General features: G+C 39.1%; 34 protein-coding genes (1 of these 34 running past the window's edge). 16 read left to right on the forward strand and 18 right to left on the reverse strand.

Annotation, left to right across the window (positions count from 1 at the left end):
* A protein-coding gene (locus PSR9079_RS11740; protein WP_149981758.1) for a M56 family metallopeptidase crosses the window boundary here: on the reverse strand, positions 1–974 show its 5' portion. The gene continues 571 nt to the left of window position 1, outside the view; the window shows 974 of its 1,545 coding nt (coding positions 1–974); it begins with the start codon at positions 972–974; its stop codon lies off the left edge, out of view.
* Between the two features lie 26 nt (positions 975–1,000).
* Positions 1,001–1,381: a BlaI/MecI/CopY family transcriptional regulator gene (locus tag PSR9079_RS11745; protein ID WP_145240786.1), complete on the reverse strand. Its 381-nt coding sequence runs from the start codon at positions 1,379–1,381 to the stop codon at positions 1,001–1,003.
* A 200-nt stretch (positions 1,382–1,581) separates the two neighbouring features.
* Here PSR9079_RS11745 and PSR9079_RS11750 point away from each other — a divergent pair, with 200 nt between their 5' ends.
* Positions 1,582–2,361 carry a DUF2189 domain-containing protein gene (locus PSR9079_RS11750; RefSeq protein WP_149981759.1) on the forward strand — a complete coding sequence of 260 codons (780 nt, stop codon included), beginning with the start codon at positions 1,582–1,584 and terminating at the stop codon, positions 2,359–2,361.
* 65 nt (positions 2,362–2,426) lie between these two features.
* Here the strand turns inward: PSR9079_RS11750 and PSR9079_RS11755 are convergent, their stop codons facing one another.
* From PSR9079_RS11755 to PSR9079_RS11770, 4 genes are all read right to left on the reverse strand, one after another.
* The gene (locus PSR9079_RS11755; RefSeq protein ID WP_149981760.1) at positions 2,427–2,969 is read right to left on the reverse strand and encodes a cytochrome b; all 543 of its coding nucleotides are present in this window, start codon (positions 2,967–2,969) and stop codon (positions 2,427–2,429) included.
* Positions 2,969–4,045, reverse strand: a complete 1,077-nt coding sequence (locus tag PSR9079_RS11760; RefSeq protein ID WP_246175541.1) for a catalase family peroxidase — start codon at positions 4,043–4,045, stop codon at positions 2,969–2,971. The genes PSR9079_RS11755 and PSR9079_RS11760 overlap by 1 nt, the downstream gene beginning before the upstream one ends.
* A gap of 346 nt (positions 4,046–4,391) precedes the next feature.
* A complete protein-coding gene (locus PSR9079_RS11765) occupies positions 4,392–6,410 on the reverse strand; it encodes a TonB-dependent receptor plug domain-containing protein (RefSeq protein WP_179959177.1) in 2,019 nt (672 codons plus the stop codon).
* Positions 6,411–6,531: 121 nt separating this feature from the next.
* Positions 6,532–7,506 carry a hypothetical protein gene (locus PSR9079_RS11770; protein ID WP_149981762.1) on the reverse strand — a complete coding sequence of 325 codons (975 nt, stop codon included), beginning with the start codon at positions 7,504–7,506 and terminating at the stop codon, positions 6,532–6,534.
* A 232-nt stretch (positions 7,507–7,738) separates the two neighbouring features.
* Here PSR9079_RS11770 and gss point away from each other — a divergent pair, with 232 nt between their 5' ends.
* Together gss and PSR9079_RS11780 are read left to right on the forward strand one after the other, a co-directional pair.
* Positions 7,739–9,628 (forward strand): bifunctional glutathionylspermidine amidase/synthase, encoded by a 1,890-nt coding sequence (gene gss, locus PSR9079_RS11775; RefSeq protein WP_149981791.1) that lies wholly within the window; start codon positions 7,739–7,741, stop codon positions 9,626–9,628.
* Positions 9,629–9,958: 330 nt separating this feature from the next.
* Positions 9,959–10,171 carry a hypothetical protein gene (locus PSR9079_RS11780; protein WP_149981763.1) on the forward strand — a complete coding sequence of 71 codons (213 nt, stop codon included), beginning with the start codon at positions 9,959–9,961 and terminating at the stop codon, positions 10,169–10,171.
* Between the two features lie 86 nt (positions 10,172–10,257).
* Here PSR9079_RS11780 and PSR9079_RS11785 read toward each other — a convergent pair whose 3' ends face one another.
* Positions 10,258–10,707, reverse strand: a complete 450-nt coding sequence (locus PSR9079_RS11785; RefSeq protein WP_149981764.1) for an Lrp/AsnC family transcriptional regulator — start codon at positions 10,705–10,707, stop codon at positions 10,258–10,260.
* A gap of 100 nt (positions 10,708–10,807) precedes the next feature.
* On the opposite strand from PSR9079_RS11785, the gene PSR9079_RS11790 reads away from it, so the two are divergent.
* From PSR9079_RS11790 to PSR9079_RS11800, 3 genes are all read left to right on the forward strand, one after another.
* Positions 10,808–11,401 carry a LysE family translocator gene (locus tag PSR9079_RS11790; RefSeq protein WP_145240775.1) on the forward strand — a complete coding sequence of 198 codons (594 nt, stop codon included), beginning with the start codon at positions 10,808–10,810 and terminating at the stop codon, positions 11,399–11,401.
* Between the two features lie 221 nt (positions 11,402–11,622).
* Positions 11,623–13,611, forward strand: a complete 1,989-nt coding sequence (locus tag PSR9079_RS11795) for an oleate hydratase (protein ID WP_149981765.1) — start codon at positions 11,623–11,625, stop codon at positions 13,609–13,611.
* A gap of 223 nt (positions 13,612–13,834) precedes the next feature.
* A complete protein-coding gene (locus PSR9079_RS11800) occupies positions 13,835–14,254 on the forward strand; it encodes a CBS domain-containing protein (RefSeq protein ID WP_149981766.1) in 420 nt (139 codons plus the stop codon).
* 84 nt (positions 14,255–14,338) lie between these two features.
* On the opposite strand, the gene corA is transcribed toward PSR9079_RS11800, so the two are convergent.
* Positions 14,339–15,295: a magnesium/cobalt transporter CorA gene (gene corA, locus PSR9079_RS11805; protein ID WP_149981767.1), complete on the reverse strand. Its 957-nt coding sequence runs from the start codon at positions 15,293–15,295 to the stop codon at positions 14,339–14,341.
* Positions 15,296–15,633: 338 nt separating this feature from the next.
* On the opposite strand from corA, the gene dps reads away from it, so the two are divergent.
* On the forward strand, positions 15,634–16,158 hold the full coding sequence (dps, locus tag PSR9079_RS11810) for a DNA starvation/stationary phase protection protein Dps (protein ID WP_149981768.1): 525 nt from the start codon (positions 15,634–15,636) through the stop codon (positions 16,156–16,158).
* Positions 16,159–16,280: 122 nt separating this feature from the next.
* Here the strand turns inward: dps and PSR9079_RS11815 are convergent, their stop codons facing one another.
* Positions 16,281–17,948: a methyl-accepting chemotaxis protein gene (locus PSR9079_RS11815; protein WP_149981769.1), complete on the reverse strand. Its 1,668-nt coding sequence runs from the start codon at positions 17,946–17,948 to the stop codon at positions 16,281–16,283.
* A 457-nt stretch (positions 17,949–18,405) separates the two neighbouring features.
* Here PSR9079_RS11815 and PSR9079_RS11820 point away from each other — a divergent pair, with 457 nt between their 5' ends.
* Together PSR9079_RS11820 and PSR9079_RS11825 are read left to right on the forward strand one after the other, a co-directional pair.
* A complete protein-coding gene (locus tag PSR9079_RS11820) occupies positions 18,406–18,771 on the forward strand; it encodes a DUF2237 family protein (protein WP_149981770.1) in 366 nt (121 codons plus the stop codon).
* Between the two features lie 277 nt (positions 18,772–19,048).
* Positions 19,049–20,791 (forward strand): SulP family inorganic anion transporter, encoded by a 1,743-nt coding sequence (locus tag PSR9079_RS11825; RefSeq protein WP_149981771.1) that lies wholly within the window; start codon positions 19,049–19,051, stop codon positions 20,789–20,791.
* A gap of 7 nt (positions 20,792–20,798) precedes the next feature.
* Here the strand turns inward: PSR9079_RS11825 and PSR9079_RS11830 are convergent, their stop codons facing one another.
* Together PSR9079_RS11830 and PSR9079_RS11835 are read right to left on the reverse strand one after the other, a co-directional pair.
* Complete coding sequence (locus PSR9079_RS11830; protein WP_149981772.1) at positions 20,799–23,480, reverse strand: DEAD/DEAH box helicase; 2,682 nt, start codon at positions 23,478–23,480, stop codon at positions 20,799–20,801.
* A gap of 31 nt (positions 23,481–23,511) precedes the next feature.
* Positions 23,512–24,210, reverse strand: a complete 699-nt coding sequence (locus PSR9079_RS11835) for an NUDIX hydrolase (RefSeq protein WP_149981773.1) — start codon at positions 24,208–24,210, stop codon at positions 23,512–23,514.
* Between the two features lie 186 nt (positions 24,211–24,396).
* Here PSR9079_RS11835 and prs point away from each other — a divergent pair, with 186 nt between their 5' ends.
* Positions 24,397–25,251: a ribose-phosphate diphosphokinase gene (gene prs, locus PSR9079_RS11840; protein WP_149981774.1), complete on the forward strand. Its 855-nt coding sequence runs from the start codon at positions 24,397–24,399 to the stop codon at positions 25,249–25,251.
* 10 nt (positions 25,252–25,261) lie between these two features.
* Positions 25,262–26,857: a nicotinate phosphoribosyltransferase gene (locus PSR9079_RS11845; protein WP_149981775.1), complete on the forward strand. Its 1,596-nt coding sequence runs from the start codon at positions 25,262–25,264 to the stop codon at positions 26,855–26,857.
* A 210-nt stretch (positions 26,858–27,067) separates the two neighbouring features.
* Here PSR9079_RS11845 and PSR9079_RS11850 read toward each other — a convergent pair whose 3' ends face one another.
* From PSR9079_RS11850 to PSR9079_RS24255, 4 genes are all read right to left on the reverse strand, one after another.
* The gene (locus tag PSR9079_RS11850; protein ID WP_149981776.1) at positions 27,068–27,517 is read right to left on the reverse strand and encodes a hypothetical protein; all 450 of its coding nucleotides are present in this window, start codon (positions 27,515–27,517) and stop codon (positions 27,068–27,070) included.
* 59 nt (positions 27,518–27,576) lie between these two features.
* Entirely contained in the window at positions 27,577–27,891 is a 315-nt protein-coding gene (locus tag PSR9079_RS11855; protein ID WP_149981777.1) for a hypothetical protein, read from the reverse strand.
* 88 nt (positions 27,892–27,979) lie between these two features.
* Positions 27,980–29,008 carry an ISAs1 family transposase gene (locus PSR9079_RS11860; protein WP_149981778.1) on the reverse strand — a complete coding sequence of 343 codons (1,029 nt, stop codon included), beginning with the start codon at positions 29,006–29,008 and terminating at the stop codon, positions 27,980–27,982.
* A 1,115-nt stretch (positions 29,009–30,123) separates the two neighbouring features.
* Positions 30,124–30,279 (reverse strand): hypothetical protein, encoded by a 156-nt coding sequence (locus PSR9079_RS24255; RefSeq protein ID WP_404699602.1) that lies wholly within the window; start codon positions 30,277–30,279, stop codon positions 30,124–30,126.
* 160 nt (positions 30,280–30,439) lie between these two features.
* Here PSR9079_RS24255 and PSR9079_RS11870 point away from each other — a divergent pair, with 160 nt between their 5' ends.
* Positions 30,440–31,297 carry a chitodextrinase gene (locus PSR9079_RS11870; RefSeq protein ID WP_149981779.1) on the forward strand — a complete coding sequence of 286 codons (858 nt, stop codon included), beginning with the start codon at positions 30,440–30,442 and terminating at the stop codon, positions 31,295–31,297.
* Positions 31,294–32,448: a KTSC domain-containing protein gene (locus PSR9079_RS11875; protein WP_149981780.1), complete on the forward strand. Its 1,155-nt coding sequence runs from the start codon at positions 31,294–31,296 to the stop codon at positions 32,446–32,448. Before PSR9079_RS11870 ends, PSR9079_RS11875 begins: the two co-directional genes overlap by 4 nt.
* A gap of 279 nt (positions 32,449–32,727) precedes the next feature.
* Here PSR9079_RS11875 and PSR9079_RS11880 read toward each other — a convergent pair whose 3' ends face one another.
* Both PSR9079_RS11880 and PSR9079_RS24155 read right to left on the reverse strand, forming a co-directional pair.
* Positions 32,728–34,326 (reverse strand): hypothetical protein, encoded by a 1,599-nt coding sequence (locus PSR9079_RS11880; protein ID WP_149981781.1) that lies wholly within the window; start codon positions 34,324–34,326, stop codon positions 32,728–32,730.
* Positions 34,327–34,358: 32 nt separating this feature from the next.
* The gene (locus PSR9079_RS24155; RefSeq protein ID WP_016898921.1) at positions 34,359–34,487 is read right to left on the reverse strand and encodes a hypothetical protein; all 129 of its coding nucleotides are present in this window, start codon (positions 34,485–34,487) and stop codon (positions 34,359–34,361) included.
* Positions 34,488–34,668: 181 nt separating this feature from the next.
* Here PSR9079_RS24155 and mads1 point away from each other — a divergent pair, with 181 nt between their 5' ends.
* Genes mads1 through PSR9079_RS11895 form a run of 3 tightly spaced genes read left to right on the forward strand, consistent with a single transcriptional unit; the run spans position 34,669 to position 40,245 of the window.
* Positions 34,669–34,842 (forward strand): methylation-associated defense system helix-turn-helix domain-containing protein MAD1, encoded by a 174-nt coding sequence (gene mads1 / locus PSR9079_RS11885; RefSeq protein ID WP_058428373.1) that lies wholly within the window; start codon positions 34,669–34,671, stop codon positions 34,840–34,842.
* 9 nt (positions 34,843–34,851) lie between these two features.
* Entirely contained in the window at positions 34,852–37,470 is a 2,619-nt protein-coding gene (locus PSR9079_RS11890; protein WP_149981782.1) for an AAA family ATPase, read from the forward strand.
* A 24-nt stretch (positions 37,471–37,494) separates the two neighbouring features.
* Complete coding sequence (locus PSR9079_RS11895) at positions 37,495–40,245, forward strand: RNA-directed DNA polymerase (protein WP_246175543.1); 2,751 nt, start codon at positions 37,495–37,497, stop codon at positions 40,243–40,245.
* Here PSR9079_RS11895 and PSR9079_RS11900 read toward each other — a convergent pair.
* A partial coding sequence (locus PSR9079_RS11900) for a transposase (protein WP_179959178.1) occupies positions 40,246–40,652 on the reverse strand: 407 nt, incomplete at its 5' end.

The raw sequence follows: 40,652 nt of genomic DNA on the forward strand, positions 1-40,652 counted from the left end.
GCTTGAATCGTTGTAGCAGCGAGCACTGCACACACCAAAGCAATTACAGCGATACTTGGCTTTTTAAATTGCTTATTTTCTAACACTGCACCAATGCGATAATTTAGCTCTTTTTTCTTACTAAAAAGCCCCATTGCCAGCACACTCCTTTGCTGCATTACCATTAATTTTGCACAATCAATCAGTGATTGCGCATATTGTTGAGTATTTTTAATTTCATTTACTGCACGTAAGTCACAGGCTATTTCGCGTTCTACATGAATTTGCTTGTTAAGCATGCGTATCACCGGGCTCCACCAAAATAGAATCGCGATGACTTCTTGAAATAAACCAAACCAGTTATCTTTGCGTTTAATATGCGCGTTTTCATGAAGCACTATCGCCAGTAATTGCTCATGCTTGAGTTGCTCGGTAAGGCTTTTTGGAAGAATAATTTTAGGTTGTTTAAACCCTACAACTAAAGGAGAGGATACTTTAGTTGAAGTATAAACCTGTGTATCAATATGGGCAGATAAATGTGGCGCTTTTTCAATTGTTGAGCTTATCAAATAGCGTGTTTGAATATATGATGACAATACTGTAAATCCTCGCCAAACGCTGCCTGCAAGCCAGATTAATACGGCTATACTTAGCAAAAATGAAAAATTAAATACGATTTCACTAGGCAAGTGCCAGCTGTTATTCGGCTCATTAATAATACCCGTACTAGCAGTGTTCAACACATTAGGATCTTGTTGAGAAGCAATGGTTTGCGCTGTTGTATTGATCTCTGTATTTTCGTTTTCATTCCCGGTTGTGATCAAGGTAAAAGGGATGACTGTTGCGGTAATTAACGTCGTCATCCACAACCAGCTTTTCAACTCAGCCCCCGATGGAACACATTTATTAATCAACGTAAGTCCCAATAAAAGTATAAAACCAATAACAAGGTGATGAAATGCTAACGTTGTTAATAAGGTATATTCAATCATCATTGTCCTGACGTCCTTTTCTAGGTTTGTTAATCTTTACTTTGGTCAACTTTACGCTGTAATGCTTCTAAATCATCAAGATCAATGTCAGTCTCTTGCATTAAATGCTGTGCCAATACCTTAGGTGAGCCACCAAAAAACTTATTCAGCATCGAAGTTAATGCACTTTGCCGCGCTTCTTTTTGAGTAATCTTTGGTGTGTAAATAAACGCTTTTCCTTCTTTTCTAAAGTCGGCGTAGCCTTTTTCAGCAAGGATCTTACATAACGTTTGTACTGTGGTATAAGCGGTTTTTTTTTCCTTTGATAGTTCATCTGTTATATCGCGCACAGACGCCTCACCACTTTCCCAAAGCACTTCCATAATACTTTGCTCACCATCGGTAAGCTGATTTGATTTATTTCTAGCCATCGTATTTAACCTTTTTAAAGTTCTACTAATTAATTAGTTTTAAATACTATAGCGTGCCCAACTCAATCTATCAACTAATTAATTAGTTTTTAATAATTTAGTAATTAGTACTCGTAATCCAGGCTAAAAAGTTCTTTAAAATTTGTAAATAATGGCTACATGTTCTAAACCTTAAGAGTAGCCTTTAGAGGAAGCTCCTTATGCCGTCAACAAACACAATAGATAAACACTCCGAATTTGCGCGCTGTTTAGAGTGCAATAAGGTCAGCACTTTTGCAGCATTTCATTGGCTGGCACTGGCCTTTAAAGATATGGCCAGAGCACCTATTTTAAGCTTGATTTATGGGATTGTTTTCACTCTGATCCCGCTGGCAATTGTCTATTTCGCGGTGTTCACTGACAGCTACTTAGTTGTTTTACCAGCCAGTGTCGCATTTGCTCTGATCGGCCCGGTATTTGCGGTCGGTCTCTATGATGTTGCTTGGGAGCTAGAAAAAGGCCACACACCAACACTTAGCCATTCTCTAAAATCAATGTTCAGAAATCCGGTCGGTGAATGGGGATTTGCAATTTTACTGATGGTAATAATGATTATATGGATGCGTCTGGCAGCGATAGTTCATGCACTTTACCCAAGTTATGCTAATCCTACATTTGAAGAACTCTCCGCTTTTTTAACTTTAGGTACCATTATCGGCGGAATTTTGCTGGTTACTGTATTTGCTATTTCAGCATTTACTCCACAAATTATGATGGAAAGACGGGTCGATATAATGACCGCGGTTATGTCATCAATGAATGCCGTTAAAACCAACTTTTCAGCGATGATTGTTTGGTCTGCATGTATTTTTATACTCGTAGCCCTTGGTTTTGTCACTGGTGCTACTGGTTTTATAGTTATTATGCCACTACTTAGCTATGCCAGCTGGCACGGCTATATTGCCGTAATTAAAACCAAAAAAGCCCGCAGCTATGAATAAACTAAAATGCATAAAGGCCAGTAAAACTGGCCTTTTTCTTGGAATGAATACCTAAGTGAGCTTTATTACAGCTCCTTTTTGCCTGTCAGCATTGCGCTCATAACGCCATCACGTTTGATTAAACCATGATAAAGCGCGGCACTGATGTGCATAAAAATCATTGCTAAAAACAACCAAGCTACAATGCCATGCATTTCTCGGAAAAATGCAAAGTATTTAATATCAGCGTCAAGCAAATTAGGTAACTGAAATAACCCAAAAAACTGCACTACACGCCCGTCCGCATTTTGCATTAACCAGCCAGATAGCGGCATCAGTATCATCGCGCAATAAAGCCCAAAGTGAGTGATATGAGCTGCAAACCGCTGCAACCTAGGTAACTCAGTGGGTAAAGTAGGCGTGCAGCTGCACACTTTATTTATTAATCTCAGTACAACTAAAATGAGCGCTAAAATACCGGTAGATTTATGTAAGGTAACAGCCTCAACCTGCCAAACGGCCAAGCTTTGTACCATTGATAACCCTAAAAATAGCATCGATATTAACATCAGCGCCATCACCCAATGTAATAACCGACTGCCTGCTGAGTAGCCCTTATTTGCTGACATTATTCACCTCCGTTTGTTGCGCTAACTTTAGCACCTAACAATGTTTCTTTTGCACGACGACGATAGGACTGCGCATACGCGGCACCACGCGCACGTAAAATCGGATCGGCTGTCGCACTCATACCCTGCGGTAACACCAACGGATCAAAGTTTGCGTCGCCACAGGCTGCGTTTTCTTGGTTGTGCCAAGAAACGATTGATAATGTGCCAGCATTTATCGTCTGTCTATCTGAGGGCCACGGTATGGTTGGATTATTCTCATCATCATTAGACGCCGCTAAGGTAAAAATCAAATCAAATTTAACAGCGTTTTGATCTAAACGTGATGCCAACTCTTGTTGAAGTGCGTTGGCCGATGACGTATCGAGCATCGCAGCATTACTTGTCGCTTTGTGCGGACGCGCAACCCAGCGCACAGCTTGTTTATCGCCTAGCTCATTATGTAAATAAAACGCATTGATACTATGATAACGTTCAGCGGCAAAACTATTGGCAGGCACATAGTCAGCTTTCCAATCATTAAATGCTTTACTTTCTGGATGTGCTTTAAAGAACGCTGTTATTTTCTCTGGGTCTCGTTGTTTTGTTATAGGATCCGGTGATAATGCCTGCAATTGCTGAAAAAAGGCCTCAGGTGTAGCAACTGCCATTACAGGAGGCGTATTCATAGCAACACGCCATTCATCGACTGTGCCACTGTTTACTGCAAATGCTAGACTGCGCACCGGTGCTTTTAAATCTGGCGCGGTTGGATTATTACCTGCAATTGAGAAACGCCCATAAAATGGCGTACTGCCCTTTTTAAACACCTCTGCGACCGAGTAAGAAGATAGTGCCCCTGTTGATTCAAAATTACCCGTTATACATATACCCTTAGCATGCGCACGACGAAAACCGGCATGTGGTGTGTCACCTTGCTGCAAATCAACAAATTTTTGTGCTGTTACTGCATCACGATTAAATGCGCCTGCAAAATAAAGTGTCGCCGTTGCAAAAACAGCCATCGACCCTAGTAATAAGCTACCTCGATAAAGTATCGCTGGCATACCCAACCTACTGCGTTTAACTTTAGTCATCCTACTCACGACCTCTTGAAATGATTATTGATTATTAGTGCCCACATGCAAAGACCGACGAAAGAGGAAAACTATTTCAACAAATTAAAAAACTTCGCTCTAAAGTTAACTATTACCTCTGTTAGGATTTATTTTTAGACCTAAAGTTGTGCATATTTAGGAGAGATATTGCAATATTCTATATTGGATGAAGTCAATATTTATATCTATTCGCAGGACAAGTGTTGCCCAGGACCATACAAGCAAGTTAGCCTTCAACATGGCTATCAGCAAACATTGAATTTAAAAAGCACCTTGATAACCCGCTTTGCATTAACTGTTTTAAATAACCTAGCAGGTCATCCTATTAAAATGACAATGCCACACTCATTTCATAACTTTGTGGCTCTTTCCTTACGTCATAGTAGCTATCTGGCGCATAGGTAGGGTTATAATGCTGTTTATCAAACATATTTTTTACACCAATAGTCCATTGCCACGCACTTTGCTTACTAGGGCGATAACTCAAGTGAGCATCCAAAGTCCAGTAGCTACCTTTATTATCTCGTTGTGCAATTTCTGGCACTTTTACACTGGTATGATAGCTTAGGCTTTGGTTACGCCGACTAAGGTAATTAATTCCCGCATAAAATGAAAATTGCTCATCCTCCATAAACAGCAGCCAATTTAATGTATCTTTTGCCAATGACGCTTGCTCTGAATTAACTCGGGTATAATTAAATGAAGTACTAATGTGGTTAAAGTGAGACCAATCTGTATAATATTGATTATTCCACTCAACTTCATATCCAGGAACGTGTAATTGCTCACTGCTATTTTCGTAAGGCTTACCATTTACAGACTGAATAAACTCACTCAAATAACTGCTAAACCCGCGCAGAGTAATATTATTATTAGCTGAAAAATGATACACCCACTCACCTTCAAATGTCTCTATTTGTTCAGGATTTAGATTTGGATTTCCTGATATATTATTGTCACTGCGCACTTCATATTGCTGTAAAAAAGTAGGCGCTCGAAAAGCCGTTCCCCATATCAGTTTACCAGACCACTGTTCATTACCTTGATAAGTCACAGCAATCCGCGGAGAAGTTTCTGAGCTGAACTCAGGGTAGTCATCAACCCGCACACCAACCGTCAATCCTAAGCGTTGTTCAAAAAATAGTGATTCTTGTTGAAAGTAAATAGCCCGATTATGGCTTGATGGTGTTAAGTCACCATCTCGAATCACCCTTGATTCATACTCATTAACTTCTACCGCGTTTTGTTTTTTTATCGTCTCATGATATTCACCAACTTGACGTTGTTGAAAGGTCAGCCCAACAATAGCATGGTGATTTGGATTAAACGCGTAACTCCACTGACTGCGCACACCATTTGATGTGGAATCCAAGTCTGAGTCAGAATAAAAATCAATATTGCCCTGCAGATCGGTAATCGTGCGCTCAAAGTAGCGCTTCACCTTGTAGGTATACAATTGATTTTCTATCGATAATTTATCAAAGCTAAGTTTATTTTGAATGTGCGCACTGAGTGTTTGATAGCGTTGAGATTTATATTGATTTGACGAATAATGAGGATACTCTGTCGTGTAATCATCATAATTTATAGCAAATTGCCACTGTTCATTGCGTAAAGACACTCCCAGACTTTTAGCATCAACATTATTATCATGCGTTGATGCAAAACCGTTGCGGTCATATAGTTGAGGATAGCCTTTGCTATCTAAGAGTCGCCCTGACAAAACAAATGTTCCGCCCGCAAACTCTTTCCCCGTATTGATAGTAGCTGATTGACGATCGTAACTGGCAACCCCTGCTGAGATGCGAGTTCGTTCAGGCGCTTTTGCTTTCGTAAAAATAGAAATCAAACCTGAATATGCATCACCACCATATAATGCAGATCCTGGTCCGCGGATAACTTCTATTCGCTCAATATTATTTATTTGTATCTGTTCATCAGGAGACCAGCCTCCAATTAAACCTTCCCGCTGAGGTACGCCATCAATAGTTAACATTACTTTGCTGTTTCGACCTGATGGAATGCCTCGGATCCACACCATGTCTCGGCCATTTCGCCGCGATAGTATTTGTACGCCAGGCAACATTTTCAATATATCTGATAGCGTTCGCGCGCCCATACTTGCAATTTGAGTGGCGTTAACTGAGCTAATAATATTCGGCGCTTGGCTTATCTTTTTTACGGTTTGTGACGGGCTCACAACTTCAATGTTAAGTAAGCTCTCAAGCGGGATCTCAAATAGGTTAGTATCTTGCTCATTACTATATGAAAAACTTGGCAAAGCTGCCAAGCACATAGCTAATGAATTAAGCGGTAAATAACGAGTCAAACGTTTAGGCTTCATATCATACTTAATAAAACTAATAACCATAAAAAGGCTAGCTTAATTACCACTATATTGCCACAAGACAACACCAAGTTTTTACTCTAGCTGATTAATTTTTTTGAAATTAATAGCAAAACAACTATAAGAATAAATGCGCAGGAAGGTACACTTCTTGGCGCAGCAACTCTCGTCCTTGTTTAAGTGCATTGTTATACGAAGGTTTATTATCAGTATGAATGTAACCAAAGAAAAATTCAAAACCTTGCATATGCTGTTGATAATATAAACGCTGCATTGGGGATGCAAAGCCCTGTCCTCTAAATTGCCCAGTAATAAAAATATCACTGATTAGTAAACCGTTAAACCCTAGCTCATCGCTCGACTCAGCCATTATCATACCCAGTGGCTCGCCTCTATAAAACGCCGCGCAGCACAATCCGGCTGCAATAGCTTCGCTGATATCGTCTTTTTCGCTAATTGGGACTATTGTTGCCATTTCAGGATGCTGCATTAAAAACTGAGTATAGTCACGCTCATACCAAGGCCAATCTTTATCAAGTTCAAACGGCTGCAATGCAATATCTGCACAGAGTAATTCATCAACAGTCAGTTTAGGATCTTGTGCTGCTAACAATGAATCAACAGCGCGGCTACCGGCCAAACTTAGCAGTCGTTTGGCTGGTATTGATCCTGGTGCTGGCCATACACAAATATATTTAGGCGTACACCAGCAAAATACCTTACTAATATAGCGGACCAGCTGTGCAAGTAATGGTTCTGATAACGGATGCTCACTAAACACTTCAAACATAGTCTCGTCATCATCATTACGACAAACACTGACTATAAATAAGCTACCATCATCAGCTTCTACAACTTGCGCGTATAGATCATCATCTGGCACGCTGTCACAAATTGCCCGCCTTTGACGAAGCTCGGCAAAATGCTTTGCATTACAATCTTCATTCAGGGCAAGTAAGTCTTCACACTCTTTAGCGATTGCTTTTTCAGTATCTAAACCTATAATTTTATTTAAATTATAAGTTTGTAAAACGCCCTGACCTAAGCGACGTAAACATTTTTCATCAATTTTATATAATGGATAATGACGCATAACTTCCCTTTAATGACTGTTTTTAGTTAATATGGGGACAATAAAGACGTAAATCAACTAAATGATAATTAAGTGATTAATGAGCTCTTTGTAATACGCAATAACGGTTGGTTAGCGCATCTAGCAGTAACATATAAAATGCCTGAAAGATTATATTTATTATCTTGCTATCGGCCTTATTCACTCCTATAGTCTGCAAATTATCACTCCTTAATTTTGAATTACTTTGTCTATTAAATCTCGCGTTCCTGTTAGTCAGTTTGGTGAATTATTAGGTTATGCGCCTGGTAATGTTGCTGTTTATTCGTCTGATTACGATACAGCTGACGAAACAATTTATCCTAACCGTAGCGCCTATCGTAGTTACCTCGATGGTATTTACATGGGCTATAAATGGCAATGTGTTGAATTTGCGCGACGCTGGATGTATCTCAATCATGGCTATATTTTTGATGATGTTGCAATGGCTTACGATATTTTTGAGCTACGCTCAGTGCGTGACATAAACAATCAAACCAGGTTGCCTTTACAAGCATTTCGTAATGGTGCAAAACACCACCCAGTGGTAGGGAGTTTACTCATTTGGGAAGAAGGCGGTGAATTTGAAGAAACTGGCCATGTTGCGGTGGTGGTTGAAGTACATCAGGATAAAATTCGTCTTGCTGAACAAAACGTGGCCCATCAGCTATGGCCGCAAGATCAACAGTGGTGTCGCGAACTCAAAGCGAAAGTCACAAAAGAAGGTGACTACTGGATTGAGTGCTCTTACAGTGACGCCACTATTTTAGGCTGGATGACACAAACTGAGCACAGCGAATTTAGTGAACCGACGCCTGAAATAAGCACTGATCTGTTTGCCATAAAAGCCCAATATGCCACTGATTATGGGCAAGCCACTAAGTCATGGCTTAACATTGCCAATGACGATGAAGCAGCCTACGTAGAGATGATGCATGGGCATAAATTGACTTCAGTTAATGCTGATCAACATCATTATTTTACAATTTCAAAAACCGCTCAACAAACTATTGAACATGCTAGCAATGAATTACATGGCTTGTTTATGCATGCAACAGACTATGTACTGCAGCATCCTGAGCTATTAAAAAAGTTTAATTTACCCGATGCGGTGCTCAATAAGATCCGCCAATCCTGGGATAATCGCTTAAATCAACTGATCACCAGTCGATTTGATTTTGCATTAACTCCCGCAGGCTTGAAAGTCTATGAATACAACTGCGATTCAGCATCGTGCTATATGGAAAGTGGCAAAGTACAAGGTAAATGGGCCAAACACTTTGGTGTTAAAACGGGCATTGATGCCGGCCATGATTTATTTAAAGATTTAGTAAGGGCATGGCGAAAAAGTGAAGTAAACGGCCTTGTCCATATATTGCAAGATGATGAGCCAGAAGAACATTACCATGCATTGTTTATGAAAGAAGCCATTGAAGCCGCTGGTTTTGAGTGCAAAGTAATCATTGGTTTGACTGATTTACACTGGGACGCAGCGGGCAATATTGTTGATGCTGATGGCGAAAAACTCAGTTACGTTTGGAAAACATGGTCATGGGAAACCGCTCTTGATCAAATAAGACTAGAGTGTGAGGCAGATCAATCCCAAAGCGATGATTTTGAGCCGCACTGGCAATCTGGTAAAACCCCACGCTTGGTCGATGTATTACTTCGTAAAAATGTGATGGTTTTTGAGCCGCTATGGACATTAATACCCAGTAATAAAGCAATTTTGCCAGTACTGTGGAGTTTATTTCCAAATCATCCGTTTTTACTCAATACTGCATTTGATTTAAATGATGAACTATTGCAAACAGGCTATGTCGTTAAACCGATTGTTGGTCGATGCGGTGCAAATATTCAACTCGTTGATGAACAACAACACGTAATAGAAAAAACAACGGGTCATTTTGCCTCTCAAGAGCAAATATACCAGCAGTTATTTGCCCTTCCTAAAGTAGCTGATTACTTTGTGCAAATATGTAGTTTTACCGCAGCAGGTAAATACGCTGGTGCTGGCGTACGCGTTGATAAAAGCATGATTATAAACGGCCACAGCGATTGTATGGCACTGCGTATCAGCGATGATAGTTACTATAGTTCTTAACTAAAGAAGAGCCATTCTAACAATAAAATGGCTCTTCTTCACATAAAAAGCTGACTATTGCCTGTGACTTCTATGTGGCTACAAGTTTATCAAAAACTTACCTTAATATGTCCTAATGTTAAATCGAAGCAACATAAATAACGCCAGCATACTTATTAAAATGAAAATCCCTTTATGTGCAAATTCCCTACACCTAAATTTTTTCATAACACATGCTTTTAAAGAACCCTTTACGCAAACAATACACAGTGCTAATATCGGTACACTATTGATTTTAAATTTAATACTCATTTAAAATCAATATATTAAATTACAAATAAGGATGATGATATGAAATTAATTAACACCACTTTATTGCTTGCAACTTTTATATTTACAGCAATAGCATCTAATGCATCTGCCGCTACTGATCCATGGTATGTATATGCAAGTAAAGTAAATGGTTATAGGATGTGTGCTCAAGCCAGCCCTGGATCTGGATGGTATAAAGCAAGCCCAAATGGTTATTCAACTAAAGGCGCATGTAACTACTATGAAAGATAATATTTAATTAATTCGCCTTAATTTTGAGCTTTGCGAGCAAGGCTCTATTAACCTCAACTATTAATAAGATAGATTATCCAACTACTTTACGCCCGCTCATCTTTTGGTGAGTCCATCACTACATGCGAAGTGATCGTTCGTACCTGTGGGATTGATCCTAAAACATCAGCATGGAATGCTTTATAAGACTTAATATCAGCGGTTTCTACTCTAAGTAAATATTCAAATGCTCCTGTGACATTATGGCACTCTTTAACTTCATCAATAAACTCAAGTGCTTGTTCAAAAGCTCGTTGTGATTTCGTAGAGTGCTCATTTAAACCCACCCCCACATACGCGACAAAACCAAGTCCAAACGCTTGATTATTAATAACTGCTCGGTAGCCTTTGATCACACCTGCTTTTTCTAACTCTTGTACACGGCGCAAGCATGCTGATGGGGATAAACCAACCAAATCAGCAAGTTCAGCGTTGGCAATTCGACCACTGCGCTTTAACTCTTGCAATATCCTGTCGTTAATTCGATCTTTTTTCATATTAAGTTGCTAAAGTAAATTTTTAATAGATTAATAAGCGCAAAAATTGCGAGCCATACAAAATATAATTGCACAATAATTATCAACTGAGCAACTATAAATGAATATTGAATTGGTATCAGCATTAGCATTATTTGCACTTGTATCTTCCATCACCCCAGGTCCTAACAACCTGATGTTAATGAACTCAGGCGCTAACTTTGGTTTTAAACGTTCATTGCCACATTTACTCGGCGTAACAATTGGCTTTGTGATCATGCTCGTATTGGTTGGTTTAGGTGTCATGCAATTATTTGACTTTGTGCCATGGAGTTACCAGCTATTAAAAGTGCTTTGCATTGCTTATTTGCTTTATCTTGCTTATAAAATTGCCAGTAATAAAACTCCTATCGGTGCTAAAAATAGCGATACTAGACCTTTTTCTTTTGTACAAGCATCTTTATTTCAATGGGTTAACCCGAAAGCCTGGACTATGGCATTAAGTGCAGTGAGTGTTTATGCCCCATCCAAAGGAATTGGTGCAGTGGTACTTGTAGGTCTTATTTTCGGTATAGTTAATTTACCCTGTGTCTGCTCATGGACGTTAGTCGGACAAAAGCTACAAGTATGGCTAAAAGATCGCAAGCGCCTACGAGCATTCAATATTTTTATGGCTGTATTGTTAGTCGCCTCGGTACTTTTTAGTATGCTGTGAGTAATAAAACAAATAAACGCCTTAACAATGGCAACTTGGTTAAGTTGCCATTGTTAACCTCAATTTCAGATAACAAATCAATTTCCAGCAGCTAACTTATAAACCCCCTCGCGAACTAAAACTTTGATCTACTGCAACATAACTATGCTTGCCTCGTGCAATTATAGAAAGACTTGCAAACAGTACTGACACTTATCTATATTCATGAAGAGGGATGGCTAATGACGAATAAAGCAATAGCGAAGTTTAATATTTCTGCAACCGCAGCAAGTAATTTCCAACATGAAGCTGACGCAACGGCTGATTTTTGGGGCAATAAACCACTTAATACCTTGCCCCCTCATGATTTTATTGCTCCTTATGCACGTCATAAAACGCTGCCTACACCCGGTATAGAAAAACGTAATGCTTGGATCATTGGTGGAGGTATTGGTGGCCTAGCAGCGGCATTTTATCTTATCCGTGATGGCCATATGAGCGCTGAAAATATTACCATTTTGGAAGAAATGGATATTGAAGGCGGTTCAATGGATGGCGCGGGTAACCCTGATGACGGCTATATTATTCGTGGTGGCCGTGAAATGAACTGGAATTACGACACCTTGTGGGATCTGTTTCAAGACGTTCCCGCTGTTGAACTGCCCGAAGGCTATTCTGTGCTTGATGAGTACCGTTTAATTAATGATAACGACGCTAATTACTCACAAGCCCGTTTAATAAATAAATGCGGTGAGATACTCGATGCAAGTGACTTTGGCCTGAATAAAGCCCAGCAATGGGAGCTGATCCGTTTAATGCTCAAGCGCAAAGAAGAGCTTGACGATCTCAGCATTGAAGACTATTTCAGCAAAGGTTTTTTACAAAGCAATTTTTGGTTTTTATTTCGTACTATGTTTGCCTTTAAAAATTGTCATAGCTTGTTAGAAACTAAACTGTATTTGCATCGCTTTCTTGATTCTATTGATGGCTTTGCCGACATGTCTGTTTTACTTTTTCCGAAATATAATCAATACGATACCTTTATTAAACCGCTTGCTAATTTATTACGAGACAAAGGCGTGAATTTTCAATTTGCAAGCCGTGTAAACGATCTGGATATAACATTTACCGGTAATAAAAAAACCGTAACGGGGATCCATGCCACTATAAAAGGTCAAGCACAGCATATTAACGTTGCTCCAGACGATTTAGTTTATGCACTAACGGGTTCAATGACAGAGCATACCGCTTATGGCGACATGCAAAATGTGCCCGAGCTGAACTGTGAAAAACACGATCCCGGCGAAAATAGCGGGTGGAATTTATGGAAAAACCTCGCGAAGAAATCAGCTGTTTTTGGTAAACCCGAAAAATTTTATGGCGATATTGATAAGTCTATGTGGGAGTCAGCCACACTGACTTGCAAGCCATCCCCACTTATAGATAAGCTAAAGACATTATCAGTAAACGATCCTTACTCTGGTCGCACGGTAACTGGCGGCATTATTACTTTTACAGACTCTAACTGGCTATTGAGTGTAACGTGTAACCGCCAACCTCATTTTCCAGATCAACCCGATGATACGTTAGTACTTTGGGTCTATGGTTTATTAATGGACAAACAAGGTAATCGTATCGTTAAAACAATGCCACAATGTAGCGGTGAAGAAATAATTACGGAGCTTTGCTACCATTTGGGCATTGAACAGCAGCTTGATGAAATCATTGCCAATACCAAGATACGTACAGCGCTAATGCCTTATATCACAGCTCAATTTATGACTCGTGCAGCTGGTGACAGACCCACCTCAGTTCCTGAAGGTTGTACAAACTTAGGTTTGATTGGTCAATTTGTTGAAACCCACAACGATATTATATTCACGATGGAAGCCTCTATTCGTACAGCACGTATTGGGGTATATAAGTTACTTAATATCCCTAAACAAGTGCCCGACATTAGCCCAACCCAATATGATATTCGTAACCTAATTAAAGGAGCTAGAGCGCTCAACAGCGGCAAGCCCTTTATTGGCGAGCGGTTATTACACCGCCTGCTTGATAAAACCTACTTTGCTCATATTTTACCGCCATTACCAGAGCCAAGTAGTAAAGAACAAACCCATTTTGAAGCAGAAATGCATGAGCTACTGGGCAAAGGCAGCTCAGCGATGCATAAATTTTCAAGCTGGGTTGGTACACTCAGGGATAATTTTTCGCATAAAGATAAATAATCTGAGCTTCGGATAATAAATCTATCCTCAATGGCTATGGATGGCCAAGCTAAAAACTATTTCTATACAAAATACAAAGCCTTGATCTTGATAAAGTGCAATAAGAAAAAACCAGGCTAGAATAAATAATAATATGAGCTCTGGATAATAAATCTGTCTCCAGTAGCTATTTTAGTAAACCTTTTTAACCAAAGTTCTGGTTAGTAATTTCACGGGAGCCAAAATGAGCCAAACAGTTGCAGATTTAATGACATCAGATCCATATGCCGTAAGTGCAGAAAACACCCTACACGACGCACATAATCTAATGAAGGAAAAAAATATCCGCCATATTCCGGTAATTGATCACAATGGCGAACTAGTGGGTATGTTGACACAAAAAATCATGATTGCCCAAGTGATGAATATTATGGCTAATTACAGCCCTAGCGCACTTGAACGAAAGGAAAAACAAACGAAAATACACACTATTATGGCAACCGATTTTGCCACTGTACTAGCAACCCAACCACTGCAAGATGTTGCTCGGTTTTTTGTTGATAACCGCCATGGTTGCATGCCGGTGATCACTGAAAAAAATAAACTCGTGGGTATACTTACCTCGTCAGACTTTGTACGCCTAGCGGCCGCTTTATTATCTTAATGCAAGGTGATAATAAGACCGCTATCCGTATAAAATGAATATAAACTCGTGTAATCGTGTATGCCAAGTAGTCCTTGGCACACACTACAGCCAGCCTTTGTGTTTAAAAAATAAATAAGGGGCAAAGCCCGATAGCAACATAATGCCAATTGCAAATGGGTAACCCCATTCCCATTGCAGCTCAGGCATTATATTAAAGTTCATCCCATATACACTGGCTACTACGGTAGGTGGTAAAAAAACCACCGAAGCAATAGAGAAGGTTTTGATAATTTGATTTTGTTCAATGTTAATAAAACCTTGTGTTGAATCCATCAAAAAGTTCACCTTATCAAACAAAAAGGTACAGTGAGACATTAGCGTATCTATATCAAGTACAATTTCTCGTAGTGATTCGCGATCCTCATTTTGTACACCTAAACGACGTATTAAAAACGAAATATTGCGCCGCGTATCCATTAAACACAAACGCACTTTTCCATTGGCATCCTCTAAACGCGCGATACGACTGACCGCTTCTTCTAAATCAGAGTCATCTTCTTCTAGTACATATGCACTGAGCTTCTCTAACTGATGATGCATATCCTCGAGCATATCAGCATGGTTTTCGACTTTTTGATCGAATAATGTAACCAATAACTGTTTTGGCGTATCACACATTACTTGACCTTTACGTGCTCTTAAGCGTAACAATCGAAAGTCAGCCAGCTCGTCATCGCGAATGGTCAGCAAACAGTTATCCTGTAGTAAACAGGCCACTGTTACCGTATTAAAACGTCCTTCATTGGGCGACATAAACAATGCGTGCACATGCAAGCCTTCATTGTCGATAAAACATCGCGATGAAGCTTCAATCTCTTGCACATCCCCTGACTCAGGAAAAGTTATATTGAGCGTTTTTGCGAGCGTATTTCGCTCATCTTCCGTTGGGTTGATTGTGTCAATCCAGTGTGCATTTCTGATTGATGCTTCAAGAGAGGTATTGGATGAAGGCTCTAACTCTTTGATTACCCCCTGCTCGATAGAAAAAAATCTCAACATGCACTTCTCCTTTAATAACAAGATGGGTTGAGTATATGTAAGTGATGATTAATCAACAATGATAATACACTTCTGTATCACAGTTATTATTGAGAGTAAGTAATTCGCTAACACGTAACAGCATCTTTTATTTTGCAGATTTTACAAAAAAGTGCATATTTTTCATGGCATTTCAAAGAAATGCTTTCATCACCCAACTTCAAAAAACATATAAATTATTAAATATCAGCAAGTTAAAAAATAATTTTTATCGGCACAGCCATTGCTTTATATAAACTAACGCATGTTCATAGACTTTATTAGACGCTGTGAACATTCCTTATAAATCAGGAGGAATAATGAGTAACAATAACGAAACAAACAAAATCGCTGAATTTACTGCCCCAGGTATGAATGAAGAATCTGCAAAAAATACCATTGCTACACTTGATAACCGCATGGTCGCACTGATCGATTTACAATTGACTCTAAAACATATTCATTGGAATGTAGTTGGCCCAAATTTTATTGGCGTGCATGAAATGCTCGACCCTCAGGTTGAAGTGATCAGAGCAATGACCGACACCATCGCCGAGCGAATCGCTACGCTGGGCGGAGTTCCGGTTGGTACTCCAAAATCGATAGTTGATCGTCGTTCATGGCAAGATTACGCAATTGGTAAGGGCTTGGTAAAAGATCATTTAGTTGCGCTTGATAAAGTATACAATGGGATTAATGGCGATCACCGAAGTGCGATTGGCAAGCTATCAGAGCTCGATCCTGTATCTGAGGATATGCTAATTAGCCAACTTGCCGATTTAGAACAGTTTCAATGGTTTGTGCGTGCACACTTAGAATCGTCAACGGGCAAACTCAATAGCTAATCTAGCGGTTTTGTGTTCAGTTTAAACTGATTCATTTATATTTAAAGTCAAAGATCAGGCTATTTAAAGCCTGATCTTTATTTATTACTGCTCAACAATAATACCGCTATTTTTTGTTTATATTAGATCTTAAACTGACCTACCAAATCGCCTAAACTCTCCCCTCGACCAGCTAAGTGATGACTAACTGATGAGGTTGTTTTAATTGAACGAGTAAGCTCATTAACGATTTCTTGAATCGCAAAAACGTTACGGTTAATTTCCTCAGTTACACTACTTTGCTCTGTGGCAGCGGTAGCTATTTGCGTGCTCATATCGTTAATTGTGGTAACCGAGCTGGTTACCGCTCCTAAACTTTCAGAAATTGCGCGAGATGACTCAACTGAGCGATTACAGCTTTGCTGGCTTGCCAACATTGCCTTTACCGCAGCCGTGACTAGCGTATGTAACTCATTAAGCATTTCATTAATCTCTAACGTGCTCTCTTGTGTACGACTGGCTAAACTTCTCACTTCATCAGCTACAACCGCAAAACCACGGCCTTGCTCGCCAGCCCTTGCAGCTTCAATAGCCGCATTAAGGGCCAGTAAGTTAGTTTGCTCAGCAATGCCACCGATAACACTTAATACACTGTTAATTTTTTTAGATTGTTCACTTAATGAATTAACCTGTTCAGCAGCTTGATTAATCTCACTCATTAAATTTGAAACTTCTTCTAAAGAAACATCTACACATTTTTGAGCATTGGCAACATCTTGCGTGGCTGACTGGGTTGATACCGCCACTTGTGTGGTATTTTGCGCGACTTCCTGAGATGTTGCTGACATTTCGGTGATCGCCGTTGCTACCAGCTCAGTTTCATGATTATGGTTTACTAACTGATTTTCAATTAACTGTGTTTGTGTATTGATATCATTTGATGAATCTTTTACATCACGGGTTACATCTGCCACATTGGTGATAATGCTATGTAGTTTACTAACAAACACATTAAATGAATTACCCAATTGACCAATTTCATCGTTACTATGCACTTCTAAGCGCTTAGTCAGATCACCTTCGCCTTTTGCAATATCATCTAAGTTTTGCACCATATTGTGAATTGGTTTTACCATATTGTTTGCCGCAATTAAGGCAAAAAACACCGTCAACACCACCCAAAATAATGCAATTAATAACAGGGTCGTTACTTTTTCATTCATATGAGCTTGTATTGTTGCTTGGTACTTTGTTAGCTCAGCTTCAATATCATCCATATAAGCGCCCGTTCCTAGCATCCAATCTGTACCAGGAACCATCGCTGCATAGCCCATTTTTTCAACTAAACCCGTTGTATTAGGCTTTTGAAAATCATAATAAAAAGCACCGCCACCTTGTCTTGCTTGCTCAAGCAACCCAACAATTATTTTTTTACCATTGGGATCGGTCATGGCTATTTTATTTTGCCCTTCAATTGCATCACCCAATAACGCATGGAAAATACTAACGCCTTTTGTATCATAGATAAAAAAGTAACCATCTTTACCAAAAGTGAGATCTCGCAATGCATTTTTTGCATCTTCTTTAGTCCCCTTGGCTAGTTCGTAATTAATTATTTGGCGGCCTATCTCAACCTCAGTTGCTAATAAACTTTCTTTGTCAGCAATTAATTTTGTTTTAAACGATACAAAATTTTGCTGCTGATTTTGATACTCTAAATAATATGAGCTGGCCATTAAACTAATTAACAGCAGCGTGAGCGGCAAAATAGCTAATAGCAACAGCTTGTTTTTCAGACTTAGATTACTCATTTTTCCTCACGTGTAACAATGTAAAGCTCCATAGTATTGATACATCGAGAGCTTATAAAAACTGTAATTATACTGCCAATTACAATTAAGTGTTTATTTGAAATCAAAAGCTATTCAAATACCATATTCACATATATATAGATTCTGGATATAAGACAAACGTATAGTAGCTGCAAAGTTACCATAATAAATTTTTACCAGTACAGTAAACGTAAAAATTGCTAGCAAACAAAAACACAATTGCACAATAATTACACAACAAGCAACTATAAATGAATATTGAACTGATTTTGGCCTCGCCATTAGTTTAATAAACTGACGTTTAATATTTTTAATGGCTATGTTATTTGTGATCTCCATGCTATCTATCAATATTCAGCTTTTCATCCACCACGTTTTCACATAGTCTGAAAGCAGGCTCAATGTAAAACAATACAAATTATAACAAGGTAGTTTTATGAGCAATCAATTAAATGTATTAGGTACGCGCTTGCATTTGTGCTGCGGGAATACAGGCTACACTCGAGAAGGGTTTTGCTATGTCCCTGCATCTGATGTTGGTAACCACAGTGTATGTGCCATCATGACTGATGAATTTTTACAGTTTTCAAAAGCACAAGGCAATGACTTGATAACGCCTAATCCAATGTACGATTTTGCAGGCCTAAAGGCTGGTGATAAATGGTGTTTATGTGCCGTGCGCTGGCACCATGCGGTTGCTGAAAACGTAGCTCCGCCGGTTATACTTGAGGCCACCCATGAAAAATCGTTACAAGTAGTCTCTCTTGAAGTATTAAAGGCTCACCAATACTCTGCACGCTAAAAGTTTCTAATAAGCATTTACACACTCTAAGATAAAGCCATTGCTCTGCGCTGGTTTTATCTTAACCACCATCTAGTATGATATTAGCGATGTGGTAACACCAACCAGCTAATATCGCATATTCTTAAACTTTTTCATCAGACTTAACACTGAACCAAAAGTAGTCCTAAGTCTAAGTATCTGCTATTTATTAAAAAAATCCTCAACCCTGAGCTATACTTGTTGGTATATTAAATTTACTATCCAAGTGTGCTTACGATTAAATAAGGAAACTTTAGTGCTGTCGCGTTTGTATGATTTTATGCCGGGTTTAAACACTTTACTTCATTATGAACGAAAGTGGTTTGCTGATGATGTGAGGGCTGCGTTATCCGTTGCCGCCGTTGCTCTACCTGTTGCTATCGCGTATGCACAACTTACCGGGGTTAACGCCGCTGTCGGGCTATATTCATGCATATTACCTATGATTTTATATGCCTTGTTTGGTACTTCCAAACAATTGATTGTCGGACCCGATGCTGCAACATGTGCGGTTATTGCTGCAGTGGTGACACCTCTTGCAGCTGGGGACAGTGTTAAACACTGGCAACTGGTTGTAACTATGACCGCGATGACCGGTTTTTGGTGCTTTATTGCTAGCCGATTTAAATTAGGGGTATTAGCAGACTTCTTATCTAAGCCTATTTTAATGGGCTTATTAAACGGTGTTGCAATTACGATTATTGTCAGCCAATTTTCTAAAGTATTCGGTTTTACCTTCGATGACAGATATTTACTTGAACGATTAGGAGGTGTGCCTACTTATTTATCACAAACCCACATCCCGACTCTATTAATGGCCCTGTTTACCCTCGGTGTTTTTTTTGCCATGAAGCGACTAAAACCGACTTGGCCAGCATCGATGTTTGCTATCGCATTTGGTGCCCTATTAGTGTGGGTTTTTAATTTAAAACAGTATGATATCAACACAATTGGCACTGTAACCGGTGGCCTTCCTGTGTTTAACACCCCTATTTATGATATTGGTATTATTCGTGAACTTGTCGTGCCTGCACTTAACTTAGCAATAGTCAGCTTTGTCAGTATGATGCTTACAGCCCGCAGTTTTGCCGCTAAAAATGGTTACGACATAGATGCTGACAAAGAGTTTAGAGCGTTAGGTATTGCGAACATTGGCTCTGCTTTATCACAAGGTTTTGCAGTCAGTGGTGCAGACTCTCGTACAGCTGTTAACGATGATTCCGGTGGTAAAACGCAATTAGTGTCGATTATCGCAGCGGGAATTATTGCTGTTATCGCCCTATTTTTAACCGCTCCCCTAGAATTTATTCCCAGTGCAGCATTAGGTGTTGTGCTTATTATTGCTTCAATCCATTTATTAGACTTAAAAGCCGTTTGGCAATTAAAGCGTAAAGACAAACAAGCATTTTACCTTGCGCTAGCCACCTTATTCGCAGTGTTATTTATTGGCGTAATACCAGGCATCACTCTCGCTGTACTATTGGGGTTATTCCAGTTTATTCGCACCGTAATGCGCCCTACCGACAATATATTAGGCGTTGATATTAAGGGCGTTGTTAGGAGCCTTGATGCCACAGATAAAGCAAAGTCAGTACAAGGAGTCTTTATTTATCGTTTTAATTCTCCTTTAACTTACTTTAATGCCGGTTACTTTAAACGGCGTTTGCTAGAACAATATGCGCGGCAAAAAGACGACACGCAATGCGTTATTATCGACGCAGTCCCCTGCTTCACCCATTTAGATTTAAGTGTCATGGCCATGCTCGCCGATTTAGACGTGATATTTAAAAAGCGTGATATTCGATTAGAACTAGCTGGCAGAAAGCGGCAATTACTATCATGGTTTGAAATTGCTGGTATGACATCCGGTAAAGAAGGCATCTACGTGCATTCAGATCTCTATATCGCCTTACAAAAAAACAGTGTCAGCCAATCAAGTGCCGAAGTAAACTTATTCGAAACTAAAGAAGTTAAAGATGCCAGTACACAACAAGCCTAAATAAATATTAAGTCTTGTTGTTACTCATCTTCAACCTACTAACAATTGCTTGTATACAGGTATCTCTATCGACAATCCATAAGCCATAGCTTATGGGTAGCATTTCAATATTGGCACGACTAAATAGCTTATAGGTATCCAGTTCAAAGAAATCAGCCCAAGGTCCAGGGTAACCAATCAGATCGACTGCTAAGTAGCGACCATGGTAGCGGCATAAAATATCAACCTCGGTCCCCGCAACAGCATACCCAGGCCATGTTTCTATCTGCAATTTCATCAGCTCTTGTATTACATCACGTTGAAAATCATCGACATCAGACAAACACGTATGAGCGGCTGCAAACTCACTTACCGAGTCTAAGTAACGTCTTAATAAATAATGTTCTGGTAACTGTGTTTCATCAATGGATAAAAATAAATGCTGTGCTTGTCTTGCCCGCGTTATAGTCACGTTAAAAACATCTGCTTTATTTAAATATACTGCCGCACGTTTTGCATCATTATCGACGGCAAAAGAGATCAACATAACATCGCGTTCCTCCCCCTGAAAACCAAAAGGAGTGGCGGCTCTGAGCTTATGCTTAGTTATTTCGGCCTCACTAAAATTAGCGTCTATTTGCTTTGCTATAAAATCTGCTTGGCTTCGAAATGGCGAAACAATTCCGATACTGTGATAAACACCCGCTTCTCGATCATCACTCATTTGCTGTTTTATGCTCGCGATTACAGCGTTGGCTTCGAGCTGATTAACGCCATTTTTATCTCTTTCACCATTAACGCGATGGATAAATAAATGCCCACTGCTTGTACAAGGGCGATGCTGCATTACTTTTAATTTTGATTGATAAAAATAGCGGTTACTAAAATGAATTAACTCAGGTTTACTTCTAAAATGCTCATCTAAAAAGGCTAATTGCTGATCGCTATTGAGTGTATTTAATGTCAAATCTAAAATTGAATTATCACGATAACTAACAACCCCCTCACTCGAGAGTGATAGTTGATTCTTAGTGCGAAGCTGAGCCTCTTTTGATTTTGCTAAAAAAGAGTAATGCCTTAATTGCTTTGTATCGCCAACTACAAGCGCTCGTTTTGCACGATAAAGTGCTGGTAAACAACTGCTAATATTGCACTGTGTTGCTTCATCGATAATAACTAAATCAAACATTTGCGGCTTTAAGGGTAATACCCTATACAGCGAATTCAAACTCACTAACCACACAGGAAACGCCGCTAGCAATGATGAGTATTCTATATTATCAAACAGCTCAAACTGCCTTTTAGAAGTACGACTGCGAATAGCCTGATTAAACGCCTGCAGCGATTTACGCTGAGTGTTAACTAACGTTCGCAAATTAGTATTCTTTAACACTGTTAAATAACGACTAGCCAGCAGCTCTCTTTTTGTTTGTTGATCGTTAATTTCATCTAAAGCAGACCACTGTTTTGCAAGCTTTTTAATACTGCGCTGAGCCCACTTGAGATATAAATTGCTTAACCATTGAATGTCTTTATCTTCAAGCCTTTTAAGGCGTTGACCTCGGATTATCGCTTTGCGACAAAACTTATCAAACCGTTGCTCTAAATCATTAAGTAACACATTTTGTGCTTTTAGCTCTGATTCAAAAATAGCAGGGGCTTTTTCCTGCTCATCCGCTAAATAACCAGACAATAAGTCTGCAATATACGCTTTTAGATTTTTTAAAAACTCTTTTTGCCCAGCCCTGATTGATACTTCACTTAACGCAAAATTCTCATTCAATTTATCGGCAATCACATCAAGTGCCGGGTCATTATTCGCGACAATAAGTACTGACTCACCTCGCGCCATGTGCTCTGCAGCAACTGCGGCAATGGTATAACTTTTCCCTGTACCTGGCGGCCCTGACACACAGCCTAAATGCGCATTAGCAGCAATCGAAATAACTTTCTTTTGTGGTGCTGACAATAAGCCTGGTAAGTAGTCATACTTTAACGACTTAGCCGTGTTCGGCGGCAAATCATTTGAAATTAAAGCATCTATAGGGGGCGAAAGCATCTTTGAGGCTATTATTTCTTCGAGCTCATGGATCACCCCTCGACTGCTGCTTGAACGTTCAACAAACACCAGCATAGAGGCAGGTAAAAGTGTCAAATTTTTACTTTTTAAGGCTTTTTTTATTTTGGCATAATTAACAAGCTCAGGATAATTTAAAAGTTCAAATACGTTTAGCGCTAATGGGCTTTGTTTTAATAATGAAGTCCAAAAATAAGCTGATTGAATATCGGCAGTTTCATCAAGAGGTTCTGCTTCTGGCATTAACAGTTGGGTGAGCGATTCATTAATTTCAGGTTGAGAGTCGATAACCGAAAAGTAATAATCATCATCTTTTTCTATCACGGCTTCATTAAATAAGATAGGTGAAACAACTTGTTTTATCTCACCTTTTATCTCAAGCTTGCCGACTAATATAAAACGCACATACAACAAAACACGTTCACGTTGATATACCTCAACACGCTTTATCATTTGCTCAGCAAACTCTTGAGGAATTGGCAGTCGCGGTAAAAAACCCGAGCCTAAGTCATCTCTCCCTTCAAGTACTAAGCAGTCTTGTTTTTTTAATTTACTCAAATCCCATAAATTTAAATCCGCGCTATCTTCTTTATAGCAATCGCGATAATAAGAAAGTACATTTCGCTTACTCACATTTAAATTCCATTTTGACTAGATCTAGTAATTAAACACTCAAGTTACGTTCAAAGTTCACAATATCTACATCAGGTTTTACTTTATATAGCTGCGCTAAGCGACCACCAGACTTCACTTTTTCATCGACTTTTTCAAACATATCAGCGGCTTCAATACGCCTAATAATACTCTTTCGCTGTACTGGTTTACCAAGAATAGTTTCAATTACTAACTTAAACTGTCCAACAGTAAAGTGCTCTGGTAAACAATATACTGGGATCATTGAATAAAGCGCTTTCTGTTTTAACCGCTCTTTTGCTTGTTCAATTATAAACTTATGATCAAAAGCGACGGGTAATTCAGTTAGTTTATTTAGATCTATCCATTTTGCATCATCAACAGTTGCTATATGAGTTGATACTTGCGCCTCTGCAATTAATGCAAAATAAACCAAAGTAACACTAAAACCTCTGGGATCTCGGTTAACTCCTGAATACGTTTGTAATTGCTCTAAATACTGAGGGGCAACACTGGTTTTTTCTTTAAGTTTACGCAGCGCAGTCATGCCAACATTGTCATCAATATCAACATTTACAAATCCGCCAGGGAGCCCCCATCTACCAGCAAAAGGCTCGCTTGCACGCTTTACCATTAAAACCTTTAAAGCGCCCTCTTTAACTGTGAACAGTACACTGTCGACTGTAAATAAAGGGTTTTTATATTCAGTAATATCGTAATGATTAGCCACAATATGCTCACGCTAAGTTAATGTCTTAATGACACAATAAATCAAACACTTCTCAATTTCAACCTATAGCACAATCATACACCTATCATAAGTTCAGTAATTTAGTTTAAAAAATAGCTTGAATGTAATGAGTACATTTGATAACTTGTTTGTGTCGTTAGGACACAAACATTCAAAGGACAAAAAATGAAAGTATTTAGCTATGACTCAGCAGGAAGTAAATCGTTAATCGATTATGATAATTTCACTTTTTCTGGTGGTGAAGAACATGTCAGATTTAATACCGCTAATTTTTCAGACTCTAAAAAAATAGAGATTTTTGAACGGCTAACCAACTCTTCAAACATGGTTAGATTAATGATTGCTGTCGATGCGTTAAAAAGATTAACAAATGAAAGCACACCTATTGAACTTGTTATTCCTTACTTTCCTTATGCACGCCAAGATAGAGTATGCGTTGAAGGAGAAGCTTTAGGTGCTGCTGTTATGGCAAAGTTTATTAATAACTTAAACTTTGCAAAAGTTACTATTTGGGATGCCCATAGCGATGTATCTCCAGCTTTAATAAATAAAGTGACCAATATTGAACAAATTTCGCTACTCGCCCGCTGCGAAGAGCTAAGCCAACGTTTGTCACAAGGAGAGCTGACCCTTATTTCTCCTGATGCGGGCGCAAGCAAAAAGACCATTAAAATTTCAGAAAAGTTCAATGGTGTACCTGAGGTTATTCAAGCACAAAAAGTCAGAAACTTAAAAACAGGCGAAATAATCAAAACAGAAATTATTGGCGATGTTAAAGGTAAAAGCGTGCTGATTGCCGATGATATTTGCGATGGTGGCAGAACATTTATTGAGCTTGCCAAAGTTCTAAAAAATAATGGTGCAGTTGAAGTTTCTCTTTTTATTACCCACGGTATTTTTTCAAAAGGGCTTGATGTTTTTGAAGGACTAATAGACAAAATTTACACGACTGACTCGTTTAAACCAGCTAATGAATTTAAACATAGTAACAACATTAATTTAGAAATTATTGAGATGTAAGGAAAACACCATGACTATTATAGCTGCAAGTATGCAAAAAGATGTTTATAAAGAATTCCATAGCCGCGCCTATCACCCTGACGTAAGTGAAGTATATGCAAACTTCACATCAAGAAGCGGAAAGCTTAGTAACATAGAAAATAACGATAAAGTGGCGTTTGTTGGTCTACAGTACTTTATTAAAAGCTACCTTTTAGAAGAATGGAATGAGTTTTTCAAAGTGGATAAGGCAACAGCAGTTGCTAATCACAAACGTATTATGAGCTCAATGCTTGGTTATACTGTTGATGTAAAGTATTTAGAAGACTTACATGACTTAGGTTATTTACCATTGAAAATAAAAGCATTACCAGAGGGAACGCTAGTCCCTTATTTAGTTCCGCCTATGACAATCGTCAATACTAAAGCCGGTTTTCAATGGTTAACAAATATGATTGAAACGGTACTAAGCTGCGAAAACTGGCCAATCCAAACAAGTACCACAACCTCTGTTGCCTATTTAAAAGTATTTAAAGAATTTGCACAAAAAACAGCAATGCCTATGGAGTTTGTGCCTTTCCAAGGGCATGACTTTAGCTTTAGAGGGATGTTCGGCAAACATGCTGCCGCTATGAGTGGTTTTGGTCATTTAGCATCAGGACTGGTAGGCACAGACACCATTCCTGCTGTTTTATTTGCCGAAAAATATTACGGCGCTAATGTAGATAACGAGCTTGTAGGTTGCTCTGTTGATGCAACAGAACATTCGGTTACGTGCTCATGGATCATGGAAGGTGAAATTGAGTTTTTCAAATACTTAATGAAAGAGCAGTCACCAAAAGGAATTTTAAGCGTTGTTTCTGATACCTGGGACTTTTGGACGTTAGTAACTGATTACTTACCACAATTAAAAAACGAAATCATGGCGCGCGACGGCACGTTAGTTATACGCCCAGACTCAGGTGATCCGGTTAAAGTACTCACTGGCTATACTGTTTCACCGGTATCTGATTACAGTGAACTATTCACCACTCAAGATGAAGCTGAAAAAGAAGTCTTACAAAAAGGTTTTGAGGCATACCGTTTTAATGGCCAATATTTTGGCTTTGAAGATAACAACACCATTGAACTGATGGAATGTGAAGTAAAAGGGCTCATCGAATGTTTATGGGATATATTTGGTGGCACAACAACGCCAAAAGGCTACAAGCTACTTGATGAACACATTGGCGCTATTTATGGTGATGCTATAACGCTAACCCGTCAACGCCAAATTTTACAAAGGTTGATGGATAAAGGCTTTGCATCAAAAGTCGTATTAGGTATTGGCTCTTACAGCTACCAATATGTGACTCGCGATACACATGGCTCAGCAGTAAAAGCAACGAGCGTAGTCAAAGCTGGTGAACGCTTAGCTATTTTTAAAGATCCTAAAACTGATGCAAAGAAAAAATCAGCAAAAGGGCTCTTAAAAATAGAGCTAGTCAATGGCGAGCTCACCTTGTTTGATGACGTAACCGAGCAAGAAGAAGCACAAGGACTGCTAGAGGTTGTTTTTCAAGACGGTAAATTAGTAAAAGAAACCACCTTGAATGAAATTAGAGAGTGTATAAACCAGCAAATTTAAACCACAGCTGGGGTTTAAGAGGTAATGTTTAAAATCGTTATATGAATAAACCTTACCTTGAACTGTCAGATTTGGTTAGTGGGATTCAATCAAATCTGACAGTCGCATATGCGTCATTTCGGTCATTCCAACAAAAAGTAGCAAAAAGCAAGATGCTACCTCATACGCCTTGTTAGCAGCTCTTTGTTATGGCTTGCCACGTAGAATGCTTTATAACAGTTCATAATTACGCCCCACCAAATTACCTACTTGGGGAATGGATGCCAAAAACTCTGAGTTCAATCTAAGCTTGGCTCTAAACTCTTCATGTACAATACAGTCATCTATAAAAGGCCCTGCAGAATTTGCGTTTATACCGCAGTAAAATGAGATCGCATACATCGCTGCAAACGCAATGTCGGGATTTTTGCTACCTGTCATTTTAACGAGAATATCTTGAGCAACTGCTCCGTACTGAGTACATAAAATACTGACCAAGCAGCCCTGCCATTGAAGACTTCTGTTTTGCGATACTTCGCTAAGTGTTTTCCAATCTTGCTCGTCAAATTTTTCGATAAGCTTTTCAGCCATTTCGGACTCCCCGCCATCATACCAATCCATTGATTCGTGATCGCTCTTGTTAAGGAAATCATCTAATTTTTTGAATGCAGTGGATGTCATATCGTTCTCAAAAAGCCTCAACGCCTTGCTCAGCTGCATTTTTGGAGTGGAGCAATTTGTTAAATATTAATATTTTTCAATTTACACCGATTTAATACTTTTAAGTATTTTTCGTTTTCTGTTGTGTTTTCGTTTATTAGAATTTCGTGCATCCATTCGCAATCAGTATCTCTTAAAAACGTTTCATAACCATTCATTTTCAAAAGTGAGCTTATATCGAATTTAGCTTCTCCTCCTCCACTTGCGACACCTCTGCCAATGACTTCACCTGCTCGAAAATAATACTTATTATCATTTTCTTCCAACATTAGGTAGTGAATTTCTGGTGGGTTTCTATCAAGATGTTGCACTTCTGAAACCAAATGTGTAGCCATAGTTTATTCCACTGTAATATTTAACGAGCCTTTAGATTAACTCGTTTTTAATTTATGTTTATTGACAGGGCAAGAGCATGAAAAAAGTCTATGATTTCAATACCTTTTCAAGGTAATCTGTACTGCGCATAGCTTTTTTCTGTTTTGCGGGCATGCCTTTATTAAAGCTTGTTTCTGCTTTTAGCTGATTAAATGCGATGTGTCTCAGCCCCGCAAATACAGGTGCTGCACCTTCACGCCCAATTCGGCAATCATCTTCTTTAAATCCGACATCTAAACGCCAATGTAATCCATTCTCTATTTGCCAATGTTGCCGTGCGGATCCTGCGAGTTCTTCCGCCGATAAATATGCTGAACTGATGTAGTATCTATAGCATAACTCATTGCTTACTTTGTTTTTTTCTTTCCTATAAGAAACAATAACTCCCACTGTTTTGGCATCTTTCCAATTGCTCGTTTCTGATAAATCACTTACGTTATGACTAACAGCACAACACCTGAATTCTTCTCTGTTTTTATGATAATCGGCTTCATTAAACAAAACTCCTTTGGACGCTTGTCGTGTGACCTCAGGTAATAAAGCATTCTCTATTTGTGACAGCAATCCTTTATGGTTCGCTTTTACTACAAGTAGGTAATCGGCTTGTTTATCCACTATTGTCTCTGCAATTGATTTTTGACACCCCATCGCGTCAATCGTGACTAAGCAGCCTTTTATCTCCAGTAATTCAAGAAGCTCTGGTAACGCTGTTATTTCATTCGACTTTTTATCAACAGGGCATTGCGCCAAAACAACACCATTTTCGCAGGCAAATGCACTGACCATATAAAGTGCATCGCGCCTATCTGACTGATTAAATGAACCTTTCAATCGCTTACCATCAATCGCAACTACATCGCCCTGAGTTAATTTAGAGCAGTCTTTCATCCAAGAAGAAAAAGAATCTTGAAACTGCGTCATATCAATGCGACTCATCACACGAGCGATTGTGTCATGGCGAGGGATACCTTGCTCAAGAGGAACGCACTTCCTGAGCCAATCTAATCTATCATGGCCAAAATCTTCAATATCTTCCCAGCCTTGGCACCCAGATATGACAGCGCTGACAGCTAAGATATGATATCAAAAAGTTTATGGACAACTTTACCCTGCTGGCGAGGGTCGTCAATTGATTCGAAATATTTAAATAGTTGAATATCATGCATGGGGGCTCCTTAAAAAGGAGTATAAGATCATACTTTTAAGTCAAGGTAAAGTTCGTGATCTTGCCCTGCCCTTCCCCCGTCATCACGCCCTGAAAATAAGCAATTGATGAGTAATTCATTTCATGGATGAAATGAAAGCCATGCTTGCACATGGATGTGCTTTCATAGCGCTTACGTTCACATCAATTAATTATTTGAAAGATTAAGCGGGGCGCCGTGGGTGACTAGTGACCGAAACGAAGTTTCGCAGCGCGAGGAAGTGGAAGCATGGATGCTGACAGGAACTCAGCTTCAGGGATGAATTGCTTGCAGCAGAATCAATTTGAAAACCGATCGCCCCTTGGTTGCCGCCAGCAAGCTAAACCTTGAATAAGGTTTAAAATGTAGGTCGCGGATTTATCCCGACAAAAGTTAGCAAGTTAGCAAGTTAGCAAGTTAGCAAGTTAGCAAGTTAGCAAGTTAGCAAGTTAGCAGTAAAAACCATCAGCCAAGGTGATACAACTTTTTGGGCTAAAGCCCAACCAACAATCACACGCGCCAGCAAGCTCAGCGCCTACGGTGGTTAACTATAACAATAGTGTTAAACCATTCGTGGCTGAAGCCATCACCTACAACAATACTTAACCTCTGTGTAGCAAAGCGCCTCAGTGATCTCAGTGGTGAAATTCACTTTTCGCCCTAAAGAACGACCTACAAACAATGCATATTTACGTACTTGGGAGTTGGTAATGATATTGGAGAATCGTAGGTTCTCGTTGCGCTCTACCCAACCTACAAACCCACGCGCTAGCAAGCTTAGCGCCTACGGTGGTTAGCTCTATCACTGGTGTTAAATCTTTCGTGGCTAAAGCCATCTCCTACAAAAATACTTAACCTCTGTGTAGCGAAGCGCCTCTGTGAACTCGGTGGTGAAATTCACTTATCGCCCTAAGAACGACCTACAATTTAAACCACACCAGTAGGGTTTCGTTGCACTCTCCCCAACCTACGCCACTTGCGTTGTAAGGCGAAAGTTAAGTGCTTTTATCACTTGAAAAAAGTTTCGCAACGAGTTTTGGTTTTACCATTCACCGCCTTATACGAGCTTCCACGATTTAATCCTGTTGCGTTAGCAATATCGCTCACGCCATGCTTTTTCACCAAAGATCTGAAAGGGGTCACCCATAAGAAGCTTCCGATCATGCTGACGACTGTGCTTTATTGATCTCTGTATTCAAAAACCAAGTATTGCTACTTTTCAAACTCATTAATGATTTTGAAATATTTAATCCTCCCACCTTGCATTTACCTAAAAAGTGAACTTAATTAAAAAGTAATGGAACTTCATCAAAAGGAATTTGCAATGACTAAACTCATCATTATTGCTTGGTTACTTTTTTGTTCGCATGCTTACGCGACAAATATTTTTAAGCTTAACCCAGAATCTAAAAATGTAGATTTAACTTCTATTCAACCAAACCACCCACAATGGAATGCCAGCTCAATTTATGTAGCCGGCGATGTTGTGACTCACAACAACAGCTTATTTATTGCCGCTTTTTGGGTTAAAGGCATTGAACCGATAGAAAACCAACCCCATTGGGATGGTTGGATTTGGCTGCAAAATACTGTGATAGAAAAATGGCAAGCAAACAAAGTGTATCAAGGTGGCAACCTTGTAAAACACGGAGCCGACTACTACCTTGCCCGCTACTGGAATGAGAATAACGAACCCGCCCCCCACAGTAGTTGGCAAAAAATTAAAGATTTATTTTACCAAACCCCAGATTTACCACCTGAACACCCTGACGACTATAAAACGCTGGACGGTGTTGATCAAAATGACAACGGTATCCGCGACGATTATGAGCGCTATGTGTATGAAAAGTTTGATTCTCCACAGCTCATCACCTTTAGTTTAGGTGCCGCTTCAACATTACAACTGGTTATTGATATAGAGCAGGGCCGTATACCAAATTTAGATACTGAGATCGGTAAGCAGATTATTTTGGATATGATTAACATAAGCTACTGTGTTCGATATTTACAAAATTCACACCCACACTTTAGAGAACCCGAAGTTTTATACTTTAATACGATAGATAGAGCTTACGCGAACCGAAAAAGCCAAAATAAAATTAGTGACTATATTGCTTGGGATGACGACTTTCATTTCGGCGCTGATAGAGACTGCAAAATACTTAAGAAGGACATAAAATGAAAGCTACATATATTTTGTTCTTACTTATATTTCCAATTTTTACTTATGGTAATTATCAAGCACTAGATCGGTACTGCTCTAAAAACATTGATAATGTACGCATTTTCTATGTAAATGGTATGCGGACTAATATCAAGCAATACAAAGCTAATTTAAATGAATTAAGTTACTTTCAAGATTCTTATCTACCAGAATTTAAAAAAGGAGCACTTCCTGCGGGAAGTCATAATAAAAGTGAAGCTATATTTATGCAAATATATGAAGTCGCACAGCAAAAGTATAGTGACTTGCCCGTATTTTCACCTGAGTATCGTATAATAACTGCAATAATTGGAGGCACTGTTAGCTCACTATCAGATATAGATATCGCTCAAATTGAGTCTGTTTTACAGGATGTATTTACTGAAGTAAATTACTCTATTATTGACGAGACAGACTATAAAAATGCATTTCAAAGACTTCAATTTCAGATGCATTCTTGCAACCGTATTATTCTTATTGGTCACTCGCAAGGTAACTTTTACACCAATGCTCTTTTTGAGGAAACCATATCTACTTATCAATATAGCGACGGGTATCTTGCTTCCGATTATCCACTGGTTAGCCTAGCCGCAATAGCAACACCAACAAGTTCAATAGGAGGAAGTTTGGGGGAGGAATATAAAGAGATCATTTCACACCTTACACTTGACGAAGACTGGGTCATACGAGCCGTAAGGATTTTATTTGGTAGTTTACCTTCAAACTATTCTGCTGAGTCTTTATTTGACTCAACTGGTCATGGGTTAATTGATGCATACCTAAGAAATAATGCAGTTGCAAATGCAATAAGTGCTAAAATTGAAGCTTCTATTTTAAACCAAACTCCTTTCCCCTTATTTGAACAACACCCTGTAAATTCAGATGCTTTTTCACACATCGGCTATTCAACGATTAATAAAATTCTTGATCTCAAATTTGAATCAGGAAGTGTTTATCGTTATTACAATATACCTATTTTAGTATGGGATGAGTTGTATTACTCAACATCAATGGGGAAGGTTTTTAATGATAATATTCGAGGCCAATACCCTTTTGATAAGTTAGATATTGAAAGTATGACTTATCTAAAAATGACGTCACTTGAACCAGTTGCAAAAGTTGAAAAATAACTAAACATTGGACTAGAAATAAAAAAAGGTGAGCCACTTCAGCTCACCCTTTTTAATAATTATTGTTTGGGAATAGAGATTGGATTCCCAATCTATAATTTCATTCCCAAACTATAATAACTCTGATCATTAAAATGTGGTTGTTGAATATAGTTTGCAACTGCCACATATTATAACTCAATAAATTAAGTTGGGCTTTTTTCAAATAAAAAATGCAACTATAGCGTTAATCTATTTCTCTTCCTCGCACTCGTTCTAAATAAAGTTTGCAACTAAGATTTATAGTTGAGCGTAATGCATATTATGATTACCCATTAAATTGTACAAACTTTTCAAATTACCTTCTGACTCTGGGTCATCCCAACCTCTCAACCACCTTACTTCGATACCCAAATATTGTGCCCAAGCCACTGCTTTTTTCATTTCTTTAAATTTACCATTTTTAGCGCATGACTCTATGTACTGGTTAACAAGCAGATATTGATTCCGACCAGCACTATACTTAGCCTGATTAAACGCTTGCTCATAATACATATAAGATTTTTCGAATGATTTATGATGGTAGTAATAATTTGCATAACACCAATTACATAACCACCCCAAAACATTATCAAGCTCTGCTTGCTTCAATTCATTATGATAATTATCGATGTTATCCAAAGAATCATAGTTATTCTTTAGTAACATACCTTCATTAAGTAACTCGATAAATTTTGATGGTATCTCTTTTATAGCTGGAGTTAATGCCAGTTGTGTTAGTACTTGGTGGCCCATAAAAGAGCCAACATGAGCTAAAACTAATTTAGCCTTTTCTATTTTGTTTAATTCTTGAAAAGATTCATGCGCTATATAACTTTGTAATACCTCAGTACCGTGCCCAATAGCTAATGCATAATGCTCCCAATGCCTAGAAACCTCATAAAAATAAAGCCGATTAATATCAACTTCACTTGTTAAACCGATAGATTTTTTTAAACCCTTTATTGATTTATCTAACTTTGAATTTATGCGGTATAACCTACCAGATTGACCTTTAACATGATCAATGCAACTAATTAAAAATTCACGACCAAAATTACTTTCCAGTTCTCTAAAACAATAAGAAGAAACCCGCCCAATAAATAAGATTATTTTTAAGCGCTGCTTTTCTGATTTACTAAGTAACCTTCTTAAAGAGCCATTAGAAGGACACTCCAACAACGACAATGAATATTCCAAATTGTTAAACAGTGAACTAATACTTGGAATTTGATCAGTTGTGCTCCAATGCTGAGCATTTTCTAAGTTCTGGTTTGCTCTGTAATCATCCACACTTTTATCTGGGTAGTGAAATGATGATTGGCTAATAGATAAAGACTCATAAATGAGTTGCCATGCTTTCCTTAATGGCCAGTTAATATTTTTCCCTTCAATATCGGGCAAAGCCCATACTTTTAAGTTTGGTAGATTGAGCTTTGAGGCTGGAACATTTATCCTCAAATAGTTTTTATAGAAAGAAAGTAAAATCCGATCTAATAAATATTGTTGAATAAACCATTTTAAAGAATTTCTTTTATTGAGATATGTACCATCATCAGCTAAAACACTTTTATAAGTGACGAGCAGGTCTTCGACAGCTTCCAATACCATACAAATAACTCTCTCTTCACCTAAAGCACTTTCAAGCAATAATCTAAGTGAATCAATTAACTCTTCAAGCTTACCATCAATTTTCGAGCTTTCGTCAGCCAAACGTTTTAACTTGGTTTGCAGCTTTTTCTTGTTGCTCTCGCTCAAGAATGAATTACTTCTATCCTTTTGTGCCAGAAGCCCAGTAATATTAAAAATCTCACGAACGAGCTCACCGATAGTCGGGAATGTAGCTTTATTATTTTCCATTTAAATAAAGGGCCTCAAGGACCCATTCCTTATTATTTTTTGCCACTTTTAGGAGCAGCATTACCTCTATCTCCACCTGATTTATTGCCTGTAGTAGATGGCCAGTTACCACCTGGGCCTGGATGACTAGAAGCGGGTTTTGATGAATTAGATTTTGCCATAATAATATCCTCAATAGTTAATAAAATAGAAACAACACTTCTTTGCTGATTCGAGTTTTACTATAACTTTGCTATTTAATTCTGACTTCTGGCATTTTGGAAACAAAAAAGCCAATTGAGATCAATTGCTAATTCCTCAATTTTCTCATACTATCAATTTGTTTACATACAGAGATTAAACATGGCCGATGATATTTTGACCATTCAAGAGGTCGCTACGTACTTAAAGCTAAATGAAAAGACGGCATACCGTCTTGCAAGTGAAGGAAAATTACCCGGCTTTAAGGTGGGTGGAAGTTGGCGCTTTAAACGCGTAGATTTAGAGCAATGGATTGAAGAACAAAAACAAAAATAAGGGATTATTATGATTAGGGCTGAATATCAACGCTTTATGCAAACACTACAGGGTCAAAATGCAACGGATTCTGTGCGCAAAGTAGCAAATATAGTTTCAGCCCATTTTGATGAATTACTGCCCTTATCTACTCACCAAGGGCAACGTATTCGTAAGATGGTCGAGCTATGCCAAGTCAATTGGGATAACTCGGCGACTAATATTCCTCCACTCGTAGAGCAAGAAGTGATACAAGAAGTGCCACTATCGCGTTTAAAAACCTTGGAGGTGGGACCATTTAGAGGGTTTGCGCGGAAAGAAATATTTGATTTAAATAGTCGATTGGTATTGATTTATGGTCCAAATGGAACGGGGAAATCAAGTTTTTGTGAAGCGCTAGAATTCACTCTTTTAGGTAACGTTGCGGAAGCAGACAGCAAACGATTTCGTGATCAAAACGAATATCTGAGGAATGCTTTTGTAAATCAGCTGGTAGCCCCCTCCTTAGTCGCGTGTGATATGCAAGGCAACGATGTCGCTATAGTTCCGAATGAGTCAGCCTTTCGTTTTTGTTTTGTCGAAAAGAACCGCATTGATAGCTTTTCCCGGATTGCTGCACAAGCCCCAGCAAAGCAAACCGAGCTTATAGCAACACTATTTGGTCTAGAAGCATTTACAGAGTTTGTCCGTAATTTCACGTCGGATATTGGTGGTCAGTATATCGATTTACAAGGCCAACTAGCATTACATCTAGCTCAAAAGGAACAAGGATTACAAGTGGCGCGTCAGCAAATACAGGCAAGCGCTACCGAACTACAAAGAATAGCTGCCGAAGAGTTAAAACTAGCCAATAGCTACAGACTTGGTATCAGCTTTGAACAATTGATTCTTGAACTGAACGGTAATGGTCAAGCTCTGGGTCGTATTGCACAGTTAGAGTCTGAACTACAGCAGCCACCTCCGCCTAAAAGCTACCTCATTGCTGCTACGTTTGAGGCGATAGGTAACGAAGCGTCAGCGTTAGTCAATGAATTAAGACAAAGCCAACAGCAACTGGCCGATGCAAGTCAACAAGTTTCATTTAAACAACTATATGAAGCAGTAGTGCAGGTTCAACAGAGCAGCCCTGGTTTGTGTCCGGCCTGCAAGACTCCATTGCAACAAGTTCAGGTAAATCCATACACAAATGCCGGACAAGAATTAACCAGATTGCAGCAGTTAGGTGAACTTCAGCAAAAAGTGGGTCAACTTGAACAAAACGCATTGCAAGCAATATTTAAGGTTGGGCAATCGCTGAATACCTGTCTGCAATTTTTCTCAGTGAATAACCCCTTAAAACCATTTGAACTGGTTAACATGCAGCCTGGGTTACAGTGGTGGGGTTCACTATTCACTCCGTTACCAGATACTTCTGTTGCATGGCAACACTTAACCAGTCAAATCCATCAACTAGAGACAAATGATAGGCTAGCGGAAGAAGCCATTCGACAGAGAGACAATAAACAGGCCGAATTAAATCGCCTCCGCAATATCGCACAACAAATAACAGTATTAGCAACGCAGAAGCAAACGACCTTAGGTAACCAAGCTAACGCTCAAAGACTGATTGATAATTTTCAAAATGAAAATGCACAACTTATTGCAAACGTCGAAGCTGAAAGGCCTTCCATCGCACGGAATCATGAAATAGTAGCTGCATATGCGATGTTTGTTCAAAAGCTTACAAATTACAATAATAGCTTGCCCGCACGGTTAGTCGCTGACTTAGGAGAATTGGTTGTCCAATTGTACAACTCGTTCAATCGAAATGATGCTCAATCGGAACTATTGGCTGACGTAAAGCTACCATTAGCACCAAACCAACGGTTGCGAATAGCATTTCAAAATCAACCTGAACAGTTATTTGATGCATTGCATATCCTAAGCGAAGGCCACGTACGTTGCTTGGGCTTAGCCATACTGTTAGCTAAAAATTTGAAAGAGCAAGCACCTGTTTTAATTTTTGATGATCCTGTCAATGCGATTGATGACGACCATCGAGAGTCCATAAGACGAACTCTATTTGAGGACCAGTACTTTATGGACAAGCAAATTATACTTACGTGCCATGGTGAAGAATTTTTCAAGGATATACAGAACTTACTGCCAGCTGCGGATACTCGTAATGCAAGACTTCTAAGCTTCCTACCACGGTTAGGTGAGCAGCATGTCCGTGTTGATTTCAATTGTGCGCCTAGAAATTATATTTTGGCCGCTCGTAATCACATGATTAGAAATGAAGTGAGGGATGCGTTGGCAAAGTCACGACAGGGATTGGAGGCACTTACAAAAGGGAAAGTCTGGAAATATGTAAGTAGGTTCGGTGATGGAAACTTGAGTTTGAAGTTCCGTTCAGCATCTTCGCCAATTGAGCTAAGAGGCTTAACCGAGCAGTTACGTAGCAAGATTGCTAAAGCTGACTTTTCTGATCCTAATAAAGCCAGCGTTTATGATCCAATAGATCAGCTTTTGAACCGCAGTGGAGACTCTCGAGAATGGCGTTATCTAAACAAAGGAACACATGAGGAGAATGATCGTCTCGAGTTTGATCGTCAAACGGTTGAATTAATTATTATGTCGCTTGAACAAATAGATGCGGCGCTGCAATAGCATATTTAAATAGGAATACGCATCATGGGGTATAGAGCAGAATTTACAGGATGGGACTCAATAACAATAGAAGATCTTCTTGTTGCATACCGAAAAGCAAAAGCCGACTGTTTCTTCGAAAACACCTTTCCAACAGCCATTAAATTCGCTGAATACGAGCAAAATCTACTCACCAACTTAAAAGCTCTGTTAGGTCAATTGCAAGCCGATGCTGGTTTTGCTGAAAATGTAGAATTACTTGGGGATTTTCGTTTACTGCCCAAGAAGCTATCCACTGAAAGAAAATCAGATTCAGGCGACAATGGCCACGTTCATTTCTCAAAACCTGATAGAGCGGTTGAAAGCCTGTTTAAAAATTACAATGTAGTGCCTGAGTTTAGAATTGTCGGCGACTTCCCTGTAAATACCCACATTATTTCTGCATTGTGGATCAATATGATTGGTCACAAGTTTGACGCCAAACTCGACGATAGCTGCTACGGAGCCAGACTCAAACGAATTAGTAATGATGAACTGATTACAGAAGATAATGAAAAGCCATTTCATATCAGCTCTGTAGGCTCTTTTGTACCGTATTTTCAACCTTACCAAAAATGGCGTAACGATGGCTTAAAAACAATAAGAGAAGAGTTGGAAAAAGACCGAGATATAATTGCTGTATCTCTGGACTTAAAAAGTTACTACCATTTTATAGACCCGCTAATTACCTCCGCTTCAGCACTTATAGAAGCTCTAGATTTGAACTTGTCTGATGAAGAAAAATCCTTCACTAAGCAGCTATCACTATTTCTTAATGCGTGGGCTAGCGGCGCCACCAAATTTGGTAAATCAGTAGGTGGCAAAAAAGCAAAAATAAGCGGCGGGTTAGTTATTGGTTTGACATGTAGCAGAGTCATTTCGAATGCTTTATTGCACAAGTGGGACCGGCTTGTTATCGAAAAGCTCTCACCTATTCACTATGGCCGTTACGTTGATGATATGTTCCTTGTGTTGCGCGATACAGGGAAAATATCAAATAGCCAAGACTTTATGCTTTTATTACAAGAGCGAATGGGTGAAAAGTGCATTGCACAAAGTCCCAAAACCAATAAAGTGTGGGTAATTAATCAAGGCGACGACGTACAATGTAACTCCAAAATATCGCTTCAGTCAGACAAACAAAAATTATTTGTCCTACAAGGCCGTGCTGGCTTAGACCTGTTGGATAGTATCGAAAAGGAAATATACGAATTATCTAGTGAACATCGTCTCATGCCCTCGCCCGACCAATTGGAACATTCAACCGCAGCTAAAGTACTCTCAGCTGCTGGAAGTGTGGGTGAAAATGCAGATACTTTAAGAAGAGCCGATGGATTAACGATCCGTCGTCTGGGTTGGTCACTACAATTGCGTCATGTAGAAACCCTAGCTAGGGATTTACCGCCGAATCAATGGAAAGAGCAAAGGGAAGAATTCTACCAATTTGCCCATAATCATATATTGCGGGCAGACAATCTCTTTGCCCATTTTAATTACTTACCTAGATTGCTTGGATTTGCAATCAGCATGAATGAATGGGAACAAGCTGAACAAATCGCAGTGAAGTCCTATCAAGCTATAGATATACTAGCCAAAGAGATAGGCAGAGGAGAGAAAGTTCGAATCAATGGGTGTGATGCTAAAGTCTTGAAAGATCTTTGGGGTTACATAAAAGGTACCTTAACTTGGTTATTTATTGATGCCGCTACACGCTACCATGATCCAAGTAAACTATTCCTTGGAGAACGCTCGAGTAGGAAAAAGCGCCTAGCAAACTTGTTCTTAAAACAAATTGTCGAAACGCTCAGTGATTTTGAAACACTACTAAAGCTTAGTTTTGATGTAGCAGAGTTTGAGAATAAAGCCCCATTAGTCGCATCGGCAGATCTAGCAAAAGAAGCATACAAGCACATAATAAATAGTCGTTCCGCTGAGCAGTTAGTTGGTAAGCGAAATGCAAAAAAAGAAAAGCAAATTCTGAATTTGCTCGGTGATTCTGGGGTTATTGATGTACCTATATTTGAGCAGTTTATTAACTCTACCCGAAAAACGAGACTAGGCAACGTCACTAAAGGGCAAAAGAAAAACGACAGCTTCCTGCCGTATCTCTTCCCAACTAGACCTTTATCTCCACTGGAAATATCTGAGCTAGCCCCTGAATGTGTTGGTTTACCCTCTGCATCCGGAAAACCTCCAGTATTTGGCCCCTCTGTTACATGGGCAAAATACACGCAAGTACTTCGTGGTGTATGGATAAAGCCAACCCTACTTGCTGCTGAGCAAGATGCTGATGAAAAACCTCCAACAACCCGGAAGAAATTCATTAAAGTAGGTACGGACAGCAAAGATAAAGTGATCGTGGCGCTAACTAATCTTCGCACTGAGGACAACGACTGGGCATCGACAGCTTGCAACAAACCTAATTTAAGTCGGAAACGTTATCAAAAAATTTCTAAATTGGTTAACGATGTTCTGAAATTAAAACCAAAACCTGATTACGTACTTTTTCCTGAACTATCGATTCCGCTGAAATGGCTGAACAGTATTGCTGCTAGATTAAGTAGCGCAGGAATAAGTCTTGTTGCAGGAACAGAGTACCAACACGTTGGAGCTAATAAGATATACAGTGAGGCCTCAATGGTTTTGGCGGATAACCGACTCGGTTATCCCACCTTTGTCAAAATTAGACAACCTAAACTTGAGCCAGCTGTTGGTGAGGACAAAGAGCTTACTAGTACTTCGTCACACAAATTTTGACTAGTTGAGAGCACCGTAAGCTCTCTCTAGTTTTTCACGTGCTGAATCAACATTAAACATCCAATTTATACTGACGCCTTCTTTATTTCGGCGCCATTCCCACGCCGTGAGCTCTGTCTTTAACTCTTCCATATTTGCTATGCGCCGATCTAAGCATTGCTTATTCATATTGCCAATTTCTATCTCGACCATATTCAACCAACTCGCATGTTTAGGTGTGTAATGGAACTCTATTTTATTTAAAATACGTCGTGCTTCTTGCGGTGAAAATGCTTTATATAACGCACCTTCCGTATGAGTCGATAAGTTATCTAGCACGACACGAATTTTATTCGCATGTGGGTAGTGTTCATCGACTAAGTCCTTCATACAGTGAGCAAAATCAACTTTCGTTTTCCTCTGTGTTG

It is taken from the genome of Pseudoalteromonas rhizosphaerae (assembly GCF_902498845.1).
Lineage (GTDB): Bacteria > Pseudomonadota > Gammaproteobacteria > Enterobacterales > Alteromonadaceae > Pseudoalteromonas > Pseudoalteromonas rhizosphaerae.

Bases quoted from the DNA above. Each gene is read 5' to 3' on its own strand.
- PSR9079_RS11760 (WP_246175541.1), bottom strand. From the start codon at position 4,045: ATGACTAAAGTTAAACGCAGTAGGTTGGGTATGCCAGCGATACTTTAT.
- PSR9079_RS11785 (WP_149981764.1), bottom strand. From the start codon at position 10,707: ATGAAAAAAGATCGAATTAACGACAGGATATTGCAAGAGTTAAAGCGC.
- PSR9079_RS24255 (WP_404699602.1), bottom strand. From the start codon at position 30,279: ATGATCGGAAGCTTCTTATGGGTGACCCCTTTCAGATCTTTGGTGAAA.
- PSR9079_RS11845 (WP_149981775.1), top strand. From the start codon at position 25,262: ATGACTATTATAGCTGCAAGTATGCAAAAAGATGTTTATAAAGAATTC.
- PSR9079_RS11815 (WP_149981769.1), bottom strand. From the start codon at position 17,948: ATGAGTAATCTAAGTCTGAAAAACAAGCTGTTGCTATTAGCTATTTTG.
- PSR9079_RS11850 (WP_149981776.1), bottom strand. From the start codon at position 27,517: ATGACATCCACTGCATTCAAAAAATTAGATGATTTCCTTAACAAGAGC.
- PSR9079_RS11875 (WP_149981780.1), top strand. From the start codon at position 31,294: ATGAAAGCTACATATATTTTGTTCTTACTTATATTTCCAATTTTTACT.
- PSR9079_RS11880 (WP_149981781.1), bottom strand. From the start codon at position 34,326: ATGGAAAATAATAAAGCTACATTCCCGACTATCGGTGAGCTCGTTCGT.
- PSR9079_RS11800 (WP_149981766.1), top strand. From the start codon at position 13,835: ATGAGCCAAACAGTTGCAGATTTAATGACATCAGATCCATATGCCGTA.
- PSR9079_RS11770 (WP_149981762.1), bottom strand. From the start codon at position 7,506: ATGCGTCATTATCCATTATATAAAATTGATGAAAAATGTTTACGTCGC.
- PSR9079_RS11745 (WP_145240786.1), bottom strand. From the start codon at position 1,381: ATGGCTAGAAATAAATCAAATCAGCTTACCGATGGTGAGCAAAGTATT.
- dps (WP_149981768.1), top strand. From the start codon at position 15,634: ATGAGTAACAATAACGAAACAAACAAAATCGCTGAATTTACTGCCCCA.
- prs (WP_149981774.1), top strand. From the start codon at position 24,397: ATGAAAGTATTTAGCTATGACTCAGCAGGAAGTAAATCGTTAATCGAT.
- PSR9079_RS11750 (WP_149981759.1), top strand. From the start codon at position 1,582: ATGCCGTCAACAAACACAATAGATAAACACTCCGAATTTGCGCGCTGT.
- PSR9079_RS11820 (WP_149981770.1), top strand. From the start codon at position 18,406: ATGAGCAATCAATTAAATGTATTAGGTACGCGCTTGCATTTGTGCTGC.
- PSR9079_RS11855 (WP_149981777.1), bottom strand. From the start codon at position 27,891: ATGGCTACACATTTGGTTTCAGAAGTGCAACATCTTGATAGAAACCCA.
- mads1 (WP_058428373.1), top strand. From the start codon at position 34,669: ATGGCCGATGATATTTTGACCATTCAAGAGGTCGCTACGTACTTAAAG.
- PSR9079_RS24155 (WP_016898921.1), bottom strand. From the start codon at position 34,487: ATGGCAAAATCTAATTCATCAAAACCCGCTTCTAGTCATCCAGGCCCA.
- PSR9079_RS11890 (WP_149981782.1), top strand. From the start codon at position 34,852: ATGATTAGGGCTGAATATCAACGCTTTATGCAAACACTACAGGGTCAA.
- PSR9079_RS11765 (WP_179959177.1), bottom strand. From the start codon at position 6,410: ATGAAGCCTAAACGTTTGACTCGTTATTTACCGCTTAATTCATTAGCT.
- PSR9079_RS11895 (WP_246175543.1), top strand. From the start codon at position 37,495: ATGGGGTATAGAGCAGAATTTACAGGATGGGACTCAATAACAATAGAA.
- PSR9079_RS11790 (WP_145240775.1), top strand. From the start codon at position 10,808: ATGAATATTGAATTGGTATCAGCATTAGCATTATTTGCACTTGTATCT.
- PSR9079_RS11780 (WP_149981763.1), top strand. From the start codon at position 9,959: ATGAAATTAATTAACACCACTTTATTGCTTGCAACTTTTATATTTACA.
- PSR9079_RS11870 (WP_149981779.1), top strand. From the start codon at position 30,440: ATGACTAAACTCATCATTATTGCTTGGTTACTTTTTTGTTCGCATGCT.
- PSR9079_RS11795 (WP_149981765.1), top strand. From the start codon at position 11,623: ATGACGAATAAAGCAATAGCGAAGTTTAATATTTCTGCAACCGCAGCA.
- corA (WP_149981767.1), bottom strand. From the start codon at position 15,295: ATGTTGAGATTTTTTTCTATCGAGCAGGGGGTAATCAAAGAGTTAGAG.
- PSR9079_RS11755 (WP_149981760.1), bottom strand. From the start codon at position 2,969: ATGTCAGCAAATAAGGGCTACTCAGCAGGCAGTCGGTTATTACATTGG.